62 protein-coding genes (2 of these 62 cut by a window edge) are annotated in these 57671 nt (G+C 28.3%); 39 read left to right on the top strand and 23 right to left on the bottom strand.

Annotation, left to right across the window (positions count from 1 at the left end; genetic code table 11):
* The 19 genes from KO506_RS15520 to KO506_RS15430 all read left to right on the top strand — a co-directional run.
* A protein-coding gene (locus KO506_RS15520; RefSeq protein WP_215995841.1) for a flavin reductase family protein crosses the window boundary here: on the top strand, window positions 1-193 show its 3' portion. Its footprint begins 437 nt before the window's first position; 193 of the gene's 630 nt are visible here — the last part of the coding sequence; the start codon falls outside the window, past its left edge; it ends in the stop codon at window positions 191-193.
* The gene (locus KO506_RS15515; protein WP_215995840.1) at window positions 190-1611 is read left to right on the top strand and encodes an SDR family oxidoreductase; all 1422 of its coding nucleotides are present in this window, start codon (window positions 190-192) and stop codon (window positions 1609-1611) included. Before KO506_RS15520 ends, KO506_RS15515 begins: the two co-directional genes overlap by 4 nt.
* 2 nt (window positions 1612-1613) lie before the next feature.
* Entirely contained in the window at window positions 1614-1754 is a 141-nt protein-coding gene (locus KO506_RS15510) for a DUF2256 domain-containing protein (RefSeq protein WP_215995839.1), read from the top strand.
* Complete coding sequence (locus KO506_RS15505; protein ID WP_215995838.1) at window positions 1724-3034, top strand: DASH family cryptochrome; 1311 nt, start codon at window positions 1724-1726, stop codon at window positions 3032-3034. The genes KO506_RS15510 and KO506_RS15505 overlap by 31 nt, the downstream gene beginning before the upstream one ends.
* Window positions 3035-4522, top strand: a complete 1488-nt coding sequence (locus tag KO506_RS15500) for a cryptochrome/photolyase family protein (protein ID WP_252726891.1) — start codon at window positions 3035-3037, stop codon at window positions 4520-4522.
* Window positions 4512-5999, top strand: coding sequence for a cryptochrome/deoxyribodipyrimidine photo-lyase family protein (locus KO506_RS15495; RefSeq protein WP_215995837.1), 1488 nt, complete (start codon window positions 4512-4514; stop codon window positions 5997-5999). Before KO506_RS15500 ends, KO506_RS15495 begins: the two co-directional genes overlap by 11 nt.
* A gap of 90 nt (window positions 6000-6089) precedes the next feature.
* Window positions 6090-6524 (top strand): hypothetical protein, encoded by a 435-nt coding sequence (locus tag KO506_RS15490; protein WP_215995836.1) that lies wholly within the window; start codon window positions 6090-6092, stop codon window positions 6522-6524.
* Between the two features lie 11 nt (window positions 6525-6535).
* The gene (locus KO506_RS15485; protein WP_215995835.1) at window positions 6536-6808 is read left to right on the top strand and encodes a TIGR03643 family protein; all 273 of its coding nucleotides are present in this window, start codon (window positions 6536-6538) and stop codon (window positions 6806-6808) included.
* Between the two features lie 60 nt (window positions 6809-6868).
* On the top strand, window positions 6869-7567 hold the full coding sequence (gene folE, locus KO506_RS15480; RefSeq protein WP_215995834.1) for a GTP cyclohydrolase I FolE: 699 nt from the start codon (window positions 6869-6871) through the stop codon (window positions 7565-7567).
* 3 nt (window positions 7568-7570) lie between these two features.
* A complete protein-coding gene (locus KO506_RS15475) occupies window positions 7571-7798 on the top strand; it encodes a hypothetical protein (protein WP_215995833.1) in 228 nt (75 codons plus the stop codon).
* Window positions 7799-7881: 83 nt separating this feature from the next.
* Window positions 7882-8097, top strand: a complete 216-nt coding sequence (locus KO506_RS15470) for a hypothetical protein (RefSeq protein WP_215995832.1) — start codon at window positions 7882-7884, stop codon at window positions 8095-8097.
* A gap of 5 nt (window positions 8098-8102) precedes the next feature.
* Window positions 8103-8786: an SDR family NAD(P)-dependent oxidoreductase gene (locus KO506_RS15465; RefSeq protein ID WP_215995831.1), complete on the top strand. Its 684-nt coding sequence runs from the start codon at window positions 8103-8105 to the stop codon at window positions 8784-8786.
* 13 nt (window positions 8787-8799) lie between these two features.
* Window positions 8800-9273 carry a glutathione peroxidase gene (locus tag KO506_RS15460; protein ID WP_215995830.1) on the top strand — a complete coding sequence of 158 codons (474 nt, stop codon included), beginning with the start codon at window positions 8800-8802 and terminating at the stop codon, window positions 9271-9273.
* Between the two features lie 5 nt (window positions 9274-9278).
* Window positions 9279-9446 carry a Lacal_2735 family protein gene (locus KO506_RS15455; RefSeq protein WP_215995829.1) on the top strand — a complete coding sequence of 56 codons (168 nt, stop codon included), beginning with the start codon at window positions 9279-9281 and terminating at the stop codon, window positions 9444-9446.
* A 5-nt stretch (window positions 9447-9451) separates the two neighbouring features.
* Window positions 9452-9913 carry a TspO/MBR family protein gene (locus tag KO506_RS15450; protein WP_215995828.1) on the top strand — a complete coding sequence of 154 codons (462 nt, stop codon included), beginning with the start codon at window positions 9452-9454 and terminating at the stop codon, window positions 9911-9913.
* A 15-nt stretch (window positions 9914-9928) separates the two neighbouring features.
* Window positions 9929-10726: a DUF3050 domain-containing protein gene (locus tag KO506_RS15445; RefSeq protein WP_215995827.1), complete on the top strand. Its 798-nt coding sequence runs from the start codon at window positions 9929-9931 to the stop codon at window positions 10724-10726.
* 6 nt (window positions 10727-10732) lie between these two features.
* Entirely contained in the window at window positions 10733-11197 is a 465-nt protein-coding gene (locus KO506_RS15440) for an SRPBCC family protein (protein ID WP_215995826.1), read from the top strand.
* Complete coding sequence (locus KO506_RS15435; protein WP_215995825.1) at window positions 11198-12499, top strand: cryptochrome/photolyase family protein; 1302 nt, start codon at window positions 11198-11200, stop codon at window positions 12497-12499.
* Between the two features lie 115 nt (window positions 12500-12614).
* Complete coding sequence (locus tag KO506_RS15430) at window positions 12615-12977, top strand: nuclear transport factor 2 family protein (protein WP_215995824.1); 363 nt, start codon at window positions 12615-12617, stop codon at window positions 12975-12977.
* Between the two features lie 89 nt (window positions 12978-13066).
* Here the strand turns inward: KO506_RS15430 and KO506_RS15425 are convergent, their stop codons facing one another.
* The 7 genes from KO506_RS15425 to KO506_RS15395 all read right to left on the bottom strand — a co-directional run bounded on the left by KO506_RS15425 (window position 13067) and on the right by KO506_RS15395 (window position 17427).
* Window positions 13067-13534 (bottom strand): DUF6428 family protein, encoded by a 468-nt coding sequence (locus KO506_RS15425; RefSeq protein WP_215995823.1) that lies wholly within the window; start codon window positions 13532-13534, stop codon window positions 13067-13069.
* Window positions 13535-13554: 20 nt separating this feature from the next.
* The gene (locus KO506_RS15420) at window positions 13555-13881 is read right to left on the bottom strand and encodes an ArsR/SmtB family transcription factor (RefSeq protein WP_068358662.1); all 327 of its coding nucleotides are present in this window, start codon (window positions 13879-13881) and stop codon (window positions 13555-13557) included.
* Between the two features lie 59 nt (window positions 13882-13940).
* A complete protein-coding gene (locus tag KO506_RS15415; RefSeq protein WP_215995822.1) occupies window positions 13941-14858 on the bottom strand; it encodes a hypothetical protein in 918 nt (305 codons plus the stop codon).
* A 13-nt stretch (window positions 14859-14871) separates the two neighbouring features.
* Window positions 14872-15345: a hypothetical protein gene (locus KO506_RS15410; RefSeq protein ID WP_215995821.1), complete on the bottom strand. Its 474-nt coding sequence runs from the start codon at window positions 15343-15345 to the stop codon at window positions 14872-14874.
* A gap of 45 nt (window positions 15346-15390) precedes the next feature.
* Entirely contained in the window at window positions 15391-16263 is an 873-nt protein-coding gene (locus tag KO506_RS15405) for a hypothetical protein (protein WP_215995820.1), read from the bottom strand.
* Window positions 16264-16342: 79 nt separating this feature from the next.
* Entirely contained in the window at window positions 16343-16876 is a 534-nt protein-coding gene (locus KO506_RS15400; protein ID WP_215995819.1) for a hypothetical protein, read from the bottom strand.
* A gap of 41 nt (window positions 16877-16917) precedes the next feature.
* Window positions 16918-17427: an RNA polymerase sigma factor gene (locus KO506_RS15395; protein WP_252726890.1), complete on the bottom strand. Its 510-nt coding sequence runs from the start codon at window positions 17425-17427 to the stop codon at window positions 16918-16920.
* 215 nt (window positions 17428-17642) lie between these two features.
* On the opposite strand from KO506_RS15395, the gene yaaA reads away from it, so the two are divergent.
* Both yaaA and KO506_RS15385 read left to right on the top strand, forming a co-directional pair.
* Window positions 17643-18401 carry a peroxide stress protein YaaA gene (gene yaaA / locus KO506_RS15390; protein ID WP_215995817.1) on the top strand — a complete coding sequence of 253 codons (759 nt, stop codon included), beginning with the start codon at window positions 17643-17645 and terminating at the stop codon, window positions 18399-18401.
* Between the two features lie 2 nt (window positions 18402-18403).
* Window positions 18404-19048 (top strand): SanA/YdcF family protein, encoded by a 645-nt coding sequence (locus KO506_RS15385; RefSeq protein ID WP_215995816.1) that lies wholly within the window; start codon window positions 18404-18406, stop codon window positions 19046-19048.
* A gap of 91 nt (window positions 19049-19139) precedes the next feature.
* Here KO506_RS15385 and KO506_RS15380 read toward each other — a convergent pair whose 3' ends face one another.
* Together KO506_RS15380 and KO506_RS15375 are read right to left on the bottom strand one after the other, a co-directional pair.
* Window positions 19140-20564: an L-serine ammonia-lyase gene (locus KO506_RS15380; protein WP_215995815.1), complete on the bottom strand. Its 1425-nt coding sequence runs from the start codon at window positions 20562-20564 to the stop codon at window positions 19140-19142.
* 87 nt (window positions 20565-20651) lie between these two features.
* The gene (locus KO506_RS15375) at window positions 20652-20990 is read right to left on the bottom strand and encodes a DUF2853 family protein (RefSeq protein WP_215995814.1); all 339 of its coding nucleotides are present in this window, start codon (window positions 20988-20990) and stop codon (window positions 20652-20654) included.
* Window positions 20991-21240: 250 nt separating this feature from the next.
* Here KO506_RS15375 and dnaK point away from each other — a divergent pair, with 250 nt between their 5' ends.
* The 4 genes from dnaK to KO506_RS15355 all read left to right on the top strand — a co-directional run bounded on the left by dnaK (window position 21241) and on the right by KO506_RS15355 (window position 28155).
* Window positions 21241-23148 carry a molecular chaperone DnaK gene (gene dnaK, locus KO506_RS15370; protein WP_215995813.1) on the top strand — a complete coding sequence of 636 codons (1908 nt, stop codon included), beginning with the start codon at window positions 21241-21243 and terminating at the stop codon, window positions 23146-23148.
* Window positions 23149-23317: 169 nt separating this feature from the next.
* Window positions 23318-26209, top strand: coding sequence for a sensor histidine kinase (locus tag KO506_RS15365; RefSeq protein ID WP_215995812.1), 2892 nt, complete (start codon window positions 23318-23320; stop codon window positions 26207-26209).
* Window positions 26202-26939, top strand: a complete 738-nt coding sequence (locus KO506_RS15360) for a LytR/AlgR family response regulator transcription factor (protein WP_215995811.1) — start codon at window positions 26202-26204, stop codon at window positions 26937-26939. The genes KO506_RS15365 and KO506_RS15360 overlap by 8 nt, the downstream gene beginning before the upstream one ends.
* Before the next feature lie 328 nt (window positions 26940-27267).
* The gene (locus tag KO506_RS15355; protein ID WP_215995810.1) at window positions 27268-28155 is read left to right on the top strand and encodes a metallophosphoesterase; all 888 of its coding nucleotides are present in this window, start codon (window positions 27268-27270) and stop codon (window positions 28153-28155) included.
* Between the two features lie 57 nt (window positions 28156-28212).
* Here KO506_RS15355 and KO506_RS15350 read toward each other — a convergent pair whose 3' ends face one another.
* Entirely contained in the window at window positions 28213-28671 is a 459-nt protein-coding gene (locus tag KO506_RS15350; protein WP_215995809.1) for a hypothetical protein, read from the bottom strand.
* Between the two features lie 259 nt (window positions 28672-28930).
* Between KO506_RS15350 and KO506_RS15345 the strand changes: the two genes are divergently transcribed.
* Both KO506_RS15345 and KO506_RS15340 read left to right on the top strand, forming a co-directional pair.
* On the top strand, window positions 28931-29974 hold the full coding sequence (locus KO506_RS15345; protein ID WP_215995808.1) for a hypothetical protein: 1044 nt from the start codon (window positions 28931-28933) through the stop codon (window positions 29972-29974).
* 45 nt (window positions 29975-30019) lie between these two features.
* Entirely contained in the window at window positions 30020-32998 is a 2979-nt protein-coding gene (locus KO506_RS15340; RefSeq protein ID WP_215995807.1) for a leucine-rich repeat protein, read from the top strand.
* A 91-nt stretch (window positions 32999-33089) separates the two neighbouring features.
* Here KO506_RS15340 and KO506_RS15335 read toward each other — a convergent pair whose 3' ends face one another.
* The gene (locus tag KO506_RS15335) at window positions 33090-35255 is read right to left on the bottom strand and encodes a response regulator (protein WP_215995806.1); all 2166 of its coding nucleotides are present in this window, start codon (window positions 35253-35255) and stop codon (window positions 33090-33092) included.
* 268 nt (window positions 35256-35523) lie between these two features.
* On the opposite strand from KO506_RS15335, the gene KO506_RS15330 reads away from it, so the two are divergent.
* The 11 genes from KO506_RS15330 (at window position 35524) to KO506_RS15280 (ending at window position 45041) form a co-directional block, all read left to right on the top strand.
* A complete protein-coding gene (locus KO506_RS15330; RefSeq protein ID WP_215995805.1) occupies window positions 35524-36354 on the top strand; it encodes a hypothetical protein in 831 nt (276 codons plus the stop codon).
* A gap of 273 nt (window positions 36355-36627) precedes the next feature.
* Window positions 36628-37152, top strand: coding sequence for a hypothetical protein (locus KO506_RS15325; RefSeq protein WP_215995804.1), 525 nt, complete (start codon window positions 36628-36630; stop codon window positions 37150-37152).
* A 52-nt stretch (window positions 37153-37204) separates the two neighbouring features.
* The gene (locus KO506_RS15320; protein ID WP_215995803.1) at window positions 37205-38491 is read left to right on the top strand and encodes an NAD(P)/FAD-dependent oxidoreductase; all 1287 of its coding nucleotides are present in this window, start codon (window positions 37205-37207) and stop codon (window positions 38489-38491) included.
* A 1-nt stretch (window position 38492) separates the two neighbouring features.
* Entirely contained in the window at window positions 38493-38798 is a 306-nt protein-coding gene (locus KO506_RS15315) for a hypothetical protein (RefSeq protein WP_215995802.1), read from the top strand.
* A 1-nt stretch (window position 38799) separates the two neighbouring features.
* Window positions 38800-39153 (top strand): hypothetical protein, encoded by a 354-nt coding sequence (locus KO506_RS15310; RefSeq protein WP_215995801.1) that lies wholly within the window; start codon window positions 38800-38802, stop codon window positions 39151-39153.
* On the top strand, window positions 39150-40070 hold the full coding sequence (locus KO506_RS15305) for an AraC family transcriptional regulator (RefSeq protein ID WP_215995800.1): 921 nt from the start codon (window positions 39150-39152) through the stop codon (window positions 40068-40070). Before KO506_RS15310 ends, KO506_RS15305 begins: the two co-directional genes overlap by 4 nt.
* Before the next feature lie 95 nt (window positions 40071-40165).
* Window positions 40166-42322 (top strand): TonB-dependent receptor, encoded by a 2157-nt coding sequence (locus KO506_RS15300; protein WP_215995799.1) that lies wholly within the window; start codon window positions 40166-40168, stop codon window positions 42320-42322.
* 141 nt (window positions 42323-42463) lie between these two features.
* Window positions 42464-43264, top strand: coding sequence for an alpha/beta hydrolase (locus KO506_RS15295; RefSeq protein WP_215995798.1), 801 nt, complete (start codon window positions 42464-42466; stop codon window positions 43262-43264).
* A gap of 90 nt (window positions 43265-43354) precedes the next feature.
* Window positions 43355-43786 carry a DUF2141 domain-containing protein gene (locus tag KO506_RS15290; RefSeq protein ID WP_215995797.1) on the top strand — a complete coding sequence of 144 codons (432 nt, stop codon included), beginning with the start codon at window positions 43355-43357 and terminating at the stop codon, window positions 43784-43786.
* Entirely contained in the window at window positions 43786-44406 is a 621-nt protein-coding gene (locus KO506_RS15285) for a DUF2306 domain-containing protein (RefSeq protein WP_215995796.1), read from the top strand. The genes KO506_RS15290 and KO506_RS15285 overlap by 1 nt, the downstream gene beginning before the upstream one ends.
* A gap of 11 nt (window positions 44407-44417) precedes the next feature.
* Window positions 44418-45041 carry a tetratricopeptide repeat protein gene (locus KO506_RS15280; protein WP_215995795.1) on the top strand — a complete coding sequence of 208 codons (624 nt, stop codon included), beginning with the start codon at window positions 44418-44420 and terminating at the stop codon, window positions 45039-45041.
* Between the two features lie 94 nt (window positions 45042-45135).
* On the opposite strand, the gene KO506_RS15275 is transcribed toward KO506_RS15280, so the two are convergent.
* The 11 genes from KO506_RS15275 to KO506_RS15225 form a co-directional block, all read right to left on the bottom strand.
* A complete protein-coding gene (locus KO506_RS15275) occupies window positions 45136-46221 on the bottom strand; it encodes an amidohydrolase family protein (RefSeq protein ID WP_215995794.1) in 1086 nt (361 codons plus the stop codon).
* Between the two features lie 37 nt (window positions 46222-46258).
* On the bottom strand, window positions 46259-47101 hold the full coding sequence (locus tag KO506_RS15270; protein ID WP_215995793.1) for a metallophosphoesterase: 843 nt from the start codon (window positions 47099-47101) through the stop codon (window positions 46259-46261).
* Window positions 47102-47632 carry a 3-hydroxyanthranilate 3,4-dioxygenase gene (locus tag KO506_RS15265; RefSeq protein WP_215996004.1) on the bottom strand — a complete coding sequence of 177 codons (531 nt, stop codon included), beginning with the start codon at window positions 47630-47632 and terminating at the stop codon, window positions 47102-47104.
* A gap of 147 nt (window positions 47633-47779) precedes the next feature.
* The gene (locus KO506_RS15260; protein ID WP_215995792.1) at window positions 47780-48556 is read right to left on the bottom strand and encodes an SDR family oxidoreductase; all 777 of its coding nucleotides are present in this window, start codon (window positions 48554-48556) and stop codon (window positions 47780-47782) included.
* A gap of 106 nt (window positions 48557-48662) precedes the next feature.
* Window positions 48663-48875, bottom strand: a complete 213-nt coding sequence (locus KO506_RS15255; protein ID WP_215995791.1) for a DUF6500 family protein — start codon at window positions 48873-48875, stop codon at window positions 48663-48665.
* A gap of 7 nt (window positions 48876-48882) precedes the next feature.
* On the bottom strand, window positions 48883-49407 hold the full coding sequence (locus KO506_RS15250; protein ID WP_215995790.1) for a DUF1697 domain-containing protein: 525 nt from the start codon (window positions 49405-49407) through the stop codon (window positions 48883-48885).
* Window positions 49408-49540: 133 nt separating this feature from the next.
* Entirely contained in the window at window positions 49541-50950 is a 1410-nt protein-coding gene (locus KO506_RS15245; RefSeq protein WP_215995789.1) for an FAD-dependent oxidoreductase, read from the bottom strand.
* On the bottom strand, window positions 50934-52145 hold the full coding sequence (locus tag KO506_RS15240; protein ID WP_215995788.1) for a S41 family peptidase: 1212 nt from the start codon (window positions 52143-52145) through the stop codon (window positions 50934-50936). The genes KO506_RS15245 and KO506_RS15240 overlap by 17 nt, the downstream gene beginning before the upstream one ends.
* Window positions 52142-53401: a kynureninase gene (gene kynU, locus KO506_RS15235; RefSeq protein ID WP_215995787.1), complete on the bottom strand. Its 1260-nt coding sequence runs from the start codon at window positions 53399-53401 to the stop codon at window positions 52142-52144. The genes KO506_RS15240 and kynU overlap by 4 nt, the downstream gene beginning before the upstream one ends.
* A 70-nt stretch (window positions 53402-53471) precedes the next feature.
* Window positions 53472-54107 (bottom strand): sterol desaturase family protein, encoded by a 636-nt coding sequence (locus KO506_RS15230; RefSeq protein WP_215995786.1) that lies wholly within the window; start codon window positions 54105-54107, stop codon window positions 53472-53474.
* 18 nt (window positions 54108-54125) lie between these two features.
* Window positions 54126-54923: a 2-oxo acid dehydrogenase subunit E2 gene (locus KO506_RS15225; protein WP_215995785.1), complete on the bottom strand. Its 798-nt coding sequence runs from the start codon at window positions 54921-54923 to the stop codon at window positions 54126-54128.
* A 110-nt stretch (window positions 54924-55033) separates the two neighbouring features.
* Between KO506_RS15225 and KO506_RS15220 the strand changes: the two genes are divergently transcribed.
* Window positions 55034-56221: a C40 family peptidase gene (locus KO506_RS15220; protein ID WP_215995784.1), complete on the top strand. Its 1188-nt coding sequence runs from the start codon at window positions 55034-55036 to the stop codon at window positions 56219-56221.
* 4 nt (window positions 56222-56225) lie between these two features.
* Here KO506_RS15220 and KO506_RS15215 read toward each other — a convergent pair whose 3' ends face one another.
* On the bottom strand, window positions 56226-57671 hold the 3' portion of the coding sequence (locus KO506_RS15215; protein ID WP_215995783.1) for a hydroxymethylglutaryl-CoA reductase, degradative. It continues 282 nt past the right edge of the window; only the last 1446 of its 1728 coding nucleotides appear in the window; its start codon lies off the right edge, out of view; the stop codon is at window positions 56226-56228.

Genomic DNA, 57671 nt, shown 5'->3' with positions numbered 1-57671 from the left:
TTCTAATGATGTTATGTTGATTGTAGCTCAAATTCAAGAACTATATGTTCAAGATAAATTACTACAAGAAGATGGTTTAATCAACTTATCTAAAGGAAATATTGCTGCAATAAATGGGTTAGACACTTATACAATTCCGAAATTTAAAAAACAACTTTCTTACCAAAGACCAAAGTTAACAAACAGCTTATGAAAATTCTTGTAACAGGCGCAACTGGTTATATTGGCAAACGTTTAATTCCTTTATTATTAAACGATGGTCATACTATAGTGTGCCCTGTTAGAGATAAAAAAAGAGCAGAAAACTACTACAAAGATCAAACAAATATACATTTAGTTGAAGCTGATTTTTTAGATGCAAAATCTTTAAATCTAATTCCTAAAAACATAGATGCTGCTTATTATTTAATTCATTCTATGTCTAATTCTGCAAAAGAATTCCATGTTTTAGAAGAAAAATGTGCGTTTAATTTTAAACGATTTACAGAATCTACATCTATAAAACAAGTAATTTATTTAAGCGGAATTACAAACGACACAAAACTTTCGAAACACTTATTATCAAGAAAAAATGTAGAAAATACATTAGCTTCTAAAAAATATGCTTTGACCACTTTTAAAGCAGGAATTATTGTGGGTTCAGGGAGTTCATCCTTCGAAATTATTAGAGATTTGGTAGAAAAACTGCCAGCAATGATTGCACCTAAATGGTTAAATACCAAAACTCAACCTTTAGCGATTAGAGATGTTTTATCATTCTTACAAAAAGCATTAGCTAAAAAAGAATTGTACAATACTTCTTACGATATTTTTGGACCAGAAATTCTAACTTACAAAGAAATGCTTTTGCAATTTGCAGCCGTTAGAAAACTAAAAAGATCAATTATAACAGTGCCTGTAATGACTGCAAAATTATCTTCTTATTGGTTGTATTTTGTAACCTCAACTTCATACAAACTAGCATCTTCTTTAGTAAATTCAATGGGTGTAGAAGTTATTGGTAAAAAAAGTAATATCAATCAAGTTTTAGACATAAAACCAATGGCTTACAAAGAAGCTGTACAATTGGCATTTAATAAAATAGAGCAAAATAGCATCATTTCTAGTTGGAAAGATTCGTATATCAGTAGTGGAAAACTTAAAAATTATGTTGATGAATTTATTAATGTTCCAAAATATGGATGTTTTAGAGATTTTAAGAAAAGAAATATAAAAGACAAAGAGCGCGCTTTAAATAGAATTTGGGCAATTGGTGGAGAAACAGGTTGGTATTATGGCACTTTTCTATGGAAAATCCGTGGTTTTTTAGATCAACTTTTTGGAGGAGCTGGTTTGCGTAGAGGAAGAAGGCATCCTACAGAATTAAATGCTGGTGATGCTTTAGATTTTTGGCGCGTAATTTATGCGGATAAAGAAAAAGGCAAACTACTACTCTATGCAGAAATGATTTTACCTGGTGAAGCTTGGCTAGAATTTAAAATCGAAAAAGGAATTTTATACCAAACTGCAACTTTTAGACCTCGTGGATTAGCAGGCAGATTGTATTGGTATGCAGTGATGCCTTTTCATTGGTTCGTTTTTAATGGTATGATAAACAACATCAATAAATAATTTTGAAAAAAGAAAATCTTCCTTCTAAAAATTGCCCAGTCTGTAACAGACCTTTTAACTGGCGAAAAAAGTGGGAAAAGAATTGGGAAAATGTAAAATATTGCAGCGAAAAATGCAGAAGAAACAAAACACAACTGGCTTAATATGGTTTCGTAATAACTTACGAACAACTGATAATGTTTCTTTACAAAAAACTTTTAATCATCATAAAAAAGTAATTGCAGTCTATTTTTTTGATCCAAAATATTTTACTGTGGATGAATTTGGTTTTCAAAAAACTGCAAAATTTAGAGCCCAATTTTTAATTAATACTATCAGCAATTTAAAAGAAAATTTAGCCAAGTTAAATATTACACTTCTCACCTATTTTGATACTCCAGAAAATAAAATTTATTCTTTGTGTGATGAATTTTCTGTGGATACTATTTACACACAAAAAGAATGGACTAAAGAAGAAGTTGACACCAATACTAACATCAAAAATAGTTTAAAAAGTGATGTGAAATTTATTGAAGATTTTGATCAGTTTTTATATCATCCAGACACCGTTTCTAACAATTTTAGTAATATTCCTGATGTTTTTACACAGTTTAGAAAAAAATTAGAAAAGTATGTTCGCATTCAAGAAATTGCAACTTTTCACAAACTTCCTGAAACAAATATATTTAACAATACAACTAAAATTCCAACTTTAAAAGATTTAGGTTTTTCGGATTTTGAAATGCATCCTAAAACTGCTTTTTCTTTTTTGGGTGGAGAAACTGAAGCTTTAAAAAGATTAAATTATTATTTTTTTCAAAGTAACAAAGTTAGTTTTTATAAAAAAACAAGAAATGGTTTAGTGGGTAAAGATTATTCTACAAAATTTTCTCCTTGGTTGGCAAATGGTAGTTTATCAGCAAAAACAATTTATCATCAAGTAAAAAAACACGAAGCAGAATTTGGTAAAAATCAATCTACGTATTGGGTAATTTTTGAGTTGATTTGGAGAGATTATTTCAAATTTATTTCTTTAAAATATAATGATAAAATGTTTAAAATTGGTGGAATTTTAGACAGAAATTATCATTGGAATACTGATAAAGAAATTATACAAAATTGGATAAATGGAGAAACTAAAGATGATTTTGTAAACGCAAATATGTTAGAACTGCAGCAAACTGGCTGGATGAGCAACAGAGGCAGACAAAATGTGGCTTCTTATTTTGCAAAAGAATTACTACAAGATTGGCGAATTGGAGCAGCCTATTTTGAATCGCTTTTATTGGATTATGACGTTCACAGCAATTACGGAAATTGGATGTATGTGGCAGGAGTTGGGAATGATCCTAGAGACAGAAAATTCAACACTCAATTGCAAGCAGAACGTTATGATACCAACTATAAATTTAGAAATTTATGGTTAGAAAAAACTTTGTTTTAAATGGATATAAAAGAAATACATATCATTTTTCCACATCAATTGTTTAAAAACACTGAGGTTTTAAATAAAGTTGACGACATTATTTTGATTGAAGAATATTTGTTTTTTAATCAATATAAATTTCATCAACAAAAAATAAGTTTTCATAGAGCTACAATGAAAGCTTATGAAAATTATTTAATTCAATTGGACAAAAATGTACGATATATAAATGCAATTGATAATTTAAATGACGTAAGAAATCTACTACCAAATTTAGAAAAAGAAGGGATTACTAAAATCCATTTGATAGATCCTACAGACAATTGGTTGCAAAAACATATCCATCAAAAAAAAGGAAATTTAGAAATTATTTGGTACAACAATCCTTTATTTATCAACACAAAAGAAGAATTATCTAGTTTTTTTAAATCCACTAAAAAGAAATATTTTCAGACTTCATTTTACAAATCCGAAAGAAAAGAAAGAGATATTTTAATGGATGGAAAAAATCCGTCAGGTGGTAAATGGACGTTTGATGATGAAAACAGAAAAAAATATCCTAAAAATAAAATTGCACCACATATAAATTTCCCAGAAGAATCTGAATATCAAAAAGAAGCTAAAGAATATGTTCTCAAAAATTATAAAGAAAACTATGGAAAATTAAATGATTTTGTTGTTTATCCTATAGATTTTAAAACCTCAGAACAATGGTTACATCAATTTTTTGAAATCCGTTTTCACGAATTTGGTACTTATGAAGATGCGATTGTAAAAGAAGCACATTTTTTAAATCATAGTTTGTTATCACCTTTAATTAATGTAGGATTGTTAAACCCAAAAGAAGTTATTGAAAAAGCCATTGATTTTGCAACTAAAAATGATGTTCCTATCAATTCTACAGAAGGTTTTGTACGTCAAATTTTAGGTTGGCGAGAATTTATAAGAGGTGTTTATGAAGCCAAAGGTTCTGAAGAACGCACCAAAAATTTCTGGAAATTCTCTAGAAAAATTCCTAAATCTTTTTACAACGGAACTACTGGCATAGAACCTATTGACGATGTTATTAAAAAAGTGAATAAAACTGCGTATGCACATCACATAGAACGATTAATGATTTTAGGCAACTTTATGGTGTTGTGCGAATTTGATCCGGATGAAGTTTACCAATGGTTTATGGAACTTTTTATAGATGCTTATGATTGGGTTATGGTGCCTAATGTGTATGGAATGAGTCTGTTTGCTGATGGTGGTTTAATGAGTACAAAACCATACATAAGTAGCAGCAATTATGTAATGAAAATGAGTAATTACAAAAAAGGGAATTGGCAAAAAACATGGGATGGTTTGTTTTGGACATTTATGGACAAACACAGAGATTTCTTTTTAAGCAACCCAAGATTAGGGATGTTAATTAGAACTTTTGACAAAATGGCACAAGATAAAAAAGAATCTCATTTTAAAAATGCCGAACAATTTTTTAAACAATTAGACAATGAGCAATAGAGAAGAAATAAATATTGTTTGGTTAAAGAGAGATTTACGTTTGCAAGATAATGAGGCTATTTACAATGCTTTACAAACAAACAAAAGAGTTTTATTTTTGTATGTTTTTGAAAACTCTTTGATAAACGATGCACATTATAGCCAACGCCACTGGAATTTTATAAAACAATCGATTCAAGATCTTAATCAAGATTTAGAAAATTATAACACCAAAATTCTCTCTGTAAATTCAGAAGTTATCAATGTATTTAATCAACTGCAAACCTATTTTAAAATTGATACTGTTTTTTCGCATCAAGAAACAGGATTATTAATTACCTATAATCGCGATAAAGATTTTAAAAGATATTGCAGAAACAACAATATCAATTGGATAGAAAACAATAACAATGGAGTTTTAAGAGGATTGTTAAACAGAGAAGATTGGTTCGAAAAATGGGATGACTATATGAATGCCAATCCATTTAAAACTAATTTTAAGAACGATGATTTTATCAATATTGATGAAATTCTAGCATTAGAAAAGAGATTTATTACCACAGATTTAGAAACTGAAAATAATCCTTATTTTCAAAAAGGAGGCACAAAAATGGCTTGGAGATATGCCAATGGTTTTTTTAAAGAAAGGCACAAAAACTACATGTATCATATTTCTAAACCAGCATTGTCTAGAGAAAGTTCGAGCAGATTATCGCCTTATATTGCTTGGGGAAATGTTTCCATTCGTCAGATTTATCAAAAAACACAAGAATACATTACCGATGAAAATAAAAAACACTTGGGCGCATTTATTTCTAGATTAAGATGGCAAGCGCATTTTATTCAAAAATTTGAAATGGAACATACCATGGAAGAAGCTAGTGTAAATAAAGGCTATCATAAATTAAAGAAAAACCTTTCTGAAGCCTACCAAAAAGCTTGGAGAGAAGGCCAAACTGGTTTTCCTTTAGTAGATGCTAGCATGCGTTGTTTAGTAGAAACTGGTTATTTAAATTTTAGAATGCGTTCTATGTTAGTTTCCTTTTTTACGCATATTTTATGGCAACCTTGGCAAGCTGCTACACATCATTTATCGCAACAATTTTTAGATTTTGAACCTGGTATTCATTTTCCTCAATTGCAAATGCAAGCCGCAGAAACTGGCATTAATAATATCAGAATTTATAATCCGATTAAAAATAGTTTAGAACATGATGCTGATGCAACATTCATTAAAAAATGGGTGCCAGAATTAGCAAATTTACCTTTGGCTTTTATTCACGAACCCTATTTAATGACTCCTATGGATGAGCAATTCAATAGTTTTAAATTAGGCGAAAATTATCCTTTTCCTATTGTTGATGGAAAAACTGCAAGAAAAAAAGCAAGTGATATTCTTTTTGGAATGCGAACAAATCCTGAAGTTTTATCAGAAAATTTTAGAATTCTAAAAAAACACACATTATCAGATAGAAAAAGGATGTTAAACAGCAACTAAACTATAGTTTTTGAACAAATTATAATGCTTTGTTAATTTTTGTTTAACTATTTTTATGTTTCGTTAAACATTACTATATTTGATGTGTTAATGATTTACAATACAACACATACAAACAAAGAAGCAGTATCAATGTTTAATAATTTATTAGGCAAACCTTTTTCATTTTTACAATCTATAAAAATGAAAGGAACTGGTTCTAAAAGAATGATAATAGAAGAAGTAAGTCCTAGTTTCTTTAAATATATGAATTCAGTTTCTGATATTAATTATGGAAATATTGAGCTAAGAGAAAAAGGAATTTTATTACACATTAATAAAGGTTTGCAAAATTTTAGCTGGGCAATTCCCTTTTATCAATTACACATTTATAAAACTTGCGGCTTTAGCATTCACGCTCAAGGAAATTTTGTAAGATTTAAAAACAATAAATTATTGAAAGAAAACAAGAAATTTCTCGACAAAATAATTAACCTAAAAATAGAAAACGACAAAGAGTATGAATTCTATGATGTTATAAATTAATTCTATAGAGAATGAAGTTAGATGGAATAGCAATTGATAGAATTATAGAAATGGCTTGGGAAGACAGAACAACTTTTGAGGCCATACAGTTTCAATTCGGATTAAAAGAACAAGAAGTTATTAATTTAATGCGAAAAGAAATGAAACCTTCTAGTTTTAGAATGTGGAGGAAAAGAGTGCAAGGAAGAAGAACAAAACACCAAAAATTAAGAACATTCGCAAAAGGCAGATTTAAATGTTCTAGACAAAAATCAATATCTAATAACTCTATAGCAAAAAGATAAAAACAGTGCTTTGCTTTTAAGATTAGAGTACTTAAAGACAGCACATTAAAAAGACAAATAATGATTACAGAAGTAGTATTAAAAGAAAAACAAACAGACCAAAAATTAAATGGATTTTCATTCGAAGAAATTGGAGATGACCATTTATACACTGGTTTAGAAACCCCAATGAAAAGAGGTGCATTCTTACTTTCTGATGATGAAAAGAAAGAAAAAATTGAAGGTTTATTTTCTGAAATTATGGATGTAATGGGGCTTGATTTAACTGATGATTCTTTACAAGGCACTCCTAAAAGAGTTGCCAAAATGTATATAGATGAAATTTTTTCAGGATTAAATCCTGCCAACAAACCAAAAGTGGCATTGTTTGACAATAAATATCAATATAACCAAATGTTGGTAGAAAAAAACATTACGTTTTATTCTAATTGCGAGCATCATTTTGTACCCATTATTGGTAAAGCACACGTAGCCTATATCTCATCAGGTAAAGTTATTGGTTTATCAAAATTAAATAGAATTGTACAGTATTATGCAAAAAGACCACAAGTACAAGAACGTTTAACAAATCAAATTGCTGAAGAATTAAAAAACATATTAGAAACAGAAGATGTTGCAGTTATAATAGACGCAAAACATCTATGTGTATCATCTAGAGGAATTAAAGACGATACTTCATCCACAGTAACTTCTTACTTTGGTGGTAAATTTAACAACCAAGATAAAATTCTTGAATTACAAAATACATTAAAATATTAAGTTATGGAACTTATTGACAAGGCATTAGAATTCGAAAAAAGAAAAATGAGATTCCCAACTACAAGCGACAGAATCTTAGCAGCAAGAGAAGCAAAATCTTTAATTTTAAGCTTAAACGAAGTTTATAAAAAAAGTAAAGACAAAAATATAATGGACATTATGAAACGATTAACGGCCATAAAACAAAGAATTGAAAAGCGTTTAAAAGGGAAACCACTAACAGCAGCATAATATTTTTCAGATTTTTCTTGCAGTTCTAACTTTTATAATTATATTGCCAAATTAGATATTAGATAAAAGAGAGAAACGAAAGAATGAATTTATTAGAAAGAGCTGTAGAGTTTGAGAACAGAAAATTCTCATTTAAAACCACAAGTGACCGTATTTTAGCCTCTAGAGAGGTAAAAGCTTTAATATTAGAGCTTAATGAAGTTTACAAACAAGAAAAAGATCCAGAAATAATGGATCAAATGAAGCGCTTAACAGCAGTTAAACAAAAAATTGAAAAGCGCTTGAAAGGAAGACCTTAAAGCAAATGACTAAAATTTTAATTATTGGAGGAAGCAAAGGAATTGGTAATGCAATTATCAATGCTTTGGTTAATGAAAACAAAATTATTAACATTAGCAGAACTGCGCCTTTGCAGCCTCACAGTAATTTAACACACTATTCGTGTGATATTCTTAAAGATGATTTACCAGGTATTGATGAAATAGATTCGTTAATTTATTGTCCTGGTAGTATCAATCTAAAACCAATTTCTAGACTTGAATTAGAAGATTTCAGAAGCGATTTTGAAATTAATGTTATTGGTGCTGTAAAGGCAATTCAACATTATTTACCTTCATTAAAAAAAGGAAGCAATCCTTCAATAGTATTATTTAGTACTGTTGCTGCAAAATTAGGGATGCCTTTTCATGCAAGTGTTGCTGCAGCAAAATCTGCTGTAGAAGGTCTTACAAAATCTTTAGGTGCAGAATTTGCACCAACGATTCGTGTAAACGCAATTGCACCCACTGTAACAGATACTGACTTAGCAGCTAAATTATTACGTAACGAACGTTTAATAGACAGCATTAAAGAACGTCATCCTCTTAAAAAAATCTTGGATCCAAATGAAGTTGCAGATCTTGCTACTTTTTTAATTTCTGATAAAGCAAAATCTATATCTGGTCAAATTTTTGAGTTAGACTGTGGTATTGTAAGTTTTAAAATATAACAACATTACATTTATGACTGATATTTATAATATAGAGATTAATAGTCTCCAGAATAACCCTATACAATTATCAAACTTTAAAGGGAAATACATTTTATTTATAAATGTGGCTTCTAAATGCGGTTTTACACCTCAATATAAAGAATTAGAAAAACTACATCAAACCTATAAAGACAAGTTAGTTGTAATTGGTGTTCCTTGTAATCAATTTGGAAGTCAAGAACCAGGATCATCAGAAGAAATTCAAGAATTCTGCCAAGTAAATTATGGCGTATCTTTTTTAATTACTGAAAAAATTGATGTAAAAGGAATTAACCAACATCCTCTATATTCTTGGCTCACTAAAAAAGATTTCAACGATAAAAAAAGCTCTTCTGTAAAATGGAACTTTCAAAAATATTTAGTTTCTCCAGAGGGTAAATTAATTGATTATTATTTTTCAATTACAAAACCATTAAGTTCTAAAATTACAAAACATTTAAAATAGATAGAATGTTTGGATTATTTAAAAAGAAATCAGAAATAGAAAAGCTTCAAGAGAAATATAAAAAATTAATGGAAGAAGCTTATAAATTACAATCTATAAATAGAAGTGATAGCGATCAAAAATATTTAGAAGCAGATACTCTTTTAAAGAAAATAGAATCTTTACAAGCATAATAAATATGAAACAATTAAAACTTACTTTTTTATTTTTAGTAATTAATTTTGTTGGTTTAGCCATTGGTAGTTTGTTAATGAATAATGGGCCAACTTCAGATTGGTACGTTAATTTAAATCAAGCTCCTTGGACACCTCCAGGTTGGGTTTTTGGTGTAGCTTGGACTTTAATAATGTTTTTTTTCTCTGTGTATTTAGCCAAATTATTTACTGTGGAAAATTCTTTGAAAATGAAAATTATTTTTCTTTTTCAATTTATTTTAAATGTAAGCTGGAACTATATTTTCTTTAATAAACATCTAGTACTGTTTGGCTTAATTACCATTGTGTTATTAACGTCTCTACTATTTATTTATTTTTTTAAATTAAGCACCAAAGTTAATAATTATAAATATTTACTTTTACCTTACATGGTCTGGTTGTGCATTGCCACTTCTTTAAATCTTTACATTTTAATTCATAATTAAATAACAAAAAGTAGTATGAATAACATACAAAAAACTGAAAATAATATAGCTGATTTAAGAACAAAACTTAAGGAACATAAACTCTATAAAAACTTAAATTCTTTAGATGATATTAAGATTTTTATGGAAAACCACGTATTTGCTGTTTGGGATTTTATGTCGCTTTTAAAAAGTTTACAAAATCATTTAACAAATGTAAATATTCCTTGGACACCACCAAAAAACCCAACATTATCAAGGTTTATAAACGAAATTGTTCGCGAAGAAGAAAGTGATGTAAATGAAATTGGTGTACCTAAAAGTCATTTTGAAATGTATATGGATGCCATGCATCAAATTGGTGCAAAAACTAATAAAATAGATACATTTATAGACTTAATTTCTGATGGTAATGAATTAAATTATGCTTTTAGTGAAACACAGTTAAACCAAAAAGTTGTAGATTTATTAAATTTTACATTTTCTATTATTAATACTAAAGAACCACATTTAATTGCAGCAGCTTTTACTTTTGGTAGAGAAGATATTATACCAGATATGTTTATAGAAATTCTACAAAATGCTGATGCAGATAATAAATTATACTACAAACTAAAGTATTATTTAAAAAGACATATAGAACTTGATGGAGATGAACATGGGCCACTTTCTCTAAAAATGGTTGCAGAACTTTGTGGTAATGATGATGAAAAATGGAAAAATGCAAATATCGTAGCAAGAAAAGCATTGTTAAAAAGAATTGAACTTTGGGACGGAATTAATGATTTAATAAAAAATAAAGAATCAAATAATACCAAACCCATTTTAAAATAAACAACCTTGAAAATCTACACTTTACATAAGAAACAAAATTTACCAATTTCTTTAGAAAAAGCTTGGAAATTTTTATCTAGCCCAAAAAACCTAAAAACAATTACACCAGATTACATGAGTTTTGATATTATTTCTGATATAGATAAACCTATGTATCCAGGGCAAATTATTCAATATATTGTTACTCCAATTCTTGGGATTAAAACAAAATGGGTTACCGAAATTACACACGTTAAAGAATTAGAATATTTTGTTGATGAACAACGTTTTGGACCTTATGCTTTATGGCATCACAAACATTTTATTAAAAAAATTGATGGTGGTGTAGAAATGGAAGATATTATAGATTACAAATTACCTATGGGTATTTTAGGCCAAATAGTACATCCTTTTTTGGTAAAACCAAAATTGGAGGAAATATTTGCTTACAGACAAAAAAAATTACATGAACTTTTTGGGGAATATAAATAAATGAAATCAGCAATTAACATTTTTTGGTTTAGAAGAGATTTACGTTTAGAGGATAACTGCGGGTTATATCATGCATTAAAATCTGATAATAAAGTTTTACCTATTTTTATTTTTGATGATGATATTTTATCAAAATTACCAAAAGATGATGCTCGTGTTACTTTTATTCATCAAGAGTTAGAGAGCATAAATAATCAATTAAAAAAAGTTGGAAGTTCTTTGGCTGTTTTTCAAGGAAAACCGAAAGAAATTTATCAAGAATTATCAGAAAAATATAATCTTGATACTGTTTTTACAAACCACGATTATGAACCTTATGCTAAAACTAGAGATTTAGAAATTAAAGATTTTTTAGCATCAAAAGAAATTGATTTTAAAACTTATAAAGATCAAGTAATTTTTGAAAGAAATGAAATTGTAAAGCAAGATGGAACAGCTTATAAAGTTTACACACCTTACTCAAAAAAATGGTTAGAAGCTTTTCAATTTAAAGGACTTCAATTTTATCCATCAGAAGAAAATTTAGGTAATTTTATCAAAAAAGAAAATAATACTTTTTTAAGTTTATCTGATATTGGTTTTACAAAATCTAAAATAAAAGTTGCTTCTTATAAAGTTTCTTCAAAATTAATTGATGATTATGAAGAAACTAGAAATTTCCCAGCAAAGGATGCTACATCAAAATTAGGCACACATTTACGATTTGGAACTGTTAGCATCAGAAAAATGGTAGAAAAGGGGCAAAAAAGTAATAATATTACTTTTTTAAAGGAATTAATTTGGCGAGAATTTTTTATGCAAATTCTATGGCATTTTCCACATACTGTAAACGATAGTTTTAAACCCAAATACGATAGAATTGTTTGGAGAAATAACGAAGCCGAATTTAATGCTTGGTGTAAAGGACAAACTGGTTATCCTTTAGTTGATGCTGGTATGCGTGAACTAAACCAAACTGGTTTTATGCACAATAGAGTGCGTATGTTAGTGGGTAGTTTTTTATGCAAACATTTACTAATTGATTGGAGATGGGGTGAAGCTTATTTTGCAGAAAAATTACATGATTATGAAATGGCAAGCAATGTTGGTAATTGGCAATGGGTGGCTGGTTCTGGAGTAGATGCATCACCATATTTTAGAATATTTAATCCTACAACTCAAATTAAAAAGTTTGACAAAGATTTACAATATATAAAAAAATGGGTGCCAGAATTTGAAGAATTAACCTACGCCAAAGAAATTGTAGAACATAAAGCTGCTAGAGAACGTTGTCTAAAAATTTATAAACAAGCAGTCTCTTAATAAACTTGTGTTCTTAAAAATTGTGATTTTTTTTAAATCAATAAAACTAACAATTATTTAATATTTTGTATTTCAATTTTTTATAACTTTAAGCAATTACTAAAAACTTAAAATTATGAATACATTAGAAGTAGCTACAAAATGGAAACAAATGTGCCTTGAAGGTAAAAATATTGAGTGCATAGAAGAACTTTATGCAGATAATATTGTTAGTAAAGAAATGCCAGGAGTACCTTATGGAGAAGTGCTTACAGGTAAAACAGAAGTTCTAGAAAAAAGTAAACAATGGTTAGATGATGTTATTGAATTTCATAGTAATGAAATTTCTGAACCTTTAATTGCTGGTAAACACTTTTCTAGTAAAATGGCTTTTGATGTAACATTTAAAAGTAGAGGAAGACAACAAATGGAAGAAGTTTGCGTTTTTAGTGTAGAAGATGGCAAAATTGCAACTGAGCAATTTTTCTATTCGATGTAAAATTTATTATTCTTGACTTAAAAAGCTTCAATTTCTTGAAGCTTTTTTTATTTTTTCTACGCTAAATTAAATCAGAATTTACTTTCTTTTTAACAACAACCAGAACTTGGGTTACAGCAAGAACTCTCTACTTCTGCTATTTTTACTTTTGGTTTTGCTTCTGGAATTCCACAGGCATCTAATGCCAAACAAGCAGTAATTTTTGAGATTAATAAAAAGTTTTTACCATCAAAATCTAAATTGTATTTACCAATTGTTTCTTTACCTTGATATTCTACTTCAATTTCTAAATCATCAAAATTAAAAATACGTTCAGACAATTCTATAATTTTAACTAATTTCTCTGGATGCAATCTGTGATCGTAATCATTTTCTTCCCAAAGTTGAAAATTGATAACAGTTTCGCTTCTTACTTTACCTCCACAATCTATAAAATCTCTTGTTATTCTACCTACTTCTGTTACGTGAAAATGTGCAGGAACTAACTCTCCATTTGGTAATTGAAAACCAATAGTTTCTAATTTATTTAGGTGGTTTTTAATTTCTGATAACTTCATATTTTGTCTTTTTAAAATTTTTAACAACAACTTTCAGTAGGATTTTTACTTAAAAATTTACTCAATTTATTATTTATTTCTTTCCAATTTTCATCATCTATACAATAACAAACACTGGTACCTTCTATAGTTCCTTTTAAAATTCCTACTTTTTTTAATTCTTTTAAATGCTGAGAAATAGTGGGTTGTGCTAAACCAATTTCTTTTACTAAATCTCCACAAACACAAGATTTTAATTTGATGATATAATCTAAAATGGCAATTCTTGCTGGGTGACCTAATACCTTTGCAATAGCTGCAATTTCATTTTGTTCGTCTGTAAATATTTCTGATTTAGTTAAACCCATATTAATATATTTATTTATTGTAATATTACGATTAAGTGGTTAAATAAAAAAGTAAATCTCTATTTTTTATTTAAATCAAACATATAACCTACAGAAAGGTTAAAGAAACTTGTTATGTTTACATCAGGTTCGTTTGCAAGGGCATTTGGTAAATTTAAATTGTAACCTAACTCAAAATCCCAAGAATTGGTAGAAAGTGACATAGGAAATGAAATTTGAGTATTTAATAAATCAAACACATTTTGGGTATATTTATATGTTTTATATCCTGAAGCTGTTAGTCTTCTAACATCAAAAGTTATACTCTGATTTGCTATTACAAAACTAATGTTTGGTCTTAACCTTAAAGCAAAATTTGGTTTTCTTTTTAGGTTGATGTTGGCATAAGTATTAGATACTATTTGATAAGATTGGTCTGTACCAAATATATAAGAAACTGCTAATGTGCTACCTATAGTGCGTTTTATATTTCTGATGCCTAAACTTACATCCAAAGAATTTGTAAAAACATCATAATCATCAGAATACAAAAAACGGGTGTACCCCAAATTATAAGTGATATTTTCTGTAACTCCTAAAGTATTAAAATAACCTACTGACAGGCTGGTAAAATCCCAACTTGGGGCAAAATTTTGATAATAAATACCAGAAATACTGGCATTAAAACCAGAAGAATGATAATAAGAAACTTGAGGAATTATATTATACTGATCTGTGCCAGAATCTCTACCAGAAAAATAGGTATTGCTGTTGTAAGAAAGGGATGTGTATAAAAAATTATAAGAAAAATCGCTCTCTAATAATTCGTCTAAAAATTGTTGATCATTAAAAAAAAGTTCATCAATTAAACCATCTAAATCTTCTAAATTATCCAAATTTTTATCTTGTGCATAAGAACAAAAAGAGGTTGCCATTGAAAACAATAGCAACCCTAAAACCTGTAAAGTTGTTTTTAATCCTTTATATAGATGCACCATAAATAGTTAAAAGCTAATCTTCTTTATTTCTAACTTTTTTATCTTTTTCGTTATTTATCCTTGGTCCACTTTTCAACTCTCCTCTATCTTTAGAGTTTCTGATTTTGTCAATTCGTTCTTTAAGCATTTTTCTTTGCTCGCTAGTTAAAGTCTTACTAAAACTTTCTCTAGTTTTTCTTAAACGAACCTGTTGACTCTGAACCATACTTTTTTGATCTGCAGAAAATGTAGCTACCAAACGTTGTTTCATTTCTGTTTTAGAAATGGTTTTATCTTTTAAAATAGCCAATTGCTCTGTGGTTAAAGATGCTTTAAAAGTTTCGCGATTTGTTTTCATAACCTCTCTTTCTTTCTGTAACAAATCAATTTGCTTTTGGGTAAGCTCTTTTTTAATCAAATTATAATTAGAATCTTGAGCAAAAAGTCTTGTATTAAATAGCATCAAACCTAAAAAGCTAACTGTTAATATGATGTTTTTTAATTTCATTTTTTTATTTTACACTGCAAAAAATCTAAAGTACAAATTTACAAATTAAATTGAACAACTGTCTTTAGCAGCTTCATAAGCTGTTTCATCTGCAATAGTTTCTATTGTACCATCTTTATATTCAATATCTAGTGGAAAAATTTTAGTTGGCTTTACAGTAAAATCTGGATTTGCTTTTTTCCATTCTCTTATCAATTTATAATCTGCTCTTTCTGTTACTTCAATCACTGTTCCATCTTCCATTGTAAAACTTACTGGCAATACCAATTTAAAACATTTTCTTTTGTCTTTACCACTTTTACAAGAAGATCTTACAGTTGCTAACTCATCACTATCTAATAAAGTTTGCACAGTATCATCTTCTAAAGTAACATCTACAGGAAAAACTAATTCTGGTCTTTCTGTAGCATCTGGGTTTGCTGCATACCAATCTTTCTTTAAACTCCAATCGTCTGCACTGTTTAAAGTAATATAAGAATCGTCTGGCATTATTAAATCTATAGGATAAACAAACTCAAAACATTTACTTCTACTTCTTCCTCTTTTAGAACTTGTGCTATTTAATTGACGACCTTGTATAGAAAAGAAAACATCTGTTTTTGTATCTTCATAAGAAAGATTATCAGAAACTAAAGCAACTTGATATCCTAATTCTGTAGCCAATTGAACAGTTTCTACAAAACTATCTGCTAAATCTCCATTTAATGCTGATGATGTTGCTGATGGTAAACTTGCTTCTACTATTGTTGTTTTGTCTGCACTTTCTATTTGTTCAATTAATTCTTCATCGTCAGTAACTTCTACACTTGTAGTATCTGAACAAGATGTAAATAATAATGCTGATAAAATTAAAGCAGAAATTGTAAAAAATAAAATGCTAGATTTTAAAATGCTTTCTTTAGAAATTGTGGTCTTCATGATTTTTGTTTTTAATTAATTTTGATTCAATTATTTAGAACTACAATTTTTAAAATAGTTTGAAAATTTTTTATTTTTTTTATAAAATAATGGTTTCTAGCAACTCATCATCTATATAATTATCTAATAATGAATCTTCTACAATAAGTGAATTTAAAATTAAGTTATCAATTTTTTGTTCAGTAAGCTCTGCTTTTACCACAACTTCATTAAATAATGTAGCTTCTGCAAAAGCATCTATTTCTAAATCTTCTATTAGTAAAGAGTTGATTAAAACATCATCAGAAAAAGTAAATTCTTCAAAATTAGTTTCAATTTCTAAATTTGAATTGTTACTATTTTGTAGCCAAACTGTAAGACTTAATATAAAAACTAAAGTTGCTGCTGCAATATATTTAAACTGTGGTTGTAGATAAAAAACATTTTGTTTTTTTGAATCCTCTTCTACTCTAGCTTCTTCTTTAATTTTATCTAAAATTGACAATTTAGATTGTGCAAAATAATCTTTAGGAATAGTTGTGCCCAAATATTCTTTATGATGTGTAGAAATATCACCTTTTAAACCTTCTTTTAAAAAGTTTTGATTTTTATTATTTTCTGTTGACTTTTCCATATTATAATTCTTAGACCCTTCTAAGTTTATTTAGTTTATAATTATAAAAATATTTTTTGTTCAATAATTTTAACGGCTGCATAATAGGTCGATTTTAATGTGCTTTCAGAAACGTCTAAAACCTCAGAAATTTGCCTAAAACTTAAATCATCAAAATATTTCATTTGAAAAACACGTTTTTGTTTCTCTTTAAATCCGTCTATAATTGTATTTAATTTTTTCTGAATTTCATCACCATCAAAATATTCATCTTCAAATAAAACTTGTAAACTAGTATCAGAAACCGTTTCTATATTTTGATAACTTCTTTTTTTATTTTTATCTAAAAAACGGATAGATTCATTATACGCAATTCTATACATCCAAGTATGTAAACTACTCTTTTCTTTAAAATTAGCAATACTTTTATAAATTCTGATAAAGGTGTTCTGCAACACATCATCTGCGTTTTCATGCGTACCCACAATTTTTCTTATATGCCAATACAAACGTTCTTGATAGACGTTAAGCAACTCACTAAAAGCTTTATCTTTTAGTGCAGGATTCTTCAACTTTTTTACAAGCTCAGCGTCTTTACTCAAGTTATTTTTGGTTGATTACTATTCTTTAGACCTAAGATAAATGAAATAGTTTGATTTTAGAGTCAGAAAAAGGCAAACCCATTAAATCTGATAAATTTTTCAAATAGTTTTATCAATATAAATTGATGTGTTTCTTTGAGAAGTTTTAGAAACCTTAGTATTTTTACATTAGAAAATTATAACAAATGAAAATCATTATATCTCCAGCAAAATCTTTAGATTTCGAAAGTAAAGTACCAACAAGTTTACATACACAACCACGTTTTTTAGATCAATCTATAAAACTAAATAAAAAACTTAAAACGCTCTCTAAAAATAAGTTATCAGATTTAATGTCAATTTCAAAAGATTTGTCAGCATTAAATTATGATAGAAATCAAAATTGGACAACACCATTTAATCCAGAAAACTCAAAACAAGCAATTTATGCATTTACTGGTGCTGTTTTTCAAGGTATTGATGTAAACTCTTTAGCTGAAGAGAAATTGCCTTTACTGCAAGATAGATTACGTATTTTATCGGGTTTATATGGTTTATTAAAACCTTTAGATTTAATACAGCCTTACAGATTAGAAATGGGCACAAAATTAAAAGTTGGCAGAAAAGATAATTTATATAAATTTTGGGATGATACTTTGGCTAAATCTTTGAATAATGAATTAGAAGATGATGAATTACTCATTAATTTAGCAAGTGCAGAATATTTTAAAGCTTTGCCTAAAAAGATTTTAAAAACACCAATGATTACACCTGTTTTTAAAGATTTTAAAAACGGACAATATAAAACCATAATGACATATGCTAAAATTGCTCGTGGTTTAATGGTTCGTTACATAATAGAAAACAACGTTAAAACTATAGAAGATTTAAAAGGTTTTAATGTTGATAAATATCGTTTTTCTGAAGAAATGTCTAGTGATACAGAATTGGTTTTTACTAGATAATAATGAAAAAACTGATCATTAAATCATCTAAGATTTTACTGTTTTTTGGTCTCTTTTGTTTAATTAGCATTTTCATATCTAATATAATTATTCAAAAAAATGCAACTGAAAAAGTTTTTTCAGAAACTAAAAATATCCCTGAAAATAAAATTGGATTAATTCTAGGAACCTCAAAATATTTAAGAAATGGATATATAAACCTGTATTACAAATACAGGTTAGATGCTGCAATTAATTTATTTAAATCTGGTAAAATAAATTTTATAGTTATTAGTGGAGATAATGGCTCAAAAAGTTATGATGAACCCACAGATTTTAAAAACGATTTAATAAAAGCTGGAATACCGGAAAATAAAATATTTTTAGATTATGCAGGTTTTAGAACTTTAGATTCTGTTATAAGAATAAAAGAAATATTTGGTCAAAATTCGGTAACCATAATATCACAAAAATTTCATAATGAAAGAGCTATTTATTTAGCAGAACACTTTAATATAAAAGCAATCGGATTCAATGCAAAAGATGTAAGTGGAAAATCAGGAATTAAAGTTCAATTCAGAGAATACCTTGCTAGGGTTAAAGTTTTTGTGGATATTATTTTTGATGTAAAACCCAAATTTTTAGGCGATAAAATAGAAATTAAATAAAGATTTATTACTTAAAATAACAATGACTTTTTTTAATTTACACTGTTACTGCTCACTGTCTATTGCAAACTGTGTACTAATAGACTAAACTCTAACAATCTGCTAAACCAACATTTATAGCCAAACCTCCTTCTGAGGTTTCTTTGTAGTTTTTGTGCATATCTTTTGCAGTTTCCCACATGGTATCTATTACTTTATCTAAAGGTACTTTTACTTCTTTAGGATTGGTTTCTAAAGCCATTTCTGCTGCATTAATCGCTTTTATTGCTCCCATAGAATTACGTTCTATACAAGGTACTTGTACCAAACCTCCAATAGGATCGCAAGTTAAACCCAAATGATGTTCCATTGCTATTTCTGCTGCTACTAAAGATTGTGCTGGTGTACCACCTAATAATTCTGTTAAAGCTGCTGCAGCCATTGCAGAAGAAACACCTATTTCTGCTTGGCAACCACCCATTGCTGCAGATATTGTAGCATTTTTTTTAAAAATACTGCCAATTTCGCCAGCAGTTAACAAAAACTGTTTTATTTCTTTAAAACCAGCATTATGATTTTCAATTACTAAATAATACATTAAAACTGCTGGTATTACTCCTGCACTTCCATTTGTTGGTGCTGTTACTACTCTACCTAAAGCAGCATTTACTTCATTTACAGAAAGCGCAAAACAACTTACCCATTTTAGAATTTCTCTAAATTTTACTTCAGAACTTCTAATGGCAGTAATCCATTCTTTAGGGTTTGTGTAGACTGCATCTTTTATCAACTTTTCTTGAATGTCAAAAGCTCTACGTTTTACATTTAAGCCTCCAGGAAGTATGCCTTTGGTATGACAACCAATATACATGCACTCTAACATGGTATCCCAAATTCTATTCAATTCAGCATCAATTTTTTCTTCTGAATTAATTTCTAATTCATTTTTAAAAACGATATCAGAAATTAGCAAATTTTCTTTTTCACAATACTCTTCTAATTGTTTGGCACGATTTATAGGATAAGGAAAGTTCTTTTTATTAATTTCTATTTCGTCCTCTAGATTATTATCCTCTTGAATAATAAAACCACCACCAATAGAATAATAAGTTTCTGTTGATATTTCTACTCCTTCTGAGAAACCTCTAAAAGTGACACCATTAGAATGAAAAGGTAAAAAATCTCGATTAAAAACAATAGATTCTTTATAAAAAGGGATTTTTTTGCCGCCTTTAAAATAAATTTCTTTTTGTGTGTTAATACGATCTACAATAATGGCAATATCCTCTATGGGTATATATTCAGGATCTGCTTCACTTAAACCTAATAGAATTGCTAAATCAGTTGCATGCCCTTTACCTGTTAGAGATAAAGAACCATATAAATCTACTTTTACTGCATCAATTTTATCAAACAAATTAGTAGTTCTCAAATTACTAACCCATTCTTGGGCAGCTCTCCAAGGACCTAATGTATGCGAACTTGATGGGCCAACACCTATTTTAAGCATATCAAAAACACTAATAAATTGCGACATTCGTAAAAGCGATTAAATTTTAGGCTGTAAAAGTAAAAAATCCAACTCAATGAGTTGGATTTTTTATAATAATTATAAAGTTCTATTTTAGCTATAAATAGATTCCTTACCAAATTCAACAGCTAACATATAATAAACAACAGCTCTGTATTTACTTCTTTCTGATTTACCAATTGCTTCAATTACTTTAGCAATTGCTTCATCTAAAGCAGGTGTATCATCTAAACCTAACTTTTTCATTAAAAAGTTCTTTTTTACAGTGGCTAATTCTTTAGCGTCTGAACCAGATACAGTTTCAGCATCTCTTTTATAAATAGACGGACCTAAACCTTTTGTTACAGCTTTTAATAAGTCTGCATCATACTTTAGCCCTTTTTCATCCATAAATTTAGAATACTGTGCTACTTTCTCGTCAAATTTACTCATCGTTTTTTATTTAAGTTAATTATTAGGATTCTTTAATTTCTTAAGAATTACTCAAATATATAAAAATAAATGCGTTATGTAAAGTGGAATTCGTTGAGATGTAGGTTTTACAAGTTGTGTCATATTGTCACAACTATGAATGTCTTTTTAAAAAAAAACTGACAATTTCTATGCAAAAAGCGGTTGGCACAGCCTTTGACTAATACACATTGTAAAATTGAATTTAAAAAATTAATATAAAATAATTATTATGAGTAAAATAATTGGAATTGATTTAGGAACAACAAACTCATGTGTTTCTGTAATGGAAGGTAATGAGCCAGTTGTAATTCCTAATGCTGAAGGAAAAAGAACCACACCATCTATTGTTGCCTTTGTAGAAGGAGGAGAACGTAAAATTGGTGACCCAGCAAAAAGACAAGCAGTAACTAACCCTACAAAAACCGTTTCTTCTATTAAACGTTTTATGGGTAATAAATTTTCTGAATCTTCTAACGAAATTAAGAGAGTACCTTATAAAGTAGTAAAAGGAGATAATGATACACCTCGTGTAGATATTGATGGTCGCTTATATACACCACAAGAAATCTCTGCAATGGTTCTTCAAAAAATGAAGAAAACTGCTGAAGACTATTTAGGAACAGATGTAAGTTCTGCTGTAATTACAGTACCTGCATATTTTAACGATGCACAAAGACAAGCTACTAAAGAAGCAGGTGAAATTGCTGGTTTAAAAGTAGAAAGAATTATCAATGAGCCTACAGCTGCTGCTTTAGCTTATGGAATGGACAAAGCACATGACGATAAAAAAATTGTTGTTTTTGACTTTGGTGGTGGAACACATGATGTTTCTATCTTAGAATTAGGAGATGGTGTTTTTGAAGTATTAGCTACAGATGGAGATACACACTTAGGTGGAGATGATGTTGATGCAAAAATTATTGATTGGTTAGCTGCAGAATTTAAAGCGGAAGAAAACATGGATTTAACAACAGATCCTATGGCTTTACAACGTTTAAAAGAAGCTGCTGAAAAAGCAAAGATTGAATTATCTTCTTCTGCTTCAACAGAAATTAACTTACCATATATTACTGCTACTGCAAGCGGACCAAAACACCTGGTTAGAACTTTAAGCAGAGCTAAATTTGAGCAATTAATAGACGATTTAATCAAAAGAACTATTGAGCCTTGTAAAACAGCTTTAAAAAATGCTGATTTATCAACTTCTGAAATTGACGAAATTATCTTAGTTGGTGGTTCTACAAGAATACCTGCAATACAAGAAGCAGTAGAAAAATTCTTTGGTAAATCTCCAAGTAAAGGTGTAAATCCTGATGAAGTTGTTTCTTTAGGTGCTGCAATACAAGGTGGAGTTTTAACTGGTGATGTAAAAGATGTATTGTTATTAGACGTTACACCTTTATCATTAGGTATTGAAACTATGGGGAATGTTTTCACAAAATTAATTGATGCAAACACAACAATTCCTACTAAAAAATCACAAGTATTTTCAACTGCTGTTGATAATCAACCATCTGTAGAAATTCACGTTTTACAAGGTGAAAGAGCAATGGCTGCAGATAATAATACAATTGGTCGTTTCCATTTAGATGGTTTACCACCAGCACAAAGAGGAGTTCCTCAAATTGAAGTAACTTTTGATATTGATGCAAATGGTATTATTAAAGTTTCTGCTTTAGACAAAGGAACAAACAAATCTCATGAAATTAGAATCGAAGCTTCTTCTGGATTATCTGAAGAAGAAATCGAAAAAATGAGACAAGATGCAGAAGCAAATGCTGATGCTGATAAAGCTGCTAAAGAAACTGCAGAAAAAGTAAATGGAGCTGACTCTATGATCTTTCAAACAGAAAAGCAATTAAAAGAATTTGGTGATAAACTATCTGCGGATAAAAAAGGACCAATTGAAGCTGCTTTAGTAGAATTAAAAGCTGCTCATGAATCTAAAGATTTAGCACAAATTGATGCTGCTATGGAAAAGATTAATGAAGCTTGGAAAGTTGCCTCTGAAGAAATGTATGCTGCTGAACAAGCTGCTCAAGGAGGTAATCCTGGTGCAGAAGCTCAAGGACAACCAGAATCTGGTGCAGACCAAGGAGATAATGTAGAAGATGTAGATTTCGAAGAAGTAAAATAAGTAGAATAACAAAATTTCGATAGAAATTTTATGTAATTCACTTATTTCCTTTAAAAAGAAATTTCAAAAAAGAAAACATCTTTTTTAATATTAAAAAACCCATTGCAAAAAATTGCAATGGGTTTTTCTATTAATATTAATTACTTTTGGTTCAGTTGTTTTAAACATTATGAAAAGAATTACTTTATTTCTTGTTTTCTGTTTTTTATTTCTTTCAATTAAAATAAATGCTCAGCACCCTATTTTTCATCATTTAACTGATAAAGAGGGTTTGCCTGATATTGAGTTCTACGATATTATTGAAGATAGCAAAGGTTTTATTTGGCTTGCTGCTAATAAAGGTCTTTTTCGTTATGATGGTAAAACTTTTAAGAATTACACTCATCAAAAAAAAAGAGGCTTATCTGTTTTTGGATTAAAATTAGACTCAAAAGGTAGAATCTGGTGTAATAATATTTCTGGTCAGTTTTTTTTTATTGAGAATGATGAACTATCACTTTTTTTAGATATAGGTCATGAAACTAATGGAATAATTACTTCTTTTGCTTTTCATCAAAATAAAATATTAATAAATACCATGAAAGGTATTTACACTTATGCAATAGACAATCCTTCTGAGTTAAGAGAGTTTAATAAAGGGGTTTTAATAAAAAACAAAAGAAAAACCGATACTCTTTACATCTATAGAGATTATAAAATATTTCGAACAACTAAAAATTCATCACCTAAAATAATATATAATTTAGACGGTTATAAAGATTTTCGTTTTAATAAATGGTCTATACATTCTTATGAAAAAAAGAATTTAATTTATGCATACAATGTTGTAAATTCTAAAATAAAACCAAAACTATTTTATGAAATAAACGATAAACTAAAAGAAATAAAGCTTCCTAAAATATTTGATAATAACGAAATTATAAATATTTATGAAGTAAATAATCAAATTTGGCTCTGTACTTATTTAGGCGTTTATACCTACACTATAAAAAACGAAAAGCTAAAACATATTAACACCTATTTTATAGGAAAAGATGTGGGTGGCCTATTAAAAGATAGAGATGATAATTATTGGTTTGTATCTTTAAGAAATGGAATTTATATAATACCTAATTTATATATAGAAAAATATGATATTCCAGAAGAAAAATCGAATATAAGTGCATTATCTAAAATAGATAAAGATGCACTTTTTTTGGGTTCTGTAAAAGGAGATTTAGCCATATTAAATATAAAAAAAAGCAAATTAAATTTTATAAAAAATAAGTACACTAAAAAAATATATGATATTGGCCAAAATAAAGAAAAGGTATTTTTAAGCTTAAATAATTACTCATTAATTTATGATAAGAAAAAGAAAGAGTTAGTAAGAGATGATTTTTTAAGAAATGCTAAAGATTTTGTTGTAATAGACAATAACTACATACTTAATGCCTTACATGATGCAGCTAGAGTTACTAATATTAACAATAAAAAAAGCAAAATTTTAAGAAGAACTAGAGCATATACAACACATTATAGTAAGAATAAAGAAATGTTTGTTGGTTATGTTGATGGTGTAGAAAAACATTCAGAAAATAACGAAAGCACAAAAATAAAATTTAAAAATCAACCTATAATTGCTATAGATATAGATGAAACAAATAATGGTATAATTTGGATATCTACATTAAAAGACGGTATAATTGGGCTTAAAAACAATGAACCTGTAATTAATTATACTACTAAAAATGGTTTATTATCTAACCAAGCAGGTAAAATAAAAGGAGATGGTAATTATCTTTGGGTTACTACAGATAAAGGTTTACAATTATTAAACTCTGAAACTGGAAAATTTAAAAACCTTACCCAAAAAGATGGTTTAAATTCTTTTAATATTTCAGAAATAATTCCATTTGAAAAACATATTTATTTTAGCTCAAATAAAGGCTTATTTAAAATAAATAAAGAAAAAGTTTTTTTGGACCGTAAAATTCTTGATTTCTACTTTACATCTATTTTAATAAATGATGAAAAAGTTACAGAGAAAGTAAATTATGAATTAAAATCTAACGAAAAAAAAATAAAAATTAATTTTCAGACAAACGGTTTTTTAGGTGATAGTGATATTACTTATAAATACAAATTATTAGATGGTTCTGATAAACCTAAATGGAATACTATTGAAAAAGGGATAAATCAAGTTACATTTAATAATCTTGCACCAGGTAATTATAATATTACATTAAAAGCAATAAAACTTAATCAACAACAACAATCTTTAGAAAAAACGATAACATTAAAAATAAATGCACCATTTTATAGACAAATATGGTTTGTATTCTTAGTACCAATTCTAATATTTGGATTATTTTGGTTAATTATCTTGAAAAGCATCAGAAAAAAAGAAAGAAAACAAAAACAAGCTATAGAAAAAGAAAGAATGCAAAAAGAGTTAATAACTTCTAAACTAGAAACTTTACAGTCTCAAATGAATCCGCATTTTACATTTAATGCTTTAAACTCTATACAAAACTTAGTCCTAAAAGGTGAAAAACAAAAAGCCTATAATTACCTAACTAAATTTTCATCACTATTAAGAGAAAACCTAATCTTAAGCACTAAGAGTTTTGTTTATTTTGATGAAGAATTATCTATCATAAAAAAATATTTAGAGTTAGAAAATTTACGTTTTAAAGATGGTTTTTCTTATAAAATTATTGGATCAGAATCTATAGATAATGTAAAAATACCAACTATGATAATTCAACCATTTATAGAAAATGCTATTAACCACGGATTATTACATAAAACAGATGGTGTTGGTATTATAAATATTGAATTTATTTTAGAAGACACATTAAATTGTATAATTATAGATAATGGTATTGGCATAAAAGCAGCAACAATAATAAATGATAAAAGAAATAAAACAAAAAAATCTTTCTCTACAAAATCGATAAGTAGTAAATTAAAAATTTTAAAAGATTATTATAAAACCGATATTGGTTTTAAATATGAAGATGTTAATAACGGAACTAAAGTAATTATTAAAATACCCTACACTTTTTCAGATGACTAAAATTAATGCCATAATTGTAGATGATGAAATTAATGCAAGAGAAAACTTAAGATACTTATTAAACGATTTCTGTAGTAATGTAAAAATTTTAGCAGAAGCATCTAATGTAAAAGATGCAGTTCTTTTAATAAAAAAAAACAAACCAGATATTGTTTTTTTAGACATACAAATGCCTCAAAAAAATGGTTTCCAGTTGTTAGAAGAATTCTCAGAAATTAATTTCCAAATAATTTTTGTAACTGCTTACGATAACTATGCCATAAAAGCATTTCAAGTAGCAGCAATTGATTATCTATTAAAACCAATAGATGTAGATTTATTAAAAGAAGCAATTCTAAAAGTAGAAAATAATATAAAAAATAAAATATCTGTAAATCGATATAAATTATTAAAAGAGAACAATAAAAAATTAGCTATTCCTCATAAAAATGATTATGTAATAGTACAAATAGATAATATCTTGTGTATTGAGGCAGATAGAATGTACTCTAAAATATATCTTTTAGATGATAAAACTTTTTTAGTTTCTAAAAAACTTAGCTATTATGAAAACTTATTCTTAGATGATGAAAAATTTATTAGAGCACATAGATCATGGATTATTAATATAAATACCATTAAAACTTATTCTAAAAAAGACAAAGAAGTTATTTTAAAAAACGGTTATAAAGTACCAATTAGTAAAGGTCATAAAGATGATTTTGAAAAAATATTTACAAACCATTTGTAAGTGAAGTAATTAAGATTTATAACTTAAAAATTAAATTCGGAAACAAATACTTACAGTTCGGAAACTATTACTATGTAAATTTCACAAATACTATTACCTTTAACAAAAAAATTCAACCATAAATTTTAAAGGATTACTCAAGTAGTCCTTTTTTTTAAATATTCTATTGGGGGATAGCTTATTTAAAACATTAACCGAACTGTATTTACAGTTCGGTTTCTTATTTTTACACAATAAATAAATCATTAAAAATCTAATTATTAAAACATAATCTTTAATTTGATTGCGTTTTTTATTACAATATATTTGTAACTAATTACATTAAATAATGAAAAAAATAATTTTATTTTTTGCTTTTATATTAAATATTGCATCTTCTCAACAAACAAATAACACTACTTTTAAAATAGGTGTAATTTCTGATTGCCAGTATTGTAATTGCGAAATAAAATGGGATAGATATTATAAAAAATCACCACAAAGATTAAAAGAAGCAATAGCAACCTTAAATAAAGACTCTTTAAGTTACACCATTCATTTAGGCGATTTTATAGATCAAAGAATAAGTAGTTTAGACAGTATTCTACCAACTTGGAATTCTTTAAAATCAACATCTTATCACGTTTTAGGAAACCACGACTTTGATGTTGGTGAACCTAACAAAAAGAAAATTATTGCTAAACTAAATTTAAAAAACAGGTATTACAGCTTCACCAAAAAGAATTGGCGTTTTATAGTTTTAGATGGTAATGATTTAAGTTTTTATGGAGCAATTTCTGCTGATAAAAAACAACAAACAGATTCTCTTTATAATATTTTAAAGGATAAAAATTTACCTTATGTAAAAAAGTATAATGGCGCTTTAAGCAACACACAACTAAAGTGGATAAAATCTGAATTAGATTTGGCTACTAAAGAAAATCAAAAAGTTGGATTCTATTGTCATTTTCCTATTTATCCTGTAGACCAACATAATATCTGGAATAGAGAACAATTTTTATCACTAATAAAACCTTATAAAAACGTAAAGTTATTTTTTAATGGCCATAATCATGCAGGTGCATACGAGTATGTAGACAATGTACATTACTTAACTTTTAAAGGAATGGTAGACACAGAAAACTCTTCTGCATTTGCAAAAGTAAAATTTAGCAAAGACACTATTTTTGTTGAAGGTTTTGAGAGAGAACTTTCTAGAAAATTAGTGATTCAGTAAATGTTTACATCAAAAAAATATACGTTTTGTTGCGTTACAACATTAAATCCAAGATTATTAAAACTCTCCAACATATTGCATTGCGTATTCTAATGCCTTTTCTCTTGTCATTGTAGAAACTTTTACTTTGTCTTTACTAAAAAAATCTACTACTGTTTCACCTTCAGCTTGATTTCGTTCTTTTTTTTCTCTAACCATAACTAAACTGTTTTCATCATACATAAAAATCATAGACATTCTGTTACGAAAAACAGCTTTTTTTATTTTTTTAGCAACAGGTTCTTGAAATACAAAATATGCTGGCATACCACCTTTTGTTAAGCTAAGAGTCATCATTTTTGTTGTACCTGGTTCTCCAACTGCTAGGTATACTTCTTTTACTTCTTGCCCAGGATTGCCGATCTTATTTAATGAGTAATATTTTCCATTGAATACATCACTCTTTGGGAAATAGTCTTGAGCATTTATATTTAAAACGCTAACCAATAATACTAGTAATAATCCTTTTAATTTCATGATTTTTAATTTTTAATAATTTGTATTAATATAAAATCTAACACTAAATAATTAGCTTATTTCAGCCAAACATTACCCAAATATATACTTTAATTATATAATTATTTTACCCTAATAACAGTTTGAATCAAATGGATGCTTTTTGAATCAAATAGTTGCTTTTTGATTTGAATAGCCATTTTTTGAATGATGTAAATATCTGTTTAGAAGTAATTTTGACATGAAATAAAAAAACAAACTAATACAAAAAATGAAAAAAATGAAACAATTAATTTTAGCAATAGTGGTATTAATTACTGCTGCAACTCAAGCCCAAAAAAGTTTTTTCGATAACATTTCTGAAAAGGACACATATAATATATATAGTGGAATTACTGAAAATGGTGATGGTACTTTTAAAGCTACAAAAAAGCTTAAAGCAGTTAAATTTAAAAAGAAATATTTATCAACTGGAGAAGGCTATAAATTTTCTACTATTCTACAAGAAGGCCCAAAAAAAGGTAAAACTGATGTAACAGTTGATATTTCAGATAAAAAAATAGATTGTAAAGGATATCCTTATGAATCAGTAATAAGTCAAGAAGATTGGGGCTATTACTATTATTATGTTTCTATAGATGATTACGTTTTTTGCCTTAAAGGAGTTTCAACTAAAAACGCCACTTTTAAAGACATTTTAAGTGTTTTCATTAAAGCAGGAAAGGTTGAAGCAGCAAGTGATAATACAAAAAAGAAAAAAAAGAAAAATTCTTTTTTCTCTAAAATGAAGGCATTAAAAAATGAAGCATTAGGATCTGCAGGTGTTTTTGGGTCTGAATATAAAGAGTTTAAAAAGAAGAATATAAGGAAATTGATTACTGATTATTTGGTTACCATGAAAGCAAAACAAAATGGTAGAACTGCAGCACAAAAACAATCAGACACAAACGTTGCAAACCTTACTAAAAACAAAATGGCAAAAGAAAAAGCAGCCAAAGATGCATCTTATGCAGAAGCTAAAAGATATAATGATTCTGTAAAAGCTACACCAGAATGGAAAGACTTAGAGCGCAGAAAAAGACAAAACGAAGCAAATTATCAAAGTCGTCAAAAAGCAGATTTTGTAACGCTACGAAATACTAGCGGAAGTGCTATTTATGTAGCACGTAGTGGAAGCAAGAACAGAGGAACAAAAATTAGTGCTGGAGGTTCTGTAAAGTGGAGTTGTGGTCAAGATGCATATATACAAGTAAATAATACAACTACCAATACAAAAGTGTACAGTAAAAATTCTGGATGTGGTAACACCATTACTGTAAGATAATTAAGCCTTAAAAAACGAAAAAATAAATATTAAAAACATTAAATTATGAAAACAAAATTAATTTTATTCTTAGTAACATTTGTTGCTATGGTGGCAAATGCACAACAAACTGTTGGAACTATCTTTACAGTAGGCGGTTTTGAATACAAAATAACTGTAGCAGGTACAGCAAGTGCTTCTTCTGTGAGAGAAGTTGCAGTTACAGACTATTTAGATGTAAATAATTTTACACCTACCATACCTTCAACCGTTTTTTATGGGACAACCTATAATGTAACTTCGATAGGAGAAGAAGCTTTTCGCTCAAATTCACTTACAAGTGTTAGCATTCCTAATTCAATAATTTCAATAGGTGAAGATGCTTTCCTTTTTAATTCATTAACGAGTGTTAGCATTCCTAATTCTGTAACTTCAATAGGACAAAGTTCCTTTAGTTATAACCCATTAACAAATATTACCATTCCTGCATCTGTGACAACTATAGGTGCTGAAGCTTTTAATTATAATTCATCTTTAGTATCAGTTGTTTCAGAAAGCACAAATCCAGCATTTTTATTAAGTGGTGTTTTTGATAACAATAATAGTATCGATTTAACAATACCAACAGGTTTAGAACAAACATATTTAGATGCCAATTGGGTTGGTTTTAATACCATTAATTCAATTGATTATACGTTTACTCAAAATGATATCGTTTATCAAATATTAGACATTACAAATAATGATATCGTTGCTACTTATGATTATATAGGAACAAACACTACAATTAGCATACCAGCAACAGTTACTAGTGCTGGATCTACTTATAATGTAACTACTATAGGAGATGCTTCTTTTGATTACAATTCATTAACAGAGGTTACCATTCCTGCATCTGTAACAACTATTAGAGCTGCTGCTTTTAAAAATAATTCATTAACAAGTATAACCATTCCTGCATCTGTAACAACTATTGGAGCTTCAGCATTTGAAAATAATTATTATTTAACAGACGTTACTTCAGAAAGTACAACACCAGCAACATTATTAAGTTTTACTTTTAGTAATAATAATATTGATACAGATTTAACCATACCAGAAAATACAACAACGGCCTATACTACAGCTGGTTGGGTTGGTTTTAAAAGTGTAACAGAAGTGGCATCACTTTGTACCGTAAACATACCAGACGCAAACTTTAAAGCATATTTAGTAGGTAATTCATTAATAAATACAAATGGAGATACAGAAATACAATGTAGTGAAGCAACTGCTTTTACAGGTTCAATAGTTGCTATATCTTTAAATATCTCAGATTTAACTGGTATTGAAGATTTTACAGCTTTAACAAGTATAGATTGTCGAGACAACCAATTAACGAGTATAAATCTTCCTTCTAGCACTGCTTTAACAGAATTAAAATGTGGTGAAAACCAAATAACGAGTTTAGATGTTTCGGCTAACACGGCTTTAACTAATTTAAGTTGTCATACTAACCAATTAATGAGTTTAGACGTTTCAAGTAATACAGCTTTAACAGAACTTGATTTTGATACAAACCCAATGACAAGTATAGATGTTTCTGCTAATACTGCTTTAGTAAGGCTAGCTATTAGTAGAACCCAATTAACGAGTATAGATGTTTCTACTAACACTGCTTTAGAGGACTTTTTTGCTACTGATTGCCAATTAACGAGTTTAGACGTTTCTGCGCAACCAAATTTAGTATTATTATGGTGTAATGAGAACCAATTAACAAGTTTAAATATAGCCAATGGAAATAATGCAAATATGACCTCTTTTTATGCTACAAATAATACTGCGTTAACTTGTATTGAGGTAGATGCTGCTATTGTAGGTACTTCGCCAACTGATTGGTATAAAGATGCTACTGCTACTTATAGTGCAAGTTGTACAACTTGTATCGTAAACATACCAGACACAAAATTTAAAACGTATTTAGTAGGTAACACAGCAATAAACACAAATGGAGACACAGAAATTCAATGTAGTGAAGCAAGTGCTTTTACTGGTACAATAGACGTTAGTAGTTTAACGATTAATTATTTAACAGGTATTGAGGCATTTATTAATATTACAGAGTTAAATTGTAATTATAATAATTACATAAGTAGTATAGATGTTTCTGCTAATACAGCTTTAACATCCTTAGCTTGTAATGGTAATGTAATAACAAGTTTAGATGTTTCTAATAATACAGCTTTAACATATTTAGATTGTGGCAATAATTTAATACCAAGTTTAGATGTTTCTGCTAACACTGCTTTAACAACCTTAGCTTGTAATGGTAATTTATTAACAAGTTTAGATGTTTCCCAAAATACCTTATTAATAAACTTATGGTGCCATATCAATCAATTAACAAGTTTAGATGTTACTAATAATATAAATTTAGAATTTTTAACTTTAAATTATAACCAATTAACAAGTTTAGATCTTTCCAATAATACGGCTTTAGAACAAATACAATGTTTTAATAACCAATTAACAAGTTTAGATCTTTCTAATAATACGGTTTTAGAACAGTTACATTGTTCTAATAATCAATTAACAAGTTTAGATCTTACTAATAATACAGCTTTAACAAGATTATCTTGTGCTATTAACCAATTAACAAGTTTAAATGTAGCAAATGGTAATAACAGTAATATAGTAACCGCAAGTTTTTATGCAGGTACAAATCCTAATCTTACTTGTGTTACTGTAGATGATGTTGCTTATAGTGATGCCAACTGGACAAATATAGATGCCCAAACAAGTTTTAGTACAAATTGTGGAGCATTAAGTGTAGATGATTTTAGTTTAAATTCGGTTTCTATATACCCAAACCCAACAACATCAGTTTTAAATATAAAAATGGATAGCAACTTAAAACGAGCAACCATCTATTCTGTATTAGGTACAAAGGTTTTAGAAACTTCATCAAAAAGTATTACAACATCTAACTTAAATAAAGGTATTTATTTAATTAAAATAGAAACTGAAGATGGAAATATTTCCACAAAACGATTTATGAAAGAGTAAAAAGTAGTTTAGTTAGTTTGTTAAAACCTTGTAAACATAATGTTTATGAGGTTTTTTTTTACGGAAATATTATAATATAAAACGATACTTTTTAAGTACCATAACGTTCTTTTAATTTATCAAACAAATAAGTAGTGTTTGTAACACCAACAGCTTCTGCAATTTCTTTTTTCGTAGCAAAAGGGTCTTCTATTCTTAAATTACGTGCTTTTTCTAAACGTGCTTCTTGTATTAATTGGTTAACAGTTTGTCCTAAGATACTTTTTACTTTACGATTTAATGTACTTCTAGAAACATTCATATATTCTGATATAGAATCCACTGTAAGCAAATGAGAGTTTAGGTTTTTGTTTATGTAAGATGTAATTTTAGTATTAAATTTATCAGCATATTCATTTAAACTTTTTAAAGTTTCTGGAGAATTTTCTTTATCAAACTCTTTAACATTTTTATAAAGTGCTATAGAATTTTTAATATTAATTAAAAGTTCTTCTTCTAAAAAAGGTTTGTGTAAATAACCATCTATACCTAAACGTAACATAGATAATTTTCCTTGCTGATCTGTTCTTGCAGTAAGTACTATAATTGGTGTTTTATTTTGTTGTTTTTTTAGTTCTTTTACCAAATTTTCTCCATCCATAACAGGCATCATATAATCTGTTAAGATAAGATCAAAACTATTTTTATGAAGTTTACCAAGAGCTTCTTTTCCGTTTTCAGCTTCAGTAACATCGTAGTTTTTTAATACCTTTTTTAAGAAAGCTCTCATTTGTTCATGATCATCTACAACCAGTATTTTTGGTTGTTTATTTACAAAAGTTGTTTTTGTTTTTTTTGTAGTAATCCTTGTATTTTCATCAATAATATCAATAGTTTTTACTGATGATTTATTTGTGGAAGAACTCAAATACTTCTTTGGAATAGAAATAGTAAAGCAACAACCTTTTCCAAAACTACTTTCTACATCTATTGTAAAATTATGAGCATGAACTATACTCTTTGTAAAAGCCAAACCAATACCACTTCCTTGGCTTTTTGTTATATCGTTTTTAACTTGATAAAAACGTTTAAAAACAGCTTCTGTTTCTTCTTTATTGATGCCAATACCATCGTCTATAATATCAATATTAAGACCATCAACATTATAAGAAGTATTTATAGAAACAGTTCCATTAGTTGGTGTAAATTTTAATGCATTACTAAGTAAGTTAGTAATGGCTTTAGAAAAAAGCTCTTCATCTACTAAAATACTGGTTTCTAAAGTTTTGTTATTAAAAGTAAAGTTTATGTTTTTTTTAGTGAAAAGGCTTTCAAAATTAGTGTAGTGTTTTTCTAATAAAACGTTAATATCAACAGGAGTACTTATTAATTTAAATTGATTGCTTTCCATTTTACTCAAATCCATAATACTATTAATAATATCTTGCATTTGTTGGCACTGCTCTTTTATAATTGTTGTTTTTTGTTTGTTCTCTTTATCAGATTCTTTAAATTTTAATTGATTTGTATACCCTTGAATTAATGTTAATGGTGTTCGTATTTCATGAGATAAGTTTACAAAAAAGTGAGATTTAAACTCATTCAACTCGTGCAATTCTGCTTCTTGTTTTTCAAGTATTATTTTATCGGAAAGTACTTTATCTCTTTCTAAAGATAAAAGCCTTTCATATTTTAAATTATTTGCTTTAAAATAATTTACTAAAAGGTGTATCACTAAAAAAATACATGCAGTTTCTAAAATTATTAATCGATCAACATATTCAGGAGGATAAACAATATAAATATAGTAGGGGGTTAAAAAGCACAAAAAACCGATAGCTAAAAAAAGGTATGATGTAATTTTTTTCTCATAAAGTGTAATAGCTATAGGTGAAATTAATAAAAAATAATACTCAATATAGCTACCAGGAGAAATAATAAGAGAAGCATAGACATTTACTATAATAACAGTACTTATAAAAATAAAACGCCCCCATTTAAAATGAAAGTTTTTATTAAGAAAAACTATCGAAATTAGTGAGGTGAGTATAAAAAAATGAGTAACTAAAGATTTTACATTAATAAAATCAAAAGTTATAGTGTTTTGATTAACAACCTCAAGCCCAGAACCAATAAGTGTTTCTAAACATAAAAAAAAGAAAACTACATGCCCCCAAACTAAACAATAAGTATTTAATAAACGTATTTTTTTATTAAGGTTATTCGAAAAATTATTTTTTGTTCCTAAAGCTATAATGCTTTCATACTTATTTCTCATAAAACAATTAAATATTAACTTTTAAACAAAATTAAAATCTTTTAAAAGGGCTAAATGTACTCTAAGACAGTAAAGTTTTGGTGTCTTTATTTTTTTGTAAATATAAATATATTAAGCCCATTTTTTTCTACCATACAAAGTTAAATTGATTCATATGGTCATTTTTTGAATTAAATAGTTGCACTATGATTTAAATAGACATTTTTTGAATGACGTAAATAACTGTTTGCTAATAGATTTGTGGGTATAAAAAAAAACATATTTTATAATGAAAAATTTTAAAAAAACACAATTAATAAAAACATCAAAATTAGTATTAATAGCAATTACAATGGTATTTGTTTCTTGCTCAAATAATGAAGATGATGACATGATTAAAGAACAAAGTATTACTGCTGCAAATTTTGAGTCGTATACAAGTTATAGTGATAATGGCTATACAAACATTCAGTTTGGAGACGTGATCAATAATAGTTTTACACCAATTATTAAAGTAGAAAATTATAACGATGCTTATAATTATAGCATTGTTATTAAGGGAGATTATCTAGAAAATGAATATAAAGTAGCTTTAACTTTTGATAAAATTGATGAATATGGAGAAACTATTTTAAAATTTGACAAGGCCGAATTTGATGCAGTTCCAGATACTTACCAAGCTTATGTTTTAGAAGAAGATAGCAATACAGAGGTTATTATAAATAATGTACCTAACCAAGGAGAAAGAACATATTACGTATACGATGCAGATAATTCAGAGTATTTATATGACATCTTTTTTAAAACATCTAGTACAAACTATACAATACCTAATAATATAAATCTTTCTAATACTTTTTATTTAGGCTACCTTAATTCTGTAAACTTTTCTACTGGATTAAATCTTAAATTATTCGTTTATGATGCAGCTTTAAATACTTTAGGAAGTACAGATGTTAGTTCTTTTGGGGGCACTAATTCAATAAATGGATCTAGTTTAAGTTTTATAACAGAAAGTGGCGATTACATTTTTCAAATTGTAGGAACACCAAAAGTTGTTGGAGATGAATATTCTGCTAGAAAAAGTACTTACAAAACAATGTCAGTAAATATAAATTAATGTAACAACCGTATTTTAGTAAAGTACTAAATAATACGTTTTAATAATAATAAAAACCTACAATCCAAATTGTAGGTTTTTGCTATTATCAATATAGTAAGTATTAAAACTACTATTTTCCAGAAAAACGGACTCTAATTATACACAGTATAAAAAGTTTCAGCATCTACATTTTAAAAACATTGTTTTGCTATTATCTCCAATTAACAAGTTCAAATGTTACTTTAGACGTTTTGTAAACATTAAGAATAGTATTTTTGCAAAAACAACGTTTTGAAAACTTTTAACAAAAACAACTTCTTTAAATACACTTTCTGTGAATTTCAACAAGTTAATGATTTTGATTTTCCAGAAAACACAAATTATAAAAGTAAATCTGAAAGTCAATACTTTTATACCAAAGAAGGGGTTTACAGAAAATCCAATCATTGGGGAAGAGTTGCCAATTGCAGATGGAAATTAATTGCTAATGATAATTACAAAAACCAAAATATTGTAATTGGTTTTGCAAAATGGGCAAACTTCTACCCTATTAACTCATCAGAAAAACTCTTTTTTATTTCTGTTGATTTTAAAGAAAAAACAGCCAAAATTAAATCAGAAAAAGAAATAAAAGAACACATTTTATTTACCTATTCAGAAGCTCAAAAAAGAATAAAACAAATAAATCATTTATTTAAAGATGATAAATGGGCAACTTATTTTAATTTACCAATCAAAGATTTACGATTTAAAATAATATCAGAATTTATTTCTTCTGATAAAACATTGCTAGAAATAAAAAGAAGTTTCAAATAAGAAATGATCGGTTTTCAGTAAATTTGCCATTCTAAAAATCAATCCGTTTAAAATGAACATACCACAGTCAAGTTTTCCTAGAGTAGTAATAATTGGTGGTGGTTTTGCAGGTTTGGCTGCAGCAAAAGGTTTAGAGAAACAAGAACTACAAGTTGTTTTAATAGACAAACATAATTATCATACTTTTCAACCTTTGTTATATCAAGTAGCAACTGGTGGTTTAGAGCCAGATTCTATTGCTTTTCCGTTAAGAAAACGTTTTAACGATGTTGATAATTTCTTTTTTAGATTGGCAAACGTTATAAAAATTAATCCTGATAAAAACGAAATTGAAACTTCTATTGGTAATATAGATTATGATGAATTAATTATTGCTACAGGTTCTACAACCAACTTTTTTGGAAACACCAACATCCAAAAAAATACGATGGAAATGAAATCTGTACCTCAATCTTTAGACATCAGAAGTTTAATTTTAGAAAATTTTGAGGAAGCACTTTTAACATCAAACTTAGAAGAAAGAAAAGCTTTAATGAATTTTGTAATTGTTGGTGGTGGACCTACAGGAGTAGAATTAGCAGGTGCTTTAGCAGAAATGAAAAAAGGAATTTTGCCAAAAGATTATCCAGATTTAGATATTAGACAAATGAACATAAACCTAATACAGAGTTCTGGATGTATTTTAAAAGGGATGAGTGCAAAAGCTTCTGAAAAAGCTGAAGATTTTTTAATTAAATTAGGTGTAAACGTTTGGAAAAATTTGCGTGTTTTAGATTACGATGGCAAAATTGTAACGACTAATGGAGAAGATAACTTTAGGGCAGAAACTGTAATTTGGGCTGCTGGTGTTAAAGGAGAAATGGTTGATGGTTTACAAGCTGAGTGTGTTATAGAACGTGCAGCAAGAATTAAAGTTAATGAATTTAATCAAGTAGTAAATCATCCTAATATTTATGCAATTGGTGATGTTGCATGTATGTCATCCAAAGAAAATCCTTATGGACATCCAATGATGGCACAACCTGCAATTCAACAAGGTAAATTGGTTGCAAAAAATATTTTAGCAAAGATTTTTAATAAAAAACAGAAAGCTTTTATCTATAATGATAAAGGTTCTATGGCTACAATTGGACGAAATAAAGCTGTTGTAGATTTACCTAAATGGAAATTTCAAGGAGTTTTTGCTTGGTTTGTTTGGATGTTTGTACATCTTTTTTCTTTAATAGGTTTTAGAAACAGAGCCATTGTATTTCTAAATTGGGTGTATAACTACATTCGTTTTGATAGAGAAACAAGACTAATCATTCGTCCTTTTAAGAAGAAAAATAAATTATCTTAAAATGAGTATAAGAAGAATTAAATGCCCTAACTGCGGAGTTTTTAACACCAATAAAGACTATTGTGAAAATTGTGGTCATTTAATATCTTATCAAAAAAAACGAGAACTTAAAATTAAAGCCGAAAAACAAAAACAGATTAAAGAAGCTATACGCGAAATTGAAAATCCTAATTTAGCTGAACGTTTAAAGAGACATCCTAATATGTTTTTTAGAGTTTTAGGCTGGGTAATTTATTCAGCTATTACAGTTGTAAGTGCTATTGGTGCTGGTTTAGCTTGGTTTATTGCAATGGTTGCAGCTGGTTAAAATGAATAAAAAATTATCTATTTATTGTATTTCATCAATTCTTTTAGGTATTACCATTTACCTCTTTCAATATTTTAATATTTCTTTACCTAAAATCACCAATAATTATTTGAATGATTTTTTAATAATACCTATTGTACTTTATTTGAGTTTACATTTCTTAAAATGGTCTAGAAACAATCCTGATTTTACTTTAACACTACCCATAATTCTATATGTTTGTTTTATGTATAGTATACTCTTCGAATTTATTTTCCCTAAATATTTAGCAAGATATACCAAAGATTTTGTTGATGTTATTCTTTATTTTGCAAGCGGATTCATTTTCTACAAACTGCAAAACAACCAAAATTGAATACACAACATAAAATAACAAACAATACAGTTACCAGAATTTGTGATGCTATTGTGTATGTTGAAGAAAATTTAGACAAAAAACTAACCTTAGAAAAAGTTGCTCAAAAAGCCTACTTCTCTCCTTTTCATTTTCATAGATTATTTAAAGTTGTTACCAATGAAACTTTACAAAATTTTATCAATAGAAAAAGAATAGAAAAAGCAGCTTCTTTTTTATTGCATCAAAAAGATAAAACTGTAACTGAAATTTCTGAACTTATAGGGTATACTAATTTATCATCATTTTCTAAATCTTTTAAAAAATTCTACGGAATTTCACCAACCAGATTCAAAGAAATAACTCCTAATAAATTTAGCAAGATTAGCAAAACAGAAAGCAAGAAAGGACAAATTAAAATTAGTTTTGAGCAATATATTTGTAATATCAATAACGCATTAAATTGGTTAAAAATGAACACAAAGCCAGAAATAAAAAAAACACCAAGATTAGATTTAGCATACATTTCTCATAAAGGAAAAATTGATGCAATTGGCAGTGTTTATAACAAATTAGTAAAATGGGCAACACCAAAAGGTTTAATAAATGAGCAAACAAGAATGGTAACTATTTATCATGATAGTCCTAAAATTACAGAGCCAAATAATTTAAGAATGAGTGCCTGTATTGTTTTAAATGATCCTATTGATTTAGATGATTCAGTAAATTTAAGAATACTAAGTCCAACAAAATGTATTGTTTCTCGATTCGAAATTACACCTTTTCAATTTCAGCAAGCTTGGGAATCTTCTTTTGTTTGGATGTCTGAAAATGGATACAAAAAAGCCGATAATGATCCTTTTGAAATTTACTATAACAATGCTGCAGAACATCCAGAAAACAAGTTTATTGTAGACTTCTGTATTCCTATTTTATAAAACACAATTCATCAACCAAAACTTACAACTCAGTATTTCTTTTTATTTTTTTATTGAACATCATTACATCTTTGTACCATCAAAAATTAATAATGATGAAACGAATTTTATTTTTACTATTTACCATAACTCAATTTTCTTTATTAGCACAAACCACAATATCTGGTAAAGTTACTGACTCTAAAAAACAACCAATTTTAGGAGCAAGTGTATATTTAGAAGGCACTTACGATGGAACATCAACCAACGAAAAAGGAGAATATACTTTTACAACAGAAGAAACAGGAACACAAACCTTAGTAATATCGTTTGTTTCTTTTGAAACTTTTGTAAAAATAGATGATGTATCTAAATTCAAAAATTTACAAGTAAAATTAAGAGACGATATAAATTCTTTAGATGCTGTTACCATAAACGCTGGTACATTTAAAGCTGGCGAAAAAGCAAAAGTAACCGTTTTAAAACCTTTAGATATTGTTACCACAGCAAGTGCAGTTGGCGATGTTTTAGGAGCTTTACAAACCTTACCAGGAACTTCTGCAGCAGCAGAAGATGGTCGTCTTTTTGTTAGAGGTGGTAATGCAGAAGAAACACAAATTTTTATAGATGGTGTTCGTGTTTTTACACCTTACAGTCCAACACCAAACAACACTCCAACTCGTGGTCGTTATTCACCATTTTTATTCAAAGGAATTACATTTTCTACTGGTGGTTATTCAGCTGAATATGGGCAAGCTTTATCTGGTGTATTAGATTTAACAACCATAGACAAACCAGACCAAGAAAAAACAGACATTTCTTTAATGACATTGGGTGTTGGTCTTGGTAACACACAAATTTGGGATAACAATTCTTTAAGTATAAATACCTCTTATATAAACCTTGGTCCTTATACAGCAGCATTTCCAGATAGAAATAATTGGCTAAAACCTTACCAAGCTGCAAGTGGAGAAGCTGTTTACAGACACAATTTTAAAGACGATTCTATGTTAAAAGTGTATGGCGCTTTTAGTTATACAGATTTAGATGTTATTCAAGATGATATTAATTTCGAAGACGGATTTCGTTTTGGACTACAAAACAGAAACCTCTACATAAATAGTACCTACAAAAATAAGTTTGGCAACAATTGGAAAATAGAAAGTGGAGTAAGTTTTACAAATGATAATTCTACCGTAAAAATTATTGATGATGTTGTAAACAACACAGAAAACTCAGCACATTTTAAAGTAAAAATCAGAAAACAATTTTCTAGCAGATTTAGAATAGCATTTGGTTCTGAATATTTTATCACTGATTTTAACGAAGATTACACACCTGTCAACAATCAAAAATTTGATTATGGTTTTAATAATAATCTTTTTGCATCTTTTGCAGAAACAGACATCTTTTTCTCTAAAAATTTAGCCGCAAAAATTGGTGTTAGAGTAGAAAATTCTGATTTACTAAACCAATTTACAGTATCCCCAAGAACATCATTATCTTACAAAACTGGTAAAAGTTCGCAATTATCATTGGCTTATGGTCAATTTTATCAAAACCCTAGCAATAATTATTTAAAGTTTCATCAAGATTTTAAAGCAGAAAATACTTCGCATTTAATAGCTAATTATCAACATACAAAAAAGAACCAAATCTTTAGAATTGAGGCATATTATAAAGACTATAAAGATTTGGTAAAGTACGATTCAGAAATAGCTAGTTTCGATTCTAATTTTTCAAATAACGGAACTGCCTATGCAAAAGGAATTGATATTTTCTGGAGACAAAATCAAAAAATTAAAAACACAGATTATTGGGTATCTTACTCATTTTTAGACACAGAAAGAGATTACAGAAACTACACAACCTCAGCAACACCAAATTTTGCATCTGCACATAATTTATCGATTGTTGGTAAACATTGGGTAGAAAAATGGCAAAGTCAATTTGGTATTACTTACAATTTTGCATCTGGTAGAACGTACACAAACCCAAATGAGCCAGGTTTTTTAAATAATAAAACCAAAAATTACAATTCTGTAAGTTTAAATTGGGCGTATTTAATAGACCAACAAAAAATTTTATATTTCTCTGTAAATAACGCATTAGGCACCAAAAATGTCTTTGGCTACAATTATAAAAACACACCAAATACAAATGGAAATTTTGATAGGCAAGCCATTGTACCCAATGCAGATAGTTTCTTTTTTGTAGGCTTTTTCTGGACAATTAGCGATGACAAAAAATCAAATCAATTAGATAATCTATAATTTTTTTTAGAAGCTATTTCCTGCTTTCAGCACTCGCTTTTTTTCTGAAAAAGAAAAAAGAGCTCAAACAAATGCTTCAATCAGGGCTATGTCTGTTTGCAAACGAACAGCATAATAATTAACCATTATACTTTTTAACTAATGAAAACATTTACAACAATATTATTTCTATTTCTTATTCAATTTACCAATGCACAATTCGAAGATCGATTTTATTATCCAAGTAAAAAATTGAAAAAAATTGAAATTCCGCATACAGAAGATTTTATATTAGTAGAAAAAGACACAATACACACTATTTTTTTTCAACCAAAAAAATCAGCAAAAGCAACCATTTTATTTTTTCATGGAGCAGGAGGTAATATTTCTACCTATCAATTTATGATAGCCCCTTTAGTAAAAGATGGTTACCAAGTTTATGCAGTAGATTTTAGAGGTTATGGTAAATCTACAGGAAACGCAACTCATATTAATGTAGCAACAGACAGTGAAATTGTATTTTCGAAAATGAAAAAACATAAAGCCATAAAAAACAAAAAACTAATTGTTTATGGTGCTTCTTTAGGTTGCCAAATTGCAACACATCTTACTAATAAACATCAAAAAGAAATAGACGCTTTAATTTTAGATGGTGGTTTTTCATCTTTTGCAGATATTGCTAAAGAAAACGCACCAGAACAAGTTCATGATTATATAGATAATGCATTAGGTAAAATGTACCCTTCTAAAGAAGAAATAAAAACAATAAAAAATATACCAAAATTAATTATTCATAGTACAGCAGATAAATCTATAACTATAAATCATTCTAAAATTGTTTTTAAAAACGCAGCAGAACCAAAAGTTTTTTTCACTTCTAAAAAAGGGCATTTACTTGCTATAACTTACGAAAGCGAAGCTGTTTTATCAAAAATTAATAGTTTATTTACAATTCAGGAATAAAAAATTACAATTGGGTATGTTTCTTGTTTTAAAACCCTAAAAACATCAGATATTTGAATCATCAAACAGAAACAATTTAAAAATAACAATATGAAAAAAATACTTTTAATAGCAGCTTTTCTTTTTAGCGGAATCATTTCACTACAAGCACAAGATAAAAATACTTACGATTTAACCATCAATATTTCTGGAATGGAAACAGATAAAGGAAAAGTTTTTATTGCCATTTATAACAGCAAAAAAATATTTTTAAAATCTAGTAAAGACACAAAAGGAACCAATGCAATTGTAAAAGATGGTAAAGCAATAGCTTATTTTAAAGGGTTACCAAAAGGTGAATATGCAGTTTCTTTATTCCACGATTCTAATGACAATAAAATTATGGATACCAAAATATTTGGTATTCCTAAGGAACCATATGGGTTTTCTAATAATGCAACAGGTTTTATGGGACCTCCTAAATTTAAAGACGCTAAATTTAATTTAGATACAAATAAAACAATAACCATAAAAGTAAACTAATGTTACTTAAAAAAATATCTTATTATTTAATTGCTTTATGTGGGGTTTTAATAGGCTTATATCCTTTTGCATATTTTATAGTTTCTGATAGAAAATTCGGTTTACTTGCAAGTAAATCAAGTGAGCTTTTAGCTGATAATTTATGGAATATTATGTTTTATATACATATTATTTTAGGAGGTATTGCTTTATGTATAGGTTGGCTTCAATTCAACAAAAAATTTAGAAATAAGAACTTAAAACTTCATAAAAACATTGGAAAAATCTATGTGATTTCTGTTTTATTAAGTGCTGTTTCTGGTCTTTACATTGGTTACTTTGCTACTGGTGGCATAATTGCTAAATCTGGATTTATGACAATGGCAGTTGCCTGGTTTTTAACCACTTTATTTGCCTTTACAACAATTAAAAAAGGAAACATTATAAAACATCAAAAACTTATGACATACAGTTATGCAATTTGTTTTGCAGCTGTTACCTTAAGAATTTATTTACCAATATTCATTCCTCTATTTGGTGCTTTTTTACCAGCCTACAAACTTATTGCCTGGTTGTGTTGGGTGCCAAATATTCTAGTCGCTTACTTTATTAACAAACAACATTTTAAAACAGTAAATTAAACATTAACATTATGAAAAAAGTATTATTTATCATCGCAATTTTCATTGCGACAGGGATTTCTGCGCAAACAAAATATCAAAAAGGAATGCAAAAAGCATTCGATTTATGGAACCAAAATAAATTAACAGAAGCATCACAATTATTTGAACGCATTTCTAAAGCTGAACCAGAAAACTGGCTACCTGCTTATTATGCAGCAACTGTAGAGATTATAAGCAGTTTTGGTGTAAAAAATGAAACAGTTTTAACTGCAAAACTAACGAAAGCTCAAGAGTTTTTAGATGCAGCAAAATCGAATTCAGAAAACAACCCAGAGCTTATAATCACTCAGGCTTTATTAAATTTAGGATATATTGCTTTTGATGGTCAAAAATATGGAATGACTTTATCTGGCAAAAACAACATGTTATACGCTAAAGCTTTAGAAATTTCGCCAAATAACCCAAGAGTAATTTTAGGAAAAGCTGAATGGGAAATGGGTGCTGCTAAATTCTTTGGTAAGTCTACAGCCCCTTATTGCGATGCTATAAAAAAAGCAATTGAATTAGGAAAAGCTGAAAAAGTTGAGCAAGAGTTTTATCCAAAATTCCAACTAAAAAGAGCTGAAGAAGTTTTACAAAAATGTGAGGGATAGTTTAGTATACGGTATTCAGTAGTCAGTTAGCAGTTGGCAGTAATTTAAGAACCGACAACTGCTGACTGTAGACTGTAGACTGAAAACTGTAATACTAACTAAGTATTTTATCAATTAAATTTTGTTTTGCAACATCATTATCACCAAAAAGCCATTGCAATACATTGTCTTCCCAAATTTGACCTTTTTCTACTTCAGAAATTATATTTTTTTCGATAGCTAAATCTAATATTTTACCAGGATAAGAAGATTGTTTATCACTTTCCATTTCTCCTAAAGGATAAGGATCATCTAAACCCATTAAAACTTGTTTGGTTCCTTGTCTTTGTAACATCAATTTTAATGAATCTGTATCGTGAACTAAAGTATCAAAAAAGATATTTTTATGGCCCACAGCTTTTCTAGGATGGTATTTGCCTTCAAACAAATCTGGTCTGCCATCAAAACCTTGAATTCTTCTTCCTAAATTCATTTGTGCCAATTGACCTCCGTGTGCAAAACAAGTTCTAATATTTTTAAAACGTTCTTGCATTCCGTTTAAAGTATAAAAATGATAAGCATCTCCACATTGTGCTAACATCCAAATTAAATGAAAACGCCAATTGGTATTTTCTAATTTTATCATTTTATCTCCATCATAAGGATGAATTTCAATCGCTAATTTATATTGATCTGCCAATTCAAAAATTCGGTCATTTTCTTTATCAAAAACACATCTCCATTGTCCAATAGAATCCATAAAATGAGTTGGCAAACAAAGTACTTTTAATTCTAATTCTTCTACACATCGTTTAATTTCATCTAAAGCACCATAAATAAAACCAGGATGAACCACAAAACCACAAGTAAACTTACTTGGATGATTTTTTTGAATTTTAGCATTAAAATCGTTCTGAAAACGCAAAGCTTTTTTCATCTCTTCTAAACGCAAACCATTACCATATAACTGAGAAAGATTCAGTACAACAGCATGATCTAGTTTATTTCTTTCCATCCATTTTAGCTTTTCATCTAAAAAGAAACTAGAATCTGTTACAGGCCTTTTCCAACCTTTTTGTAACATATGTTTACGTTCATCATCTACCCAAAAAATTTCTTTTTCCTTCATAAACTGAGGGATTTCTTCTGGATAAGGCAACAAATGCGAATGTCCGTTAATGCGTAATTTTCTTTTTGACATTTTTAATTTAAAATTAAATTATTGAAAAAGTAATTATTTATGCTTGTTCTAATTCGAATATGGTAATTTCTGGTCTTACATTAAACCTAACTTGTCTTAAACACCCCAAAGCTCTATTAATATATAATGTTCTACCATCTTCTAAATCTATTTTACCTGCAGAATATCTTTCGTTTTCTACTGGTAAAATTGGTGGTGGTAAAAAGGGTGGTTTTACTTGGCCTCCATGTGTGTGACCAGATAAAATCCAACTATTATAACCATTCCAAACATCTAAATCACAAACATCTGGATTATGACAAAGTGCTACATAGGGTTTGTTTATATCTAAATTTTTAGTTGCTTCTTTTGGTTTAAAATTAAAACTCCAATAATCATCAATACCAATAAAATTTAAACCTTGGTAACTGGTTTTACTATTTCTAAGCACTTCTATTTTATGTTCTTTTAAAATAGAAATTACATTTTGTGCTACTTCTTCTTGCGACCATTCTTTACCATAATCGTGATTACCCAAAACACCAACAGTTCCAAATTTACCTGTTACAACGTGTTTTAAAACTGTACTTAATTGTGTAAATTGTTCTTCACTCTCATAGTCGATAAAATCGCCAGTGTAAACCACAAAATCTGGGTTTAACTTTTGTGCTTTTTTAAAAGAATCGATTAAGTAATTATAATCAAAACGATTACCTACGTGAATATCGCTAATTTGCATTAATTTTTTACCAACTAAATTTTCTGGCAAATTTTTGATTGGCATTTTTAGTTTTACAAATTCTAGCCAAAATGGTTCTAATTGCCAAGAATAAAAAGCTGTAAAAAGACCAAGTCCTAAAACAGAATACATACTTTTTTTTAAAAAAGCTTTTCTATTCATTTATTTTATTTTTCGAGGTTTTTGCATTATTGTTCCACAATTATTACAGGTACATTTTTCTTTATCAGAATAAAATTTATCGAAAATAATTGGCATATCTGTTTCTATATTATCAAGTTTAAATTCTTCTCTATACAATTGATTTCCACAGTTTTCACAATACCACTCTAAGGCATCTAACATACCTTCTGATCTTGGATACTCGATTACCAAACCTACTGTATTTTCTTTTCTTTGTGGTGAATGTGGTACTTTACCTGGCAGTAAATAAATATCACCTTCATTAATTTCTACATCAATTTGTTTGCCTTTATTGTCTATGATTTTTAAAATCATATCGCCTTCTAATTGATAGAAAAATTCTGGTGTTTCATTATAATGATAATCTTTTCTGTTGTTTGGGCCACCAACAACCATAACAATATACTCTCCATTATCCCAAACTTGTTTATTACCTACAGGTGGTTTTAATAAATGACGATGTTCATCTATCCATTTTTTAAAATTTATTGGTTGTACTAGATTCATAATAAGCCCATCCTAACCTTCCCTAAAGGGAAGGAACTCCAATCTGGGTGGGATTTGGAATTCTTTATTAATACTTTTTTTATTTCTATTACTAATGTAATTATTTTTCAGAACTTAATTCCCTTCCCTTTGGGAAGGTTAGGGATAGACTTACAAACTTTTTGTTCTTCCACCATCTACAGGCACGTTAATTCCGTTAATATAACTTGCTTTTTCACTTGCCAAAAACACAATAGCATTTGCAATTTCTTCTGGTTTTGCAAAACGTTTTGCAGGTGAAGAATTCATCATAATTTCAGCTACTTTTTCTATGGGCAAACCTGTTTTTTCTGCTTTATTTTTAATGATTTCGTTTAAACGTTCTGTATTGGTTGCACCAGGCAAAACGTTATTTACTGTAATGCCAAATTCGCCTAATTCATTTGCCATAGTTTTAGACCAACTTGCGACTGCACCACGAATTGTATTGCTTACCCCCAAACCATCTAAAGGTTGTTTTACTGAGGTTGATATTACATTAATAACTCTACCAAAACATTTACTTTTCATAAAAGGAGCTACAGTTTGTACTAAAATATGGTTGCATTTTAAATGTTGGGTAAATGCTCTTTCGAACTCACCAATTTCTGCATTAAAAATTGGACCTCCTGCAGGACCTCCTGTATTATTTACTAGAATATGAAACTGTAAACTAGATGTTTCTAACACTCTTTTTAATTCTTCTGGTTTCGAAAAATCTGCTACCAAATAATTATGTTTTTGGTCTGAATTTGGCAATTCTGCTAAAACTGTTTGTAATTTTTCTTCGTTTCTGGCTAGCAATGTGATATTTGCACCTTCTTCTGCTAATAAAATTGCAGTTGCTTTACCTATACCTTGTGTGCTACCACAAACTAATGCATTTTTATTTTTAAGTTCTAAATTCATAAAAAAGCCCATCCTAACCTTCCCAAAGGGAAGGGACTTCAAACTGGGTGGTTAAAGTTTTGTTGTTATTTTTCATAATATTGCTCACTCCCTACCTTTGGGAGGGTTAAGCCTTAATCATTTGCTTAATCTTAACTGCTTTTTCAAAATGATCTAATTGATGAGTTTCTATCCACCAAGTGGCAACTTCCATCAATAATTTTGGATTATCGTTTTTGTTTTTGAAAAATGCGTAAAAAGACAAACCAACATTATCTCCTTTTTTAGCAATTTTATCATCACAAACTTGTATGATTTTTTCTTTGATTTCTTTATTCATATTTAATTTATTCACTTTTTGCCAATTCTAACAATTTTAAAGTAGTTCTTAAATTTCTTGTTGTTGCTGTTGATTGTATTTTTTTTTCGATGCAATTGTTTGTCAGTTTTGTTTTTGCAAATGTTGACGGACAGTTTAAATAAACTACATCTCCATTTATTTTATATTCATCTTCTCCAACATTTTTAATTTCAATTTCTGTAATTTCTGATGCTTTGTCTAAAAAAGTAAATGCTACTATTTTTTCATTTTCTGTTGAAAAAGGATAATTGTTAATTGCTTTTTCCCATTCTAGAATTGTTCTTGCAATTACAGGAACATCAAAACCAAATTTATCTTTAATTCCTTTTTTTATTGTTCTACAAGTTACTGATTTTGTTTTACTTGAATCTAAAATAATATTTCCACTTTGGATGTATGTTTTTACTTTTTGAAACCCCAAACTGTTTAATAAATCTCGTAAATCTGCCATCGGAATTTTGTTTTTACCTGAGACATTAATTCCGCGTAATAAAATGATGTAAGTAAACATTGTGTTTTTATTTTCTAAAAATTGCAATAATCAGTGGCTTTTATAAATAGGTTTAGCCCTGATTGAAATGGCATCCTTTTTTCTTTTTCAGAAAAAAGATATAATGAAAAGCAGGAAATAGCTTCTAAAAAAACTACAATCCTGCAATTTTATTTTCTTGTAAAATTTTATCTGTTTCGTGAATTACTTTGTCTAAAATAGTTCTTAGTTCTTCTTTTGTCATATTTAAATGCGTGTGGACTTCATCATCTGCAATTAAATTCAACAAAGCTTTATCTTGTGCTCTACCTCTTTTCATAGCTTCATTATAGCCAATATTTTCATTGAATGTAACTAAAGAATATTTAGAAAAATATTGATTTGGAAACATTTTTTCTAAATCCATTTCAATTTTTCTTTTTTCTTTAAACAACGGATTTGCAACGTGATCTCTCATTTCGTAAAAATTATCAATCGCCAAATCTGCAATGGCATCTGTGTCTTTTTTTCTTGCTTTTTCATAAGCTTTAAAAACAGATTTCCAATCTGATAATTCTTGATTTAGTATTTCATCAAACACAAAAACATCTTCGAAAGAAGCGTTCATTCCTTGTCCGTAAAAAGGAACAATTGCGTGAGCAGCATCACCAATTAACAAAGTTTTGTTGAGATAAGACCAAGGAGAACATTTTACGGTGCCTAAAGCTCCTGTAGGATTGTTTGAAAACTCCTTTTTTATATTGGGAATTAACGCTAAAGCATCTGGAAATTCTTTTTCGAAAAACTCATTTATCTTTTCTGTAGTTGTTAAATTCTCGAAATTATACTCGCCTTCGCTATAACTTAAAAAGAGTGTTACTGTAAAACTACCATCTAAATTTGGTAAGGCAATTAACATAAAATCGCCTCTTGGCCAAATGTGTAAATGACTTTTGCTTATTTGGTGATTTCCTGAATTATCAGCAGGAATTTCTAATTCTTTATAGCCGTGATTTAAATAGTTTTGCGAATAACTAAACAAAAATTTACGTTCAGAAATATAGCTTTTTCTTAAAGCAGAACCTGCACCATCTGCACCAAAAATAACATCTGCTTTTACAAAAAACTTTCTTTTACTTTTATAATCTTTAAAATGTGCAATAGTATTTTCTATGTCTACACTCTCACAACCACTATTAAAATGAATATTTACATTTTCGTGCTTTTCTACTTCATCTAACAAAATAGCATTTAAATCTCCCCTAGAAATTGAGTTAATGAACTCACCTTCTCTACCAGAATAATTTGATGCAAACGTATTGCCTTCTTTGTCGTGCATTAATCTACCATGCATTGGTATGCTAATTTCTTTTGCTTTTTCTTCCATTCCACATAATCGTAAAGCTTTTAAACCTCTATCTGATAATGCTAAATTTATAGATCTCCCAGCAGAAATATCAACCTTTCTTAAATCTGGTCTGCTTTCATACAATTCTATTTTATAGCCTTTTTGTGCCAATCTTAAAGCGAGTAAAGAGCCACATAAACCTGCTCCTATAATCAGTATTTTATCTTGTTTGTTCATCAATTAATTCTAAGGCTTTTATGTACGTTTCTTTATAACTATTTGTAGTAAAATCTGGTTTAAAATATTCTCTAGGCAAACCATTAACATTGTATAATTTCTCAAAAGGATAGCAAAATCTAATTCCTGAATTCTGCAATTGTTTGCACTTAATTGCACCTAATAATTTTGCCATTGTTGTACCTACAACTGTTACATTTCCCATATTAGAAAAACCTTGAGCTATGGCTTCTCCAACACTACCTGTCCATCTACTTACCAAAACATAAACTGGTTTTAAATAGGGCTTTTTAAGTGGTGATAATAGTTCTATATATTTTCTTTTGATGCCAAATTCTCTTTCTAAACCTACTCTTTCGTGAATTTGATATGGCATTTCTTCTTTTACAAATTTGCCCATAATTGATTTTGCAACATCTGTATTACCACCATTTGCAGTGTTTCTTAAATCGATTATAATAGCTTTACTATTTTGTAAACTATCTACAATTTTCGGAAATTGCTTAATAACATTATTATTACCTAAAGAATTATTGATTCTAATATAACCAATATTTTCTGGCAGCAATTTATAATCTAAAAGTGTTGAATTGTATTTTTTAAGATTAGGTTTTGGTAGTTTTAAAGTGATAATTTTACCATTGCGTAAAACTTTAATTTTTCTTGGTTTATTATGCCTACCTGCAAAAATTAAATTTGCAAAATATTCTTTTACTTTATGGTCTGGACTTTCTATTGATTTAGGTAAGTTCAATTGTACAATATCAGTAAAATTATTTTCATTCATTTTTACAATTTCGTCACCAATTTTTAGATTAAAATTTGTGATTGTATAATTTTGTCTGATGTCTTTAATGTAATATTTATTATTCTTTATAGATACAAAAGCATCTACATCATTAGGTATTAAACGAAATGAAAAAGCCAGATTTTTATTTAAGGTAAAATGCGCATCATAAAGTTCGTGTTTCATTAACTCTATTAAATAAGTAAACTCCCAATCTTCTTTTATCGAATTTAAACGTTTACTATACACCTCTTTTACCTTTTGCCAATTGGTTTGTTTCACATCAAAATAAGCATATTCCATTTGGATGGTTTCCCAAAAATAATTGAAATCAGACAAATATTTATTTTGAGAAAAAGCAACAAAAGAATGTAAAACAAAGCAAATAATTATGATATTTTTTCTCATAAAAGATTCTTTAAAATTGTAACCATTTTATATACATCTTCAAACGAATTATACATTGGTGTTGGTGCACAACGAATTACATCTGGTTCTCGCCAATCTGTAATAATATTTTTTGCTGTTAATTTTTGATGTAAACTTTTATCGGCATTTTTAACTTGAATGGATAATTGACAACCTCTTTCTTTCGGATTTTTTGGCGTAATAATTTTGATGCTATCTGCACCTATTTCATTGATTAAAAACTCGAAATAACCAGTTAATTTTTCTGATTTTTCTCGTAAAGCATCCATACCAACTTCATCAAATAAATCTAAAGATGCTTTTATGGCTGCCATAGATAAAATTGGTGGATTACTCAATTGCCAGCCTTCTGCACCTTGCATAACATCAAAAGGCATTCGCATATTAAAACGAGTAGATTTGTTATGATTCCACCAACCTGAAAAACGTGGTAAATCTTTATTTTTTGCATGTTTTTCGTGCACAAATAAACCTGCTAAACTTCCTGGACCTGAATTTAAATATTTGTAAGTACACCAAGCTGCAAAATCTACTCCAGAATCGTGTAAATTAGGTTGAATATTTCCTGCTCCATGCGCTAAATCAATGCCAACTACACAATTTTTAGAATGCCCAATTTCTGCGATTTTTTTAAGATCTAAATACTGACCTGTGTAATAATTTACGCCTCCAATTAACAACAAAGCAATTTCATCACCTTGATTAGTAACGATTTCTTCTAAATCATCAATATGTAACAATTCTTCTCTTTTTCTTGGTTTCCATTCAATTATATCATCCTCAGAAAAACCGTGAAATTTTAATTGTGATTGCACAGCATATCTATCTGAAGGAAAAGCATCTGACTCAATTACAATTTTGTATTTTGTTTTTGTAGGCCTGTAAAACGAAACCATTAACAGATGTAAATTGGTTGTTAAGGTATTCATTACCACAACTTCTACTGGTTTTGCACCCACAATTTTAGCCATTTTATCTGTTAAATATTCGTGATAATGTAACCACGGATTTTTAGCTTCAAAATGGCCTTCTACTCCTAAATTTGCCCAATCTTCTAATTCTTGATTGATATATTCTTTTGTTGATTTTGGCTGTAACCCTAAAGAATTCCCTGTAAAATACAACCAGTCATTTCCGTTTTTATCTTTAGGGATATGAAATTGATTTCTTAAGTAAGCGAGTTTGTCTTCTTTATCTAATTGTTGGGCAAAAGCCAATGTGTTTTTGTACTTCATCAATAAAAAATAGGATTGTTCTCAAATATAAAACAATCCTTTTTTAGACTAAACTTTTATGATTAAAAACTTATTTCTTTAAAATTAAATCTTCGATTTGATTTTTTGTTAAAATCAGTTTTTTGTATCGATCATCATAAGTATTAAACACCTTATCCCAAATAGTAATTGTATTTCCAAAATTTACATTCCAGTTTTTATAATGATGATATAAATGATATTTCTGAAACAAATTTAGATATCCTTTTTTATGAATTTTTTTATGAATTTGATAATGTACATATTCATAAAAGAGGTAATAAAAAGTTTTACCCAAACCAAAACCAACAGTTAAAACAATACTATTTGTGAGCAAATATATTACGACTAAAATAATAATAGTTAAAGGATACATTAATAAAAAACCAGCATTTAAAACTCGATGATCTTTTAAGTTTTTATGATGATGTAAATGAAAAGCATCTAAAAACCATTGCAATTTTCTACTTTTTGTGCGTTTATGATAACCTACTCTATGCACAAAATACTCAAAAAGACTCCAACTTAAAACACCTAAAACAATCCATAACAAAAGTTGGTGAAAAATAAAATTCTTTTGGAGTAACACAAAAATATAAAAACACAAAACTGGCAATATTTTAAGGAATACAAATTTTGGATTTCTAGATGCGAAAAACCGTAACAAATAATGATTATCTGATGCCATATTTTTCATTAACAGCAGTTATTTTAAGATTAATTTTGGATTAGAAAAAAAACTTTGAAATGTTTCAATAAATTTAGAGAAATGAATACCATCCATTATTCTATGATCAAAAGTAAACCCAAAAGTAGATATATTGCTTTTTACAATTTCATTGTTTAAAATAGTTGGTTTTAGCTCAATTCTACCTAAAGAAACCACCATAGGAATTCTAGTATAAGGTGCAATTGGACAAAATGCTTTTTGAAGGTTTAAACTTCCAATATTCGTGAGCATAACACTTCCAAAAGGGTCTATTGGTGATGAAAATAAATTAATATGTATATTTAAAGAATACATTAAAAAACTTAAACTATTTAATATATATTTTGATAAAATAGCAGGAATTATTTTAAAATTTCTTTTAGATGAAATGTGTTTTTCTTCTCCTTTTTTTACTTTTTTTATTTCTGATTTAAATTCAATATCTACCTCTTTTATTTCTTTACTAAAAGCTTCTTCAATTAAAACACCAGATAAATCATCTTTAGTTCTATTGGTTAAAGTATGTATAAAAATGGTATTTTTTTCTCTTTGATAAATATTTCCAAAACGAACAATACTATTAATTCTCTTGTTTTTATTTATGGTTGATGATAAGGCTTTTATTACAAAACTGTTAAAAGAAATACTTTGTTGCTTACAAAAAACTAAAACCTTATCCACATTAAAATCTTCAAAAACATAGGTAGATGAATCTCCTTTTGGTTTCCAAGAACCTATAGATATTTTTCTCCAAGGACTTAATTTTAATTTGGACTTGTATTTTATATGTTTCATATAACTTTACCTCAAATATTAATTAACATCATAATATAAAACGAATGGTTTTTACAATTATTATCATTTTAAATATTACTATCTTTATTTAAAATTAATTAAATCTGAAAATGAAATCCTTAAAATATATATTACTTTTTGTTCTAATCTTATTTATTTCTTGTAATAACAAAGAGAAAGAATTAAAAAAAATAAAACAATATGCTTCTTTATTAAAAATGACTGAAACACCAGATCAGAGAGTAGCTCTATTTAATGTGGATATTAATTATGAAGAGGATAAAATTAAACTTGAAGGAATAACAACTACTAAGGCACCTATGTTTAAATTAATGAATAGTCTTAGTAGAAAAAAAATAAAATACATAAACGAAATTAGAGTTTTACCAGATACTGCTGTTGGAGATTTAAAATATGCTATTGCTCGAAATTCTGTAATTAACATTCGTTCTCAACCCAAACATTCTGCTGAATTAGGCACACAAGGTTTGTTAGGAATGCCTTTAAAAGTATTAGATAAAAAAGGCGATTTTTATAGAGTTCAAACTCCTGATAAGTATATTTCTTGGGTTGATAAAGGTGGAATTACAAGAATGAACAAAGCCGATTTTGATGCTTGGAATAATGAAAAAAAAGTAATTTTCACTAAAAACTTTGGAGCAGTATTTAGTCATAAAAGTGATAAATCTCAGATTATTTCTGATATAACTTTAGGTGGAATTTTAAAATATAAAGCTTTGCATAAAGATTTTATTGAAGTTGAATATCCAGATAAAAGAACGGGTTTTGTAAAAAGAGATGAGGCTACTTTATTTGAATCTTGGCTTACTAATTTACAAGTTTCTCAATCTAATATTGAAGAAATAGCGAAGTCTATGGATGGTTTCCCTTATTTATGGGGAGGAACTTCGAGCAAAGGAATGGATTGTAGTGGATTTACAAAAATGGTGTATTTAATGAATGGTTTTATCATTCCTAGAGATGCTTCTCAACAAGTTTATGCTGGACAAATTGTGGATTCTGAATTGAAATTTGAAGGTTTAGAAAAAGGTGATTTAATGTTTTTTGGTAAAAAAGCCACAGCTGAAAAAGGAAAAAAAGTAACACATGTAGGTATTTGGCTTGGTAATGGAAAAGGTGAATTTATCCATGCTTCAGGTAATGTCCATATTAGTTCTATTGAAGATTATCAACCAAATTACGATGAGTTTAATAAAAACCGCTATTTGGGTAGTAGACGTTATTTAGGTGTTGAGGATAAAAACATCATCAACCTAAAAGAAAAAATTAAGCTATAAAAGTTTATAATAAATTGAATTGTTTAAAGTGATGCGTAAAATGTTTTACGTGAAATTTTTTCCAGTATTCATAATCTAATTCGCCAAAAAATGGATGATTTTCGGTTGTAGCTTCTGTAAAATGATTTTTAAAATCATTAATTTGTACTACTAAATCATCAATTGCTTCTGAAATTGAATTAAATTTTTCTGGAGTAGGTTCATCAGATAAAATAGCGGCTCTAAACCCAATATGCAATTCACCATCTGTATCTAAAAATGGTTTTCTTCTGGCCGTTTTTTCATCAGAAACATAATAATCTGCATCAATTTTTCCGTTAGAAATTTGCATCAACAAACTTAAATGCTCAATAACTTGTTGCCCATTCATTTTACCAAAAACAGGTTTTGTTGCTCTTGTTAAACCACTTAATTTATTAGAAATTTCGTCTATATTTAAAAAATTAACCCAATTTATTTTCGGTTTTCTTAATTCATTAAATTGAGTAACCACAGCAGAATGAGAAACAGTTCTGGTTTCGAAATATTTGGTAATTTCTTCTTTTTCTTGCTCATTTGCACCCAATTGATTTAGAATGTTTTGCAAGTGCATTTTCATGTGTCCATGCTGAATTCCTTTGGTTGTTAAAGCTCTTAAAGCTGCAAAATTTTGCGCTAAACCAGCTGCTGCCATAATTTGCATTAAAGTTCTTGCAGATGGTTTTTGCAACATTTCTAAAGACAATTTAGCCATAGGGTGCAAAGCTGTTAACCCCCCAACTGTACCTAATGCTAAAGGAATTTCTATCCAAAATTTAAAAATGCCATCATCAATAGAACAATGAGATAAACTCGAATATGAACCATTTCTAGAAGCATACGCGTGTGCACCAGCTTCTACTGCTCTAAAATCGTTACCAGTTGCTAAAACTACAGCATCAATTCCGTTCATAATTCCCTTATTATGGGTAACAGCTCTGTAAGGTTCTATTTCTGCAATTTGTACAGCTTGATAAAATTTTTCTGCAAATTTCTGCGGATTTTCTCCTCCCAACTCTTCAATTGCACAACTCACTTCTGCCTTAACCAAACATTCTGGAACATAGTTAGACAAAATACTCATTACAATTTCGATATCATCTTTCTCAAACTTTTTAGCAATTGATTCTAAACAAGAATTAATAAAGTTTGCACCCATTGAATCTTTGGTTTCGAAAGTTACGTGCAATTGATAATAATTGGCAAGCTTATCAGTTTTATCAATCAATTTAATATCTAAAATTCCTCCACCTCTTTTTTTCATATTTTTAGTGATGGAAGCAGTTGCTGCAAACAATTCCGTTTTATTTTGATTAAAATAAATTTCTAAATCATTTTTATTGCCAGCAAACATAAAATGAACCTGACCAATTTTAGTTGTAGAAATTACAGTGGTTTTAAAACCACCTCTTGTACTCCAAAATTTACCAAC

Source organism: Polaribacter vadi (assembly GCF_018861005.1).
Classification (GTDB): Bacteria; Bacteroidota; Bacteroidia; order Flavobacteriales; family Flavobacteriaceae; genus Polaribacter; species Polaribacter vadi_A.
The sequence above is the reverse complement of the archived record's forward strand: the minus strand, read 5'-3'. Positions and strand labels throughout refer to the sequence as shown.

Bases quoted from the DNA above. Each gene is read 5' to 3' on its own strand.
- KO506_RS15515 (WP_215995840.1), top strand. From the start codon at position 190: ATGAAAATTCTTGTAACAGGCGCAACTGGTTATATTGGCAAACGTTTA.
- KO506_RS15505 (WP_215995838.1), top strand. From the start codon at position 1,724: ATGCAGAAGAAACAAAACACAACTGGCTTAATATGGTTTCGTAATAAC.
- KO506_RS15500 (WP_252726891.1), top strand. From the start codon at position 3,035: ATGGATATAAAAGAAATACATATCATTTTTCCACATCAATTGTTTAAA.
- KO506_RS15495 (WP_215995837.1), top strand. From the start codon at position 4,512: ATGAGCAATAGAGAAGAAATAAATATTGTTTGGTTAAAGAGAGATTTA.
- KO506_RS15490 (WP_215995836.1), top strand. From the start codon at position 6,090: ATGATTTACAATACAACACATACAAACAAAGAAGCAGTATCAATGTTT.
- KO506_RS15485 (WP_215995835.1), top strand. From the start codon at position 6,536: ATGAAGTTAGATGGAATAGCAATTGATAGAATTATAGAAATGGCTTGG.
- folE (WP_215995834.1), top strand. From the start codon at position 6,869: ATGATTACAGAAGTAGTATTAAAAGAAAAACAAACAGACCAAAAATTA.
- KO506_RS15475 (WP_215995833.1), top strand. From the start codon at position 7,571: ATGGAACTTATTGACAAGGCATTAGAATTCGAAAAAAGAAAAATGAGA.
- KO506_RS15470 (WP_215995832.1), top strand. From the start codon at position 7,882: ATGAATTTATTAGAAAGAGCTGTAGAGTTTGAGAACAGAAAATTCTCA.
- KO506_RS15465 (WP_215995831.1), top strand. From the start codon at position 8,103: ATGACTAAAATTTTAATTATTGGAGGAAGCAAAGGAATTGGTAATGCA.
- KO506_RS15460 (WP_215995830.1), top strand. From the start codon at position 8,800: ATGACTGATATTTATAATATAGAGATTAATAGTCTCCAGAATAACCCT.
- KO506_RS15455 (WP_215995829.1), top strand. From the start codon at position 9,279: ATGTTTGGATTATTTAAAAAGAAATCAGAAATAGAAAAGCTTCAAGAG.
- KO506_RS15450 (WP_215995828.1), top strand. From the start codon at position 9,452: ATGAAACAATTAAAACTTACTTTTTTATTTTTAGTAATTAATTTTGTT.
- KO506_RS15445 (WP_215995827.1), top strand. From the start codon at position 9,929: ATGAATAACATACAAAAAACTGAAAATAATATAGCTGATTTAAGAACA.
- KO506_RS15435 (WP_215995825.1), top strand. From the start codon at position 11,198: ATGAAATCAGCAATTAACATTTTTTGGTTTAGAAGAGATTTACGTTTA.
- KO506_RS15430 (WP_215995824.1), top strand. From the start codon at position 12,615: ATGAATACATTAGAAGTAGCTACAAAATGGAAACAAATGTGCCTTGAA.
- KO506_RS15425 (WP_215995823.1), bottom strand. From the start codon at position 13,534: ATGAAGTTATCAGAAATTAAAAACCACCTAAATAAATTAGAAACTATT.
- KO506_RS15420 (WP_068358662.1), bottom strand. From the start codon at position 13,881: ATGGGTTTAACTAAATCAGAAATATTTACAGACGAACAAAATGAAATT.
- KO506_RS15415 (WP_215995822.1), bottom strand. From the start codon at position 14,858: ATGGTGCATCTATATAAAGGATTAAAAACAACTTTACAGGTTTTAGGG.
- KO506_RS15410 (WP_215995821.1), bottom strand. From the start codon at position 15,345: ATGAAATTAAAAAACATCATATTAACAGTTAGCTTTTTAGGTTTGATG.
- KO506_RS15405 (WP_215995820.1), bottom strand. From the start codon at position 16,263: ATGAAGACCACAATTTCTAAAGAAAGCATTTTAAAATCTAGCATTTTA.
- KO506_RS15400 (WP_215995819.1), bottom strand. From the start codon at position 16,876: ATGGAAAAGTCAACAGAAAATAATAAAAATCAAAACTTTTTAAAAGAA.
- yaaA (WP_215995817.1), top strand. From the start codon at position 17,643: ATGAAAATCATTATATCTCCAGCAAAATCTTTAGATTTCGAAAGTAAA.
- KO506_RS15385 (WP_215995816.1), top strand. From the start codon at position 18,404: ATGAAAAAACTGATCATTAAATCATCTAAGATTTTACTGTTTTTTGGT.
- KO506_RS15380 (WP_215995815.1), bottom strand. From the start codon at position 20,564: ATGTCGCAATTTATTAGTGTTTTTGATATGCTTAAAATAGGTGTTGGC.
- KO506_RS15375 (WP_215995814.1), bottom strand. From the start codon at position 20,990: ATGAGTAAATTTGACGAGAAAGTAGCACAGTATTCTAAATTTATGGAT.
- dnaK (WP_215995813.1), top strand. From the start codon at position 21,241: ATGAGTAAAATAATTGGAATTGATTTAGGAACAACAAACTCATGTGTT.
- KO506_RS15365 (WP_215995812.1), top strand. From the start codon at position 23,318: ATGAAAAGAATTACTTTATTTCTTGTTTTCTGTTTTTTATTTCTTTCA.
- KO506_RS15360 (WP_215995811.1), top strand. From the start codon at position 26,202: ATGACTAAAATTAATGCCATAATTGTAGATGATGAAATTAATGCAAGA.
- KO506_RS15355 (WP_215995810.1), top strand. From the start codon at position 27,268: ATGAAAAAAATAATTTTATTTTTTGCTTTTATATTAAATATTGCATCT.
- KO506_RS15350 (WP_215995809.1), bottom strand. From the start codon at position 28,671: ATGAAATTAAAAGGATTATTACTAGTATTATTGGTTAGCGTTTTAAAT.
- KO506_RS15345 (WP_215995808.1), top strand. From the start codon at position 28,931: ATGAAACAATTAATTTTAGCAATAGTGGTATTAATTACTGCTGCAACT.
- KO506_RS15340 (WP_215995807.1), top strand. From the start codon at position 30,020: ATGAAAACAAAATTAATTTTATTCTTAGTAACATTTGTTGCTATGGTG.
- KO506_RS15335 (WP_215995806.1), bottom strand. From the start codon at position 35,255: ATGAGAAATAAGTATGAAAGCATTATAGCTTTAGGAACAAAAAATAAT.
- KO506_RS15330 (WP_215995805.1), top strand. From the start codon at position 35,524: ATGAAAAATTTTAAAAAAACACAATTAATAAAAACATCAAAATTAGTA.
- KO506_RS15320 (WP_215995803.1), top strand. From the start codon at position 37,205: ATGAACATACCACAGTCAAGTTTTCCTAGAGTAGTAATAATTGGTGGT.
- KO506_RS15315 (WP_215995802.1), top strand. From the start codon at position 38,493: ATGAGTATAAGAAGAATTAAATGCCCTAACTGCGGAGTTTTTAACACC.
- KO506_RS15310 (WP_215995801.1), top strand. From the start codon at position 38,800: ATGAATAAAAAATTATCTATTTATTGTATTTCATCAATTCTTTTAGGT.
- KO506_RS15300 (WP_215995799.1), top strand. From the start codon at position 40,166: ATGAAACGAATTTTATTTTTACTATTTACCATAACTCAATTTTCTTTA.
- KO506_RS15295 (WP_215995798.1), top strand. From the start codon at position 42,464: ATGAAAACATTTACAACAATATTATTTCTATTTCTTATTCAATTTACC.
- KO506_RS15290 (WP_215995797.1), top strand. From the start codon at position 43,355: ATGAAAAAAATACTTTTAATAGCAGCTTTTCTTTTTAGCGGAATCATT.
- KO506_RS15285 (WP_215995796.1), top strand. From the start codon at position 43,786: ATGTTACTTAAAAAAATATCTTATTATTTAATTGCTTTATGTGGGGTT.
- KO506_RS15280 (WP_215995795.1), top strand. From the start codon at position 44,418: ATGAAAAAAGTATTATTTATCATCGCAATTTTCATTGCGACAGGGATT.
- KO506_RS15275 (WP_215995794.1), bottom strand. From the start codon at position 46,221: ATGTCAAAAAGAAAATTACGCATTAACGGACATTCGCATTTGTTGCCT.
- KO506_RS15270 (WP_215995793.1), bottom strand. From the start codon at position 47,101: ATGAATAGAAAAGCTTTTTTAAAAAAAAGTATGTATTCTGTTTTAGGA.
- KO506_RS15260 (WP_215995792.1), bottom strand. From the start codon at position 48,556: ATGAATTTAGAACTTAAAAATAAAAATGCATTAGTTTGTGGTAGCACA.
- KO506_RS15255 (WP_215995791.1), bottom strand. From the start codon at position 48,875: ATGAATAAAGAAATCAAAGAAAAAATCATACAAGTTTGTGATGATAAA.
- KO506_RS15250 (WP_215995790.1), bottom strand. From the start codon at position 49,407: ATGTTTACTTACATCATTTTATTACGCGGAATTAATGTCTCAGGTAAA.
- KO506_RS15245 (WP_215995789.1), bottom strand. From the start codon at position 50,950: ATGAACAAACAAGATAAAATACTGATTATAGGAGCAGGTTTATGTGGC.
- KO506_RS15240 (WP_215995788.1), bottom strand. From the start codon at position 52,145: ATGAGAAAAAATATCATAATTATTTGCTTTGTTTTACATTCTTTTGTT.
- kynU (WP_215995787.1), bottom strand. From the start codon at position 53,401: ATGAAGTACAAAAACACATTGGCTTTTGCCCAACAATTAGATAAAGAA.
- KO506_RS15230 (WP_215995786.1), bottom strand. From the start codon at position 54,107: ATGGCATCAGATAATCATTATTTGTTACGGTTTTTCGCATCTAGAAAT.
- KO506_RS15225 (WP_215995785.1), bottom strand. From the start codon at position 54,923: ATGAAACATATAAAATACAAGTCCAAATTAAAATTAAGTCCTTGGAGA.
- KO506_RS15220 (WP_215995784.1), top strand. From the start codon at position 55,034: ATGAAATCCTTAAAATATATATTACTTTTTGTTCTAATCTTATTTATT.